This is a genomic window from Hymenobacter jeongseonensis (genome assembly GCF_015694725.1).
In the GTDB taxonomy this organism is placed as follows: Bacteria; Bacteroidota; Bacteroidia; order Cytophagales; family Hymenobacteraceae; genus Hymenobacter; species Hymenobacter jeongseonensis.
The window spans coordinates 230687-286463 of record NZ_JADQDQ010000001.1 but is presented as its reverse complement, the minus strand read 5'-3'; the positions used below and the strand labels follow the sequence as shown (position 1 = coordinate 286463).

General features: G+C 59.1%; 55 protein-coding genes, 2 tRNA genes and 1 pseudogene (1 of these 58 only partly in view). 37 read left to right on the top strand and 21 right to left on the bottom strand.

Annotated elements, in window-relative coordinates; all coding sequences use genetic code 11:
- The first annotated feature begins 48 nt into the window (after positions 1 to 48).
- Positions 49 to 810, top strand: a complete 762-nt coding sequence (truA, locus tag I2I05_RS01265) for a tRNA pseudouridine(38-40) synthase TruA (RefSeq protein ID WP_196280395.1) — start codon at positions 49 to 51, stop codon at positions 808 to 810.
- A 13-nt stretch (positions 811 to 823) separates the two neighbouring features.
- On the opposite strand, the gene I2I05_RS01260 is transcribed toward truA, so the two are convergent.
- Positions 824 to 1921 carry a DUF5700 domain-containing putative Zn-dependent protease gene (locus tag I2I05_RS01260; RefSeq protein WP_196280394.1) on the bottom strand — a complete coding sequence of 366 codons (1098 nt, stop codon included), beginning with the start codon at positions 1919 to 1921 and terminating at the stop codon, positions 824 to 826.
- Between the two features lie 109 nt (positions 1922 to 2030).
- Between I2I05_RS01260 and I2I05_RS01255 the strand changes: the two genes are divergently transcribed.
- From I2I05_RS01255 to I2I05_RS01235, 5 genes are all read left to right on the top strand, one after another.
- Positions 2031 to 2504 carry a hypothetical protein gene (locus tag I2I05_RS01255; protein WP_196280393.1) on the top strand — a complete coding sequence of 158 codons (474 nt, stop codon included), beginning with the start codon at positions 2031 to 2033 and terminating at the stop codon, positions 2502 to 2504.
- Positions 2505 to 2651: 147 nt separating this feature from the next.
- On the top strand, positions 2652 to 4487 hold the full coding sequence (locus I2I05_RS01250; protein ID WP_196280392.1) for an ABC transporter ATP-binding protein: 1836 nt from the start codon (positions 2652 to 2654) through the stop codon (positions 4485 to 4487).
- A 42-nt stretch (positions 4488 to 4529) separates the two neighbouring features.
- The gene (locus I2I05_RS01245; protein WP_196280391.1) at positions 4530 to 5057 is read left to right on the top strand and encodes a hypothetical protein; all 528 of its coding nucleotides are present in this window, start codon (positions 4530 to 4532) and stop codon (positions 5055 to 5057) included.
- 306 nt (positions 5058 to 5363) lie between these two features.
- Entirely contained in the window at positions 5364 to 6521 is a 1158-nt protein-coding gene (locus I2I05_RS01240; protein ID WP_196280390.1) for a zinc-dependent alcohol dehydrogenase, read from the top strand.
- Between the two features lie 10 nt (positions 6522 to 6531).
- Positions 6532 to 7059 (top strand): hypothetical protein, encoded by a 528-nt coding sequence (locus I2I05_RS01235; protein WP_196280389.1) that lies wholly within the window; start codon positions 6532 to 6534, stop codon positions 7057 to 7059.
- 103 nt (positions 7060 to 7162) lie between these two features.
- Here I2I05_RS01235 and I2I05_RS01230 read toward each other — a convergent pair.
- Positions 7163 to 7236 (bottom strand) — tRNA-Pro (locus I2I05_RS01230).
- 104 nt (positions 7237 to 7340) lie between these two features.
- A tRNA-Pro gene (locus I2I05_RS01225) sits at positions 7341 to 7414 on the bottom strand.
- Between the two features lie 188 nt (positions 7415 to 7602).
- Between I2I05_RS01225 and I2I05_RS01220 the strand changes: the two genes are divergently transcribed.
- Complete coding sequence (locus tag I2I05_RS01220) at positions 7603 to 8061, top strand: T9SS type A sorting domain-containing protein (RefSeq protein ID WP_196280388.1); 459 nt, start codon at positions 7603 to 7605, stop codon at positions 8059 to 8061.
- Positions 8062 to 8163: 102 nt separating this feature from the next.
- Here the strand turns inward: I2I05_RS01220 and I2I05_RS01215 are convergent, their stop codons facing one another.
- The gene (locus tag I2I05_RS01215; RefSeq protein WP_196280387.1) at positions 8164 to 9948 is read right to left on the bottom strand and encodes an ABC transporter ATP-binding protein; all 1785 of its coding nucleotides are present in this window, start codon (positions 9946 to 9948) and stop codon (positions 8164 to 8166) included.
- Between the two features lie 189 nt (positions 9949 to 10137).
- Between I2I05_RS01215 and I2I05_RS01210 the strand changes: the two genes are divergently transcribed.
- The 8 genes from I2I05_RS01210 to coaE all read left to right on the top strand — a co-directional run bounded on the left by I2I05_RS01210 (position 10138) and on the right by coaE (position 16430).
- Positions 10138 to 11226: a Glu/Leu/Phe/Val dehydrogenase gene (locus tag I2I05_RS01210; RefSeq protein WP_196280386.1), complete on the top strand. Its 1089-nt coding sequence runs from the start codon at positions 10138 to 10140 to the stop codon at positions 11224 to 11226.
- Positions 11227 to 11311: 85 nt separating this feature from the next.
- Positions 11312 to 12508: a transcription antitermination factor NusB gene (gene nusB / locus I2I05_RS01205; RefSeq protein WP_196280385.1), complete on the top strand. Its 1197-nt coding sequence runs from the start codon at positions 11312 to 11314 to the stop codon at positions 12506 to 12508.
- Positions 12509 to 12649: 141 nt separating this feature from the next.
- Positions 12650 to 12961 (top strand): YtxH domain-containing protein, encoded by a 312-nt coding sequence (locus tag I2I05_RS01200; RefSeq protein WP_196280384.1) that lies wholly within the window; start codon positions 12650 to 12652, stop codon positions 12959 to 12961.
- 123 nt (positions 12962 to 13084) lie between these two features.
- A complete protein-coding gene (locus I2I05_RS01195) occupies positions 13085 to 14083 on the top strand; it encodes an isocitrate/isopropylmalate dehydrogenase family protein (protein ID WP_196280383.1) in 999 nt (332 codons plus the stop codon).
- A gap of 134 nt (positions 14084 to 14217) precedes the next feature.
- Positions 14218 to 14736: a DUF1573 domain-containing protein gene (locus tag I2I05_RS01190; RefSeq protein WP_196280382.1), complete on the top strand. Its 519-nt coding sequence runs from the start codon at positions 14218 to 14220 to the stop codon at positions 14734 to 14736.
- Between the two features lie 18 nt (positions 14737 to 14754).
- Complete coding sequence (gene yajC / locus I2I05_RS01185) at positions 14755 to 15084, top strand: preprotein translocase subunit YajC (RefSeq protein ID WP_196280381.1); 330 nt, start codon at positions 14755 to 14757, stop codon at positions 15082 to 15084.
- A 3-nt stretch (positions 15085 to 15087) separates the two neighbouring features.
- Positions 15088 to 15819, top strand: coding sequence for a YbbR-like domain-containing protein (locus tag I2I05_RS01180; RefSeq protein WP_196280380.1), 732 nt, complete (start codon positions 15088 to 15090; stop codon positions 15817 to 15819).
- 5 nt (positions 15820 to 15824) lie between these two features.
- Positions 15825 to 16430: a dephospho-CoA kinase gene (coaE, locus tag I2I05_RS01175; RefSeq protein ID WP_196280379.1), complete on the top strand. Its 606-nt coding sequence runs from the start codon at positions 15825 to 15827 to the stop codon at positions 16428 to 16430.
- A 64-nt stretch (positions 16431 to 16494) separates the two neighbouring features.
- Here the strand turns inward: coaE and I2I05_RS01170 are convergent, their stop codons facing one another.
- Positions 16495 to 16815, bottom strand: coding sequence for an ArsR/SmtB family transcription factor (locus I2I05_RS01170; RefSeq protein WP_046244304.1), 321 nt, complete (start codon positions 16813 to 16815; stop codon positions 16495 to 16497).
- A 292-nt stretch (positions 16816 to 17107) separates the two neighbouring features.
- Here I2I05_RS01170 and I2I05_RS01165 point away from each other — a divergent pair, with 292 nt between their 5' ends.
- The 3 genes from I2I05_RS01165 (at position 17108) to I2I05_RS01155 (ending at position 20684) form a co-directional block, all read left to right on the top strand.
- Positions 17108 to 18337 (top strand): Glu/Leu/Phe/Val dehydrogenase dimerization domain-containing protein, encoded by a 1230-nt coding sequence (locus I2I05_RS01165; protein WP_196280378.1) that lies wholly within the window; start codon positions 17108 to 17110, stop codon positions 18335 to 18337.
- Between the two features lie 317 nt (positions 18338 to 18654).
- Complete coding sequence (locus I2I05_RS01160; protein WP_230688119.1) at positions 18655 to 19398, top strand: LOG family protein; 744 nt, start codon at positions 18655 to 18657, stop codon at positions 19396 to 19398.
- 98 nt (positions 19399 to 19496) lie between these two features.
- Positions 19497 to 20684, top strand: a complete 1188-nt coding sequence (locus I2I05_RS01155; RefSeq protein ID WP_196280376.1) for a lycopene cyclase family protein — start codon at positions 19497 to 19499, stop codon at positions 20682 to 20684.
- Between the two features lie 4 nt (positions 20685 to 20688).
- Here I2I05_RS01155 and I2I05_RS01150 read toward each other — a convergent pair whose 3' ends face one another.
- The 3 genes from I2I05_RS01150 to I2I05_RS01140 form a co-directional block, all read right to left on the bottom strand.
- A complete protein-coding gene (locus tag I2I05_RS01150; protein ID WP_317192293.1) occupies positions 20689 to 21402 on the bottom strand; it encodes an ABC transporter ATP-binding protein in 714 nt (237 codons plus the stop codon).
- A gap of 105 nt (positions 21403 to 21507) precedes the next feature.
- Complete coding sequence (locus tag I2I05_RS01145) at positions 21508 to 21729, bottom strand: DUF2795 domain-containing protein (protein ID WP_035561220.1); 222 nt, start codon at positions 21727 to 21729, stop codon at positions 21508 to 21510.
- Positions 21730 to 21829: 100 nt separating this feature from the next.
- Entirely contained in the window at positions 21830 to 23146 is a 1317-nt protein-coding gene (locus I2I05_RS01140; protein WP_196280374.1) for a DUF349 domain-containing protein, read from the bottom strand.
- A 302-nt stretch (positions 23147 to 23448) separates the two neighbouring features.
- Here I2I05_RS01140 and ettA point away from each other — a divergent pair, with 302 nt between their 5' ends.
- A complete protein-coding gene (gene ettA, locus I2I05_RS01135) occupies positions 23449 to 25113 on the top strand; it encodes an energy-dependent translational throttle protein EttA (protein WP_196280373.1) in 1665 nt (554 codons plus the stop codon).
- A gap of 70 nt (positions 25114 to 25183) precedes the next feature.
- On the opposite strand, the gene I2I05_RS01130 is transcribed toward ettA, so the two are convergent.
- The 4 genes from I2I05_RS01130 to panC form a co-directional block, all read right to left on the bottom strand.
- The gene (locus tag I2I05_RS01130; RefSeq protein ID WP_196280372.1) at positions 25184 to 25861 is read right to left on the bottom strand and encodes a zinc metallopeptidase; all 678 of its coding nucleotides are present in this window, start codon (positions 25859 to 25861) and stop codon (positions 25184 to 25186) included.
- 124 nt (positions 25862 to 25985) lie between these two features.
- Positions 25986 to 26462 (bottom strand): D-glycero-beta-D-manno-heptose 1-phosphate adenylyltransferase, encoded by a 477-nt coding sequence (rfaE2, locus tag I2I05_RS01125; RefSeq protein ID WP_196280371.1) that lies wholly within the window; start codon positions 26460 to 26462, stop codon positions 25986 to 25988.
- 16 nt (positions 26463 to 26478) lie between these two features.
- Positions 26479 to 27513: a lysylphosphatidylglycerol synthase transmembrane domain-containing protein gene (locus I2I05_RS01120; RefSeq protein ID WP_196280370.1), complete on the bottom strand. Its 1035-nt coding sequence runs from the start codon at positions 27511 to 27513 to the stop codon at positions 26479 to 26481.
- A 57-nt stretch (positions 27514 to 27570) separates the two neighbouring features.
- On the bottom strand, positions 27571 to 28419 hold the full coding sequence (panC, locus tag I2I05_RS01115; protein WP_196280369.1) for a pantoate--beta-alanine ligase: 849 nt from the start codon (positions 28417 to 28419) through the stop codon (positions 27571 to 27573).
- A gap of 119 nt (positions 28420 to 28538) precedes the next feature.
- Here panC and I2I05_RS01110 point away from each other — a divergent pair, with 119 nt between their 5' ends.
- The 3 genes from I2I05_RS01110 to glmS all read left to right on the top strand — a co-directional run bounded on the left by I2I05_RS01110 (position 28539) and on the right by glmS (position 32734).
- Positions 28539 to 29351, top strand: a complete 813-nt coding sequence (locus I2I05_RS01110) for a glycogen/starch synthase (RefSeq protein WP_196280368.1) — start codon at positions 28539 to 28541, stop codon at positions 29349 to 29351.
- The gene (locus I2I05_RS01105) at positions 29335 to 30816 is read left to right on the top strand and encodes a DUF4270 family protein (RefSeq protein ID WP_196280367.1); all 1482 of its coding nucleotides are present in this window, start codon (positions 29335 to 29337) and stop codon (positions 30814 to 30816) included. Before I2I05_RS01110 ends, I2I05_RS01105 begins: the two co-directional genes overlap by 17 nt.
- 82 nt (positions 30817 to 30898) lie before the next feature.
- Entirely contained in the window at positions 30899 to 32734 is a 1836-nt protein-coding gene (gene glmS / locus I2I05_RS01100; protein WP_196280366.1) for a glutamine--fructose-6-phosphate transaminase (isomerizing), read from the top strand.
- Positions 32735 to 32806: 72 nt separating this feature from the next.
- On the opposite strand, the gene I2I05_RS21725 is transcribed toward glmS, so the two are convergent.
- The gene (locus tag I2I05_RS21725; protein ID WP_230688070.1) at positions 32807 to 33223 is read right to left on the bottom strand and encodes a 3-hydroxyacyl-CoA dehydrogenase family protein; all 417 of its coding nucleotides are present in this window, start codon (positions 33221 to 33223) and stop codon (positions 32807 to 32809) included.
- A 349-nt stretch (positions 33224 to 33572) separates the two neighbouring features.
- Here I2I05_RS21725 and I2I05_RS01090 point away from each other — a divergent pair, with 349 nt between their 5' ends.
- From I2I05_RS01090 to I2I05_RS01070, 6 genes and pseudogenes are all read left to right on the top strand, one after another.
- Positions 33573 to 33956: a RidA family protein gene (locus tag I2I05_RS01090; protein ID WP_196280364.1), complete on the top strand. Its 384-nt coding sequence runs from the start codon at positions 33573 to 33575 to the stop codon at positions 33954 to 33956.
- Between the two features lie 60 nt (positions 33957 to 34016).
- Positions 34017 to 34208, top strand: a complete 192-nt coding sequence (locus I2I05_RS01085; protein ID WP_196280363.1) for a hypothetical protein — start codon at positions 34017 to 34019, stop codon at positions 34206 to 34208.
- Positions 34209 to 34411: 203 nt separating this feature from the next.
- Complete coding sequence (locus I2I05_RS01080; RefSeq protein ID WP_196280362.1) at positions 34412 to 35707, top strand: erythromycin esterase family protein; 1296 nt, start codon at positions 34412 to 34414, stop codon at positions 35705 to 35707.
- A gap of 135 nt (positions 35708 to 35842) precedes the next feature.
- Positions 35843 to 36844: pseudogene (gltX, locus tag I2I05_RS22425) on the top strand (glutamate--tRNA ligase); the annotation flags it as partial.
- Between the two features lie 180 nt (positions 36845 to 37024).
- A complete protein-coding gene (locus tag I2I05_RS22420) occupies positions 37025 to 37384 on the top strand; it encodes a hypothetical protein (RefSeq protein ID WP_394368721.1) in 360 nt (119 codons plus the stop codon).
- Positions 37385 to 37527: 143 nt separating this feature from the next.
- Positions 37528 to 37923 (top strand): hypothetical protein, encoded by a 396-nt coding sequence (locus I2I05_RS01070; RefSeq protein ID WP_196280360.1) that lies wholly within the window; start codon positions 37528 to 37530, stop codon positions 37921 to 37923.
- 11 nt (positions 37924 to 37934) lie between these two features.
- On the opposite strand, the gene I2I05_RS01065 is transcribed toward I2I05_RS01070, so the two are convergent.
- Positions 37935 to 38552 carry a toxin-antitoxin system YwqK family antitoxin gene (locus I2I05_RS01065; protein ID WP_196280359.1) on the bottom strand — a complete coding sequence of 206 codons (618 nt, stop codon included), beginning with the start codon at positions 38550 to 38552 and terminating at the stop codon, positions 37935 to 37937.
- A 170-nt stretch (positions 38553 to 38722) separates the two neighbouring features.
- On the opposite strand from I2I05_RS01065, the gene I2I05_RS01060 reads away from it, so the two are divergent.
- Positions 38723 to 39505 (top strand): TIGR00266 family protein, encoded by a 783-nt coding sequence (locus I2I05_RS01060; protein ID WP_196280358.1) that lies wholly within the window; start codon positions 38723 to 38725, stop codon positions 39503 to 39505.
- A gap of 18 nt (positions 39506 to 39523) precedes the next feature.
- Here the strand turns inward: I2I05_RS01060 and I2I05_RS01055 are convergent, their stop codons facing one another.
- The 3 genes from I2I05_RS01055 to lptB form a co-directional block, all read right to left on the bottom strand.
- Entirely contained in the window at positions 39524 to 39760 is a 237-nt protein-coding gene (locus I2I05_RS01055) for a hypothetical protein (protein ID WP_196280357.1), read from the bottom strand.
- 134 nt (positions 39761 to 39894) lie between these two features.
- On the bottom strand, positions 39895 to 41445 hold the full coding sequence (locus I2I05_RS01050) for a GH3 auxin-responsive promoter family protein (protein ID WP_230688069.1): 1551 nt from the start codon (positions 41443 to 41445) through the stop codon (positions 39895 to 39897).
- Positions 41446 to 41566: 121 nt separating this feature from the next.
- A complete protein-coding gene (gene lptB / locus I2I05_RS01045) occupies positions 41567 to 42304 on the bottom strand; it encodes an LPS export ABC transporter ATP-binding protein (protein ID WP_196280356.1) in 738 nt (245 codons plus the stop codon).
- 152 nt (positions 42305 to 42456) lie between these two features.
- Here lptB and I2I05_RS01040 point away from each other — a divergent pair, with 152 nt between their 5' ends.
- The 4 genes from I2I05_RS01040 to I2I05_RS01025 all read left to right on the top strand — a co-directional run bounded on the left by I2I05_RS01040 (position 42457) and on the right by I2I05_RS01025 (position 46542).
- Positions 42457 to 43725, top strand: a complete 1269-nt coding sequence (locus tag I2I05_RS01040) for an OmpP1/FadL family transporter (protein ID WP_196280355.1) — start codon at positions 42457 to 42459, stop codon at positions 43723 to 43725.
- A gap of 27 nt (positions 43726 to 43752) precedes the next feature.
- The gene (locus tag I2I05_RS01035; RefSeq protein ID WP_196280354.1) at positions 43753 to 45210 is read left to right on the top strand and encodes an SGNH/GDSL hydrolase family protein; all 1458 of its coding nucleotides are present in this window, start codon (positions 43753 to 43755) and stop codon (positions 45208 to 45210) included.
- A gap of 185 nt (positions 45211 to 45395) precedes the next feature.
- Positions 45396 to 45839, top strand: coding sequence for a lipocalin-like domain-containing protein (locus I2I05_RS01030; protein ID WP_196280353.1), 444 nt, complete (start codon positions 45396 to 45398; stop codon positions 45837 to 45839).
- 190 nt (positions 45840 to 46029) lie between these two features.
- Positions 46030 to 46542 carry a hypothetical protein gene (locus tag I2I05_RS01025; RefSeq protein ID WP_196280352.1) on the top strand — a complete coding sequence of 171 codons (513 nt, stop codon included), beginning with the start codon at positions 46030 to 46032 and terminating at the stop codon, positions 46540 to 46542.
- A 70-nt stretch (positions 46543 to 46612) separates the two neighbouring features.
- Here the strand turns inward: I2I05_RS01025 and I2I05_RS01020 are convergent, their stop codons facing one another.
- On the bottom strand, positions 46613 to 47581 hold the full coding sequence (locus I2I05_RS01020) for a YpdA family putative bacillithiol disulfide reductase (RefSeq protein ID WP_196280351.1): 969 nt from the start codon (positions 47579 to 47581) through the stop codon (positions 46613 to 46615).
- A gap of 115 nt (positions 47582 to 47696) precedes the next feature.
- Here I2I05_RS01020 and I2I05_RS01015 point away from each other — a divergent pair, with 115 nt between their 5' ends.
- The gene (locus I2I05_RS01015) at positions 47697 to 48611 is read left to right on the top strand and encodes a class I SAM-dependent methyltransferase (protein WP_196280350.1); all 915 of its coding nucleotides are present in this window, start codon (positions 47697 to 47699) and stop codon (positions 48609 to 48611) included.
- Positions 48612 to 48735: 124 nt separating this feature from the next.
- On the opposite strand, the gene htpG is transcribed toward I2I05_RS01015, so the two are convergent.
- Together htpG and I2I05_RS01005 are read right to left on the bottom strand one after the other, a co-directional pair.
- On the bottom strand, positions 48736 to 50556 hold the full coding sequence (htpG, locus tag I2I05_RS01010) for a molecular chaperone HtpG (RefSeq protein ID WP_196280349.1): 1821 nt from the start codon (positions 50554 to 50556) through the stop codon (positions 48736 to 48738).
- A gap of 126 nt (positions 50557 to 50682) precedes the next feature.
- Positions 50683 to 51192, bottom strand: a complete 510-nt coding sequence (locus I2I05_RS01005; RefSeq protein ID WP_196280348.1) for a hypothetical protein — start codon at positions 51190 to 51192, stop codon at positions 50683 to 50685.
- Between the two features lie 145 nt (positions 51193 to 51337).
- Here I2I05_RS01005 and I2I05_RS01000 point away from each other — a divergent pair, with 145 nt between their 5' ends.
- From I2I05_RS01000 to I2I05_RS00990, 3 genes are all read left to right on the top strand, one after another.
- Entirely contained in the window at positions 51338 to 51682 is a 345-nt protein-coding gene (locus I2I05_RS01000) for a hypothetical protein (protein ID WP_196280347.1), read from the top strand.
- A 426-nt stretch (positions 51683 to 52108) separates the two neighbouring features.
- A complete protein-coding gene (locus tag I2I05_RS00995) occupies positions 52109 to 54592 on the top strand; it encodes a TonB-dependent receptor (protein ID WP_196280346.1) in 2484 nt (827 codons plus the stop codon).
- 356 nt (positions 54593 to 54948) lie between these two features.
- Positions 54949 to 55395: a hypothetical protein gene (locus I2I05_RS00990; protein ID WP_196280345.1), complete on the top strand. Its 447-nt coding sequence runs from the start codon at positions 54949 to 54951 to the stop codon at positions 55393 to 55395.
- A 5-nt stretch (positions 55396 to 55400) separates the two neighbouring features.
- On the opposite strand, the gene I2I05_RS00985 is transcribed toward I2I05_RS00990, so the two are convergent.
- Positions 55401 to 55777: the 3' portion of a hypothetical protein gene (locus I2I05_RS00985; RefSeq protein ID WP_196280344.1), read on the bottom strand. The gene runs 73 nt beyond the window's last position; 377 of the gene's 450 nt are visible here — the last part of the coding sequence; the start codon falls outside the window, past its right edge; the stop codon is at positions 55401 to 55403.

Here is a 55777-nt window from a genome sequence, read left to right as displayed (position 1 = left end):
GTCTAGAGGCTGGACCAGACGGCGCGTGCAGCCGTACTTTTGCAGCTCATGCGGTATTTCCTTCATTTTGCCTACGACGGCACGCGCTACCACGGCTGGCAGGTGCAGCCCAACACCCTCACTGTGCAGGCCGAAGTGGACCGCTGCCTCTCGCAGGTGCTGCGCCAGTCCATCCACAGCCTGGGCAGCGGGCGCACCGATACGGGCGTGCACGCCAGCCACCAAGTAGCACATTTCGACGCTGAGCTGCCCGAAGCCCTGACGCTGGACCTCCTGCTCTACCGCCTGCGCCGCGCCCTGCCCTCCGACATTGCCGCCCTACGCCTGCACCCCGTGGCCGACACCGACCACGCCCGCTTCTCAGCCGAAGAGCGGACCTACGACTACTTTGTGCTCACGCCCAGCCCCGACCCATTCCGGCGCGACCACGCTTTGCACCTGGACCGCACGCCCGACGTGGCGGCCATGAACGAAGCGGCAGCCTGCATGATTGGGCAGTTTGATTTCACCTCGTTCTCGAAAGTGAAAGGCGGCGTCGACCACTACGTGTGCTACCTCTACGAGGCGGGCTGGCACCCCGCGCCGGGCGGCCTCGTGTTCCGCATTCGGGCCAACCGCTTTGTGCGGGGCATGGTGCGGCTGGTGGTGGGCACGCTGCTCGACGTGGGCCGGGGCAAGATGACGCCCAAGCAGTTTCAGGAGCTGTTGTGGGCCCAGCGTCGCGTCGATGCCGGCGGCGCGGCCCCGGCACGGGGGCTGTTTCTGAGCAAGGTGGAATACGGGCCGGGCATTGTGCCATCCATTCAATAACCTCGGCGGAGCATCAGGGCGCGGCACTCGCGCTGGCAGGCGCCGGGCGGGGCTTGGCGTATTTACGCGCCAGCTGGTTGAGGTACGTTATTGAAGCCACCGAAAAGAGCGGCGGGTGTGATTTGTCTTTTTTGGCAGCTTTCTGGTAAAGTGTCACGAAGGCGAAGGGGTCGTCGCAAGTTGTCAGGAGCTGCTTTTTGTAGCCATTTTTTTCGATGACCGACGACATGAAGAAGCCCGGCAGGTGGCCGTTTGAGCCATTGGAAAGCTGCCGGTAGTACCGGCCCGTAGCCGGTGCTCCGCCGCGGGCCCGGGCCTGAATGGCAGAATCCATCTTGTTGATAAAGCCGGGCGCGGGGGCCATTGCCCACTCACGGATGCCCCGGGGGTCGCCGGGCATGCCCATGGTCAGGGGCTTGTCTATCAGGTCGGCGATGCCTTCGTTTTGCATGCTGGCTAATATTCCAATTAAGCCTTCGTCTTCGGCGGCAATGGTGCCAAAATCCTTTCCGGGGCGCAGCTGGTGGTGCATTTCGTGGCCTTCCAGCAGGCCGGGCTTTACCTCGTTGGCATCGAGCACGGCCCGCAGGCTATAAAACAGTCCTTCGGCCTGCGAGGTGGCGTCATTGCCCAGGGCTTCGTAGTAAATCTGCAAATCCGGAACCTTGGTGTGGGCCCGGGCGGGCAGGTATTCATACGCGTATTGATACATCATGTCTCGGGAGCCGGGGTTCCTGACGACGTTGGCTACGTAATTCCGGTACACGGCCTCCCGCTCCTTGTAGTCGTTTACCATCAAGTAGTACCACACCTTATTTTTCAGCTTGACTTGCAGCAACGAGTCGTGGCGCGGCATGTACACCACTTCGATGGCCCGGCGGTAGGCCGCTAAGTTGGCGGCTGAGTAGATGCCGCGCACGTAAATTTTATTGCCGGGGATTTCCAGAAAATCCTGCCACATCTGGTCGGTGAGGGGCCGGTTTTGCCGCAGCCCTTCGGTGATTTCCCAATACCGCGTCACGGCGTCAACATTAATAGTTTGGGCCCGAGCGGGACCGGCGGCTAGCAGCAGGCCGAGTAGAATGAGGAAGGGCCGGAAAAATAATGGCATGCGCGTGGTACGGTAGAAAGTGGAGGCCCAAAGATGCACCTAGCCGCCCAATGCGCCCGCCCGTTGGCCGGAAAGTACCTTTGTCGCTCATCACCCGAAACAAGCACCCGTGGAGAGCCCCGCCCCTACCGTCTTTGACAAAGCCCGCCTGGGTTTATGGACCAGCCTGGAAAAACACCTAGCCACGGTGTACGCGGCCGAAAGCGCGTTTCGGAAGGCAGTTGCCTTTGCGGAGGCCTTCCCCTTTGCCGCTTCCTCGGCCACGGCCGAGCAGCTGGCGGACTACGACCGGGAGCGCCGGGCCTTGCGCGACCTGTTTACGGACGAAACCGCGCAGCTCGATACGCTGACCAAGGCCATCCGCACCAAAAATTATGCGGAGGCGGAAAAGAAGCAGCTTTACCTGCTGCTGCTCGGCTACATCGACATTGCGGCCTCCGTGTTTGAGCTGCTTGATTCGCACACCTCCACCCCGCGGCCTAAAGACGAAGAGCTGGCCGAAACCCAGAGCCGATTCGAGCGGGTGAAACGCTTCGCCCGCCTGAATGTCAAAGGCATTTCGGGCCTGCTTCCCATGTCCTAAAATCGCCGGCTCCGCCCGCGGGCCGACGTGATTTTCTACGGGACCGCCGCTTTCGCGCGCGGTTGCTTGTTAAGGAGGAAGGTGGCGGCGACGAGGGCACTCATCCCGTGGCCCGCTAACGCCGCAGTCCCGACCTTTGCCTGACTTATGACTCCCACCCCTTCCGCTCCTAAAACCGGCCAGGTATTCGATTGGGCCGTGCTGCGCCGCCTGCTGGCATACGTGCGGCCCTACCGGCGCGTGTTTATCGGCCTGATTTTTCTCACCGTGGCCACGGCTGTGCTGGGCACGCTCCGGCCGTTTCTCATTCAGCGCATGGTCGATGTGAGCATCGAGCAGGGCGACACGCAGAGTCTCAACGCCATGTTTGGGCTGCTGCTGGTGCTGTTGGTGGGCCACGCCGGCGTGAGCTATTTGCAGACCTACTACGGCGGCTGGCTCGGCCAGTACATTGTGCGCGACATCCGCACCGACCTCTACCAGCACCTGCTCAACCTCAAGCTCAGCTTCTTCGACCGCACGCCCATCGGCGTACTGGTCACGCGCAACATTTCGGACGTGGAAACGCTGTCGGATGTCTTCAGTGAAGGCCTGGCGGCGATGGCGGGCGACATCTTGCAGTTGCTCTTTATCATGGCCTTCATGTTTTACATCGACTGGCGGCTCACCTTAATCAGCCTGTCGGTGATTCCGCCGCTGCTCTTCTCAACTTACGTGTTCAAGGAGAAAATTAAGAAGTCGTTTCAGGACGTACGCAACGCCGTGGCCAAGCTCAACTCTTTCGTGCAGGAGCACCTCACGGGCATGAACGTGGTGCAAATTTTCAACAACGAGGAGCGTGAGTTTCGCAAGTTCGAGGCCATCAACAAGGAGCACACCGACGCCCACATCCGCTCGGTGCTCTACTACAGCATCTACTTTCCAGTGGCCGAGGTGCTGGGCGCCATCGGGGTGGGTTTGCTGGTGTGGTACGCCGCCCAGGGCCAGATTGAGGGCACGATTTCCAAGGGCGCGCTCATCGCCTTCATCATGTACAACGCCCTGTTCTTCCGCCCCATCCGCCAGATTGCCGACCGTTTCAATACCCTGCAGTTGGGCCTAGTGAGCACCGAGCGCCTTCTGAAACTACTCGACAACAAGGACCTGGTGGCCACCACCGGCACCTACGCTCCGGCTGAAATCAAGGGCGATGTGGAGTTCAAGAACGTCAAGTTCGCCTACAATGAGCCTGACTGGGTGCTCAAAGACATCAGCTTCCGGGTGCAGCCGGGCCAGACCATTGCCTTTGTGGGCGCCACCGGTGCCGGCAAAACCAGCATCATCAACCTGCTGAGTCGCTTCTACGACATCCAGGAAGGCAGCATCCGCATCGACGGCCGCGACCTGCGCGAGTACGACCTGAGCTTGCTGCGCCGGCAAATCGGCGTGGTGCTCCAGGACGTTTTCCTCTTTGCCGGCAGCATCCGCGACAACATCACGCTTGGCAACAAGGCTATCACCGACGCCCAAATTTGGGAAGCGGCCGACCTTGTGGGCGCCCGCCGCTTCATCGAGCGCCTGCCCAATGGCCTTGGCTACCCCGTGATGGAACGCGGCGCCACGCTCTCGGTGGGCCAGCGCCAGCTCATCAGCTTTGTGCGGGCCATGGTGTACCAGCCCCGCGTCATTGTGCTCGACGAAGCCACGTCTTCGGTCGATTCGGAAACCGAAGAGCTGATTCAGGCCGCCATCGAAAAGCTGATGCAGGGCCGCACCTCGCTCGTTATCGCCCACCGCCTGAGCACCATCCAAAAAGCCGACAAAATCATCGTCCTCGACAAGGGTGAAATCAAAGAAACCGGCACCCACGATGAGCTGCTGCGCATTGAGGGCGGCTACTACGCCCAGCTCTACCGCATGCAGTACGTGGTTCACGACCACGAATTATCGGCCAGCAACGAAGAAATAGTGACCGGCAAAGGCCAATTGCCCGAAGCTTCTTAGCCCGCCGGCTTCTCCAACTACTGCCCCCTGATAGCTGCCCGTATGACCCGTTACCTTTTTCTCGCTATTATTCTGCTCACGCTGGTTGCAGCCGGCACCTACGTTTACCTGGGCGGCACCCGCGACCCCAAAGTCACCCTCGAAACCACGGGCACGCCCTTGTACCTGGCGGGCCAGCCCTACTACGGTTCCGTGCGGGGCGATGAGTTTGGCCAGCTGTTTCGCCGCGCCAAAGAAGTGCAAACCCAGCAGAAACGGGGCAGCGACCTGGCCAACCTTTACTTCAACGACCCCGAAACCGCCCACGACACCATCAGCGCCTTCATCGGCTTCACCGTGGCCGATACCACCCGGCCCCTGCCAGCCGGCTTCCGCTACCGCCTTGTGCCGGCCGGGCAGCGCGTGGTGGCCGCCCGCCTCAGCGGCGTGAGCTACCTGCTGGCTCCCAACAAGCTGTATCCCGCCGCCCTCGAAGCCGTGGAGAAGCAAAAACTCACCCAGCGCGGCGACTTTTACCTGGAGCGCTTTGGGGCAGAGGATGCTTCCGAGGTGTGGGTGGGCTTGAAGTAGCCCTTGCCACCACCCGGGCAAATACCTCAATTTAGCTCAAGCAACGCTCAGCCCCCAGCTGAGCGTTTTTTATTGCCCCTATACCACGCCTTGGTATAAGTAATAATACGCAGGCACGGAAATAAATGATATGGATAAGTACTTAAATACCTGTTCAAAAATAACTTGCTGCCAACTTAACCGAATGAGGCAAGTACAGACTTAGACCATGCCGGAAGCAATTGCAAAAGTGGAGGCACCCGCTTAAACATTGAAAGTTCGGCAGTTTACCATCAGTATCTCACGCTCACCTTAACGACTAATTCTATGCTAGCAATGGATTTCAGGGGCCCGAAAAGGGTCCGCGCTGTTCAAAAGCCCATGCCCGAAATTTTGCATCCCGAGGATGCAATTGTCCGGATACTGCGCACCTGTATTTGCGGGTCTGACCTGCACCTGTACAACGGCAACGTGCCGGATACCCGCGTCGGAATGACGTTTGGGCATGAATTTGTTGGCGAAATCGTAGAAATTGGCTCCGAGGTAACGAATGTAAAAGTGGGCGACCGGGTAATGGTGCCGTTCAACATTGCCTGCGGGCGCTGTATTTTCTGTAAGCAGGGCATGTTCGGCAACTGCCACGAATCCAACTCCGAGGCCACGGCCGTGGGCGGCTTCTTAGGGTATGCGCACACGGGGGGCGGCCACAACGGTGGCCAAGCCGAGTACGCGCGGGTGCCCTACGCCAACTTCGGTCCCACGCTAATTCCGGAAGGCATGAGCCTCGACGATGCCGTGCTGCTCACCGACATCACCCCGACCGGCTACCAAGCCGCCGAAATGGCCGGCATTCAGCCCGGCGATACGGTGGTGGTGTTTGGCGCGGGCCCGGTGGGCATCATGGCGGCGCGATGCTGCTGGCTGTTTGGCGCCGGCCGCGTCATCATCATCGACAAAGAAGACTATCGACTTGAATTCGCCAAGAATTTCGCCAAGTGCGAAGCCTACAACTTCGAAAGCGACATGGACGACCCGGTTATGTTCATTAAGAAACAAACCGATTGGATTGGCGCCGACGCCTGCATCGACGCCGTGGGGGCCGAGGCCGCCGGCAATGCCATGCAAACCATCACCGGGCGCAAGCTGCTGCTGCAGGCCGGCTCGGCCACGGCGCTGCACTGGGCCATCAACTCGGTGCGCAAAGGCGGCGTGGTATCCATTGTGGGCGTGTACGGCCCCACCGATAACCTGGTGCCCATTGGCAACATGATAAATAAGGGCATCACCATGCGCGGCAACCAGGCCTCGGTGAAGCGCCACCTGCCCCGCCTGATTGAACACGTCATGAACGGCATTCTCAAACCCAGCGAGCTGATTACGCACCGCATCCCCCTAGAGGAAGTGGCCGATGGCTACCGCATTTTCTCGGCTAAGCTTGACAATTGCATCAAGCCCGTGCTCATTCCCCCAACCGCCAATAGCTAAGCCGCGCATCATGAAAAAGACAGCAAAAGACTTTGCCCACATCCCCGGCTGGGGCATCGATAATGACCCCAAAAACGAGCCCACCTATCCGAACCGGCATAGGACTGGCGAAGAACACGACGGCCGCTCCTGGGTACGGCCCACCCAACAGGCCCTCGACCGCGAGGTGCTGCACTCCATCGAGCGGCCCGACTACACGGCCGTGGTCGGCAATTCCGTACCACCAAGCGGTCTAAGCGGGATGATTCGGCGGTTCGCGTTTAAGTACAGTGAAAACGAGTACTTGCACTGGCTGCCCCTACTGATGGCCGATAAGATTAACGTAGTAGAAGGCATTATTGACGATTTCGCTCACGGCACCGTGCCCAACATTTTTGCCGAGAAGGGCTACAAGGCCGAGTGGAAACACAGCCCGCAAACCCTGGTTCTGAAGCTGGCGACATTTGCGGCCGTGGTTGGCGGCGCCGCGCTGCTGCTCTCCCGGAAAAGCAGCTCGTCGCGGCCACGGGCCAGGGGTCGGCACCAGATGGACCGCTAGACTCCGCTCGTGCGCCTTCTGAATAACGGCGCACCGCACCCTCCCAAATCAAAAAGCCCGCTGAACGATTGTTCAGCGGGCTTTCTTGTTTGCAATCGTAATGTCGGGGTGGCAGGATTCGAACCTACGGCCTCGTCGTCCCGAACGACGCGCGCTACCGGGCTGCGCTACACCCCGAAAGCAGGCCGATGGGGCGACCTGGTTTCATTTTCCAAATGTTGCGGCCGAAAAAAGCCTCCGAACTCGGAAGTTCGGAGGCTTTGAGAGCGGCTGCTCTTCCGTCGGAGTGGCAGGATTCGAACCTACGACCTCCAGCACCCCATGCTGGCGCGATACCAGGCTACGCTACACCCCGTTGGTATTGGAGTGACAAAGGTAAGGGCTTTTTCGCAGTTGGTGCAACCAGCGCGCAAATAAAATTTTGCTAATGGTCCATTTCCGTCGCCCCTGGCACGTCACTTGCAGAACAGTAAGCACTAACGAGACCCAGAATTTATTAGCTTTACGCTAGCAATTTTAACTTGGTCAATTCGTATACCTATTATGAAGCATCTATTACTACTTGTATTGGCCTGCATCTTGGTGCCGGCGGCCGTTCACGCGCAAGCCACCCCAGCGCCGGCCGCGGCCGTTCCGGAGTCGGCCCAGGAGGCCATTCTGCCCAGCGGGGTAGTGGCTACGCCCGCACCCGCGGCCGCCCCGGCCCCTGTTGCCAATGCGTCCCTCATTGCTCCGGCCCCCGAAACGCCCGCTGCGAACCCCAACGCCATTAAAGTAAAAGCCGAGTCCGCTGCCGGTCGTCTCACGGTTAAAACGGACAATCCCGGCCCCACCCGCGTCGAAGTATCGGACGTGGGCGGCCGGCCCGTGCTCACCCATACCATGATGAATGGCCAGACCCCGCTGGTTCTGAACGTGAGCCAATTGCCCGCCGGCGCCTACATCGTGCGCTGCACGGCGTACGAAAAAACGGGCATGCGGCGGGTTAATATTGGGCTGTAGCGTTTGGCGCGGCACAGGTCTTGTTGCGCAAAATGGAAGGAGGTGCGGCGGTTGGTCTTAGGACGAACGGCCGCACCTCCTTCCATTTTGCGCCGTGCCGGTTTATGCTTCCTCGGTCTGAAGCTGGCGCTCGTATAGGGCCCGGTACAAGCCGCTGGCATCGGCCATGAGGTCCTCGTGGGTGCCGTGCTGCACAATCACGCCGTCGTCGAGCACGAGGATTTCATCGGCCAGCTTCACCGAACTCACCCGGTGCGAAATGATGAGGCTGGTGCGCTGCGCCATGATGCGCTGGAGGCTGCCGAGAATGGCATTCTCCGTTTTGGTGTCCACGGCCGAGAGTGAATCGTCCAAAATCAGAATTTTGGGTTCTTTCACCAAGGCCCGGGCCATGCTCACGCGCTGTTTCTGGCCGCCGGAAAGGGTGATTCCCCGCTCGCCTACTTTGGTATCGAAGCCCTCGGGAAACGCCACGATGTTCTCGTACACATCGGCATCTTTGGCCGCTTGCAACATTCGGGCTTCGTCGGGCTCATCGAGGCCAAAATTGATGTTGTTGCGGATGGAATCGGAGAAGAGAAAGACGTCCTGCGGGACGTAGCCAATTTGGCCGCGCAGGGCGCGCAGAGAGTAGTCGCGCACGTCGGTGCCATCGATGCGGATGCCGCCGGCGGTCACGTCGTACAGGCGGCAGAGCAGCGCGGCAATGGTGCTTTTGCCCGAGCCGGTGTTGCCGATAACCGCCAAGGTCTGCCCCGGCCGCACCCGGAAGCTAACATCGCTCAGGGCCTGAATGCCGGTGTCGGGGTAGGTGAAGGAGACGTGCTCAAACACGATGTCGCCGGCCAGTTCGCGCTGCACGTTTTGGCGGGAAATGATTTCTGTCTTCTGGTCCAGAAACTCGTTGATGCGGGCCTGCGAGGCCTCGGCCCGCTGCACCAGCGACGACGTCCATCCCAGCGCCGTGACGGGCCAGGTGAGCAGGTTCACGTAAATCAGGAATTCGGCGATGGTGCCCGTGGTGATGGTGCCGCGGATAACTTCCTGGCCACCAACCCACACGGCAATGAGCGTGCTCAGTCCAATAAGAAACAGAATGAGCGGAAAAAACAGCGAATTGACGAAGTTCAGACTCAGTGATTTCTCCTTATAGTCGTTGCTGGCTTGGGAAAACTGCTCGTGCGAATCGGCTTCGCGCACGAAGGATTTCAGCACCCGAATTCCCGAAAATGCTTCCTGCACAAAGGTGGTCATGCCGGAAAGGGCCTTCTGGATTTCGTCGGACTTGCGCTCAATCAGGTTATTAACGTAAAAAATGCTCACCGACAGCACCGGCAGCGGCAGCAGCGTGTAAAGCGTCAGCTTCACGTTGACCATGAGCATGAGCGGCACAATGAGCAGAAACAGCAGCACCAACTGCAGGAAGTACATGATGGCCGGCCCGAGGTACATGCGCACACGGCTCACGTCTTCCGAAATGCGCGACATCAAATCGCCGGTGCTGTGGCGGCGGTAGAAGCTGAGCGGCAGCGACTGGTAGTGCTGGTAAATCTGGTTCTTCTGGTCGTTTTCGATGTGGCGCGACATCACGATAAGAGTCTGCCGCATGAAAAACAGGAAAATGCCGCGCAGCAAGGCCAGCACGATGATGAGCATGCCGTAGAACAGCACGTTGCGCCCGAACAGCTGGTACACGCTGCTCTGGGCGCGGGTGCCGGCGTAGAGGTGGTAGAGGTCGATGCCTTCGTTCACCAAATCGAAGGCGTAGCGCACCAGTTGGGCCGGGAAAATGGCCAGCAAAGTGCTAAGCGCCACAAACAGCACGCCCGCCAGGAAATGCCATTTGTAGCGGAAGATGAACGGGTTAACGGCGTTTAGGGCGCGCACAGGCTGGGTGGGAAAGAGGCCGGTATAAGAAAATAGGGGTACTTTTGTGGCCTGAAACGATAAGTCAATGGTCCGGTAGAAGCTCGTGCCGGGCACGGCGTTCCGGATTTTTGTACAAGCCCAAAGACCTAACAAAGTTACGCTACACTCTTCCCAACCCTAAATTCCCACCACGCTCAATCCCCTCCCATGATTGAAACCCACACCCTGGCCCCTGAGGTCATCTTCGGTCAAATTGCCGAACACCAGCACGAGCAAGTCGTATTTTGCCACGACCACGAAACCGGTCTGAAAGCTATTATCGGCATTCACAACACCGTGCTCGGGCCGGCACTCGGTGGCACCCGCATGTGGCACTACGCCAGCGACATGGAAGCCCTGAACGACGTGCTGCGCCTCTCGCGCGGCATGACCTACAAGGCGGCAATCTCGGGCCTTAACCTGGGCGGTGGCAAAGCTGTCATCATCGGTGATGTGAAAATGAAGAACGAGGCGCTGTTGCGCAAGTTCGGCCGTTTCGTAAAGAACCTGAACGGCAAGTACATCACGGCCGAGGACGTGAACATGACCACCAAGGACATGGAGTACATCCGCATGGAAACTAAGCACGTAGCGGGCCTGCCCGAAAGCATGGGCGGCTCCGGCGACCCTTCGCCCGTAACGGCCTACGGCACCTACATGGGCATGAAAGCCGCCGCCAAAAAAGCCTTCGGCTCCGAGAGCCTGACCGGCAAGCGCATTGGTGTGCAGGGCGTGGGCCACGTGGGCACCTATCTGCTCGAGTACCTGCAGAAAGAAGGTGCCCAGCTCATCGTTACCGACTATTACGAAGACCGTGCCCTGGAAGCCGCCGCGCGCTTCGGTGCTACCGCCGTGGGCCTGGACGACATCTACGACCAGCAGATGGACATCTACTCGCCTTGTGCCTTAGGTGCCACGCTCAACGACGAAACCATTCCGCGCCTGAAGTGCCAAGTGGTGGCCGGCTGCGCCAACAACCAGCTCAAGGTAGAAAACGAGCACGGCCCCGAGTTGGTGCGCCGCGGCATCGTGTATGCCCCCGACTTCCTCATCAACGCCGGTGGCCTCATCAATGTGTACTCCGAAGTAGTGGGTTCCAGCCGCCAGGGCGCCCTCACGCAAACCGAAAAAATCTACGATTTCACCCTCCAGGTTTTGGCCAAGGCCGAAGAAGAAGGCTCGCACCCCCAGGCCGCTGCCATCAAGCAGGCCAAGGAGCGCATCGCCAGCGTGGGCAAGGTGAAATCGACGTATTAATCATTTGAGGAGCTAGGAGTTAGGAGCTAGAATCAATATGCTACCTTACTCCTAGCTCCTAATTCCTAGCTTCTTTAAAGAACCCATGCTCAACCGTCGCCTCCTCCGTATCAAAGTCATGCAGTCGCTCTACTCCTACCACCAGGCGGTGGGAGCCGATTTGCTGCTGGCTCAGGACCGCATCGCGGCCGCTTTTGAGCCGGACCTGACGGCCAAAGAGGCGCCGGACCGCCGCCAGCTCGAAGGCCAGCGCAAGCTGGGCGAAGCCCAGTTGCGCGAGTGGTACAAGACCGGCGTGCAGCCCGAAAAAACCGACGACAAAGCCGTTGATGCCGCTTTGGCGGATGCCATTAGCTACTTCGAAGCGCAGGTAAAGAAGGACGGCACGTTCTTCGGCGGGCAGCTGCTGGCGGGTGCCGAAAGCATTCACGACCAGTACCTGCACCTGCTCAACCTGCCGGCCGCGTTGCTGGGGGTAATTGAGGAAGAGCAGAGCCGCGAAGAGCGCCGCCGCCTCGGCCCGAGCGAGCACGCCCTGGATGCCACCCGCCTGCACCAGAGCGCGGCCATTGCCAAGCTCATGGCCAACGAGCAGCTGCAGGACCTAACCATACGGCGCAAGCTGGCTTGGGACGGCGCCGAGGAAACCGAAGCCCTGCGCGCCGCCTGGCAAGAAATGAAGGCCGACGGCCCGCTCCGCGAGTATTTGGCCGGCCAGCCCACCGGCATCCCCGAGGCCGACTACGAAGCCGACCTGGAAATCCTGCGGCTTATCTACAAGGACTACGTGTTTAAGGGCGAAGCTTTGCCGCGCCAGCTGGAAGCCGACGACCTGAACTGGGAGGAAAACCGGCCCATTGTGCGCAACTTGGTGCTGAAAACGCTGAAGATGCTGCCCTTCGCCGCCGACGAGAAGCAGGAATTGATGAATCTTTCGGCGAACTGGGCCGACGACCGCGAATTTGCCGAAACGCTCTATAAGCAAACGCTCATCGAGGACGATAAGATGGAGAAGCTCATCGCCGGCTCGGTGCAGAACTGGGACGTAGAGCGTGTGGCCTTGCTCGACAAGATTATTTTGAAAATGGCCCTCACCGAAATGCAGCTATTCCGTGGCATTCCGGTGAAAGTCACTATCAACGAATACATTGAAATCAGCAAGCTGTACAGTACGCCCAAGAGCAAGCAGTTTGTAAACGGTATTCTGGACAAGCTGGCGCAGGATTTGGCGGCCAGTGGCGACATTCGCAAATCGGGCCGCGGCCTGCTGGACAACCAGTAGCCTCCGCCGGCCTGGCGCTACGTGGAGGCGGCAAAAAGCAGTTGCAGATTTGGTCACTTTGGCCACCTTTGTATCTACTGCGGCGTTTCTCCGTACCTACCCTCGAATCTTATCCCACCTTCCCTCCCCATTCCGACGACCATGGCCAGCAAAACCACTACCGGCATCTTGTGCTTCGCGGGCGGCGCCCTTACCGGCGCGGCCCTAGGCTTGCTTTATGCTCCCGAAACCGGCACCGAAACCCGCTCCTGGCTCAGCTACCAGCTGGAGAAATACCGCTCCGTGCTGGCCGACCTCACCGATAGCCTGGTGACCAGCCGCGACACCGCCGGCCCATCCTCGGCTAAAACCGAGGGCCAGCGCGTGATTTCCGATGCCAAATCCAAAGCCGAGCAATTGCTGGGTGACGTTGACCAACTCATTAACCAAATCAATTCCCGCAAGGGCGCTTAATCCAATGGGTGAATGAAGGAACGGGTGAATGAGAAAAGGGAACCGGGTGAATGACTGTTCACCTGCTGTTCATTCGCTCATCCGCCCATTCCTTCATTCACCCATTCACCCATTGATAACAACATGCATTTAGTAACCCTTATTCCCGGCGACGGCATTGGCCCCGAAATCACCAAGGCTGTCACCGACATTTTTACGGCGGCGCAGGTGCCCGTGCAGTGGGAAGAGCAGAACGCGGGCCAAACCACGTTCGACCAATCGGGCGAATTGATTCCGAACGCACTGCTCAAATCTCTGGAAAAGAATAAGGTGGCCTTGAAAGGCCCGATTACCACGCCGGTGGGCAAGGGCTTCCGCAGCATCAACGTGACGCTGCGCCAGAAGTACGACCTCTACCAGAACGTGCGCCCCAGCAAAACCACGCCGGGCATCAAAACCCGCTACGAAGGCATCGACTTGGTGCTGTTCCGTGAGAATACCGAAGGCCTGTATTCGGGCCTGGAAGTGTTCGACGAGCGGCTGGGCATCGCCGACTCCTTCAACCGCATCACGGTGGAGGGTTCGCGCAAAATCTGCCGCGCTGCTTTTGCCTACGCTGCCAAACACGGCCGCAAAAAGGTGACCCTGGCCCACAAAGCCAACATTCTGAAAATGGCGGGCACGCTCATGCTCAACGCCTGCAAAGAAGCTGCCGCCGAGTTTCCGCAAATTGTGTTCGAGGATAAAATCATCGACAACATGTGCATGCAGCTCGTCAACAAGCCCGAGCAGTTCGACGTGGTGGTGACGACCAACCTGTTTGGCGACATTCTTTCCGACCTGTGCGCCGGCCTTGTAGGCGGCCTGGGCGTGGTGGCCGGGGCCAACATTGGCGACGACATGGCCGTGTTCGAAGCCGTCCACGGCTCGGCGCCCGATATTGCCGGCCAGGGCAAAGCCAACCCCACCGCCCTGCTCCGCTCGGCGCTAATGATGCTGCACTACCTCGGCGAGCATGCCAAGGCCGACCAGATTGAGAAAGCGCTGGAAGCTACCCTTCTGCATCAGGAAGAGTGCACCGGCGACCTTGGCGGCCAGGCCAGCACCAGCCAGTTCGCCCAAAACATCATTGCCAAGCTCTAGCACGCAGCGAAAAGTGCCCGCCCCCATTTCCTTAAAAATGGGGGCGGGCACTCTCTTCTACAACCGCTTGTTGCTGAAGCCATCTAGCCTTTACTGAGCCTTACTCAAACGCGCCAGGGCGCGTTTAACCCCGCATGAAATACCAGATTATCCTTGCCGCAGCGCTGCTGTTTACTGCCTGCAACCGCGATAAAACCGCCGAAGTGGGCACCGAAGGCATGAATGCCGCCGCTACCGATGCCGCCTCCGCCGCGGCCAACCCCACCGTGGACAACCCCAACGTGGTGAGCGAAGACGAAGCCCCCAACCCCAACGCGCCGGTGATGAAATTCACCGAAACCGAGTTTGACTTTGGGGATATCAAGGCCGATAGCAAGGTGCGCCATACCTTCACCTTCACCAATACCGGCAAGTCGCCGCTGCTGATTCAGGACGCCATTGTGTCGTGTGGCTGCACCACGCCCAGCTGGACCAAGGCCCCCGTACTTCCCGGCGCCCAGGGCACCATGGAAGTGCAGTTTGACAGCCGCGGCAAGCAGGGCATCATCAGTAAGCAAATTGCGGTGCGGGCCAACACCCAGCCCAACATCACCACCATTCTCATCAAAGGCAACGTGCTGACCGGCAACCCAACGGCTGCCACTCCCCTCTAAGCCCATAACCCACACGCCATGTTCTTGACCTTACTCTTGCAAGCTTCCGGAGGAATGGATTACACCCAATTGCTCTTCCCGATAGCCATCGGTCTGGTGGTGTATTTCTTCATGATTCGGCCCCAGCAAAAACGGGCGTCCGATGCCAAAGCCTTCCGCCAGTCGCTGGCCAAAGGGTCGCGCATTGTCACCATCGGCGGCCTGCACGGGCTTGTGGTTGACCTCACCGAAGACACCGTGGTAGTGGAAGTAGACCGCGGCACCAAGCTGCGTTTCGACCGCTCCGCCATTGCCCGCGAAGTGAGCAGCAAGGCGAGCGCCGGCACCGACGGCGTCGCCACCACCTAAGTCATGGACGGGCCGCTGAACCGGGCGAGCCAGCTGGCGGGCTGGTTTGTGCGCCCCTTCGCTGGCCAAGAGCCCAGTTTCTACCGGGCTGTAACGGCGTGCTTGCTCGCGGCGGGGTTTTTCTGGCAGATGAATGCCCTGAACAAGACATATACCACCCGCTTGAATTACCCGTTGGCGTGGCGCTACGACTCTGCCCGCTACGTGCCGCTACGCCCCTTGCCCGACGCCCTGCCGGTGACGGTGACGGGCCAGGGCTGGCGCCTGCTACGTGCCAACCTGGGTTGGGGCACGCACCCGGCCGTATTGCGCCCGGTGCCCTTGCCCGGCACCCGCTACCTCCCCGCCGATGTGTGGCGCCGCGGCCTGCAGACAGCCTTGGAAGACGTGCAGGTTACCGAATGGGCCGGCGATACGTTGCGGCTCACCTTCGACCGCTACGCTACCCGCCAGCTTTACCTCTCGCTCCCCCGCGATTCGGCGCGACGCTATCAGGCACGCTTCACCCCGGCGGCCGTTACCTTCAGTGGTCCGGCCAGTTTGATAAACGCCCTGCCCGACCCGTACATCGTGGTTCCCAAAGCCCTTGCCCGACGCGACGAAGAAGTGGAGGTGCAAGTAGCAGTCGAAACGCCCTCCCGCGTGCGCGCCTCGGTGCCCAAAGTGCGCATGAACTGGCAAGTCCGAAGCCCCGCCAAGAGCCGTGGGCGACGCTTCTCCCAAACTAACCAATAGCCTGCATGCTGCGCATTGGCATCACCGGTGGCATTGGCTCGGGCAAGAGCATTGTGAGCCGTTTATTTCACGCATTGGGCGTACCCATTTACGATGCCGATACTCGGGCTCGCTGGGTGATGGAAAACGATGCCGAACTGCGCCAGCAGCTAACCGCAGCCTTCGGGCCGGATACCTACGATGCCGCGGGTCGGCTCAACCGGCCCGTTCTGGCCGGCACGGTCTTCAACAATCCCGCTCTATTGGCCCAGCTCAACGGACTGGTGCACCCGCACGTCGGCACCGATTTTGAGCGTTGGGCCTTGGCGCAGCAAGCCGCTGGGCACCCGTATGTGCTCAAAGAGGCCGCGTTGCTCTTCGAAGCCGGCTCGTATAAGCAGCTCGACCGCATCATCACCGTGTTTGCGCCGCTGGCCGTGCGGCAGGCGCGGGTGTTGCGGCGCGACCCGCACCGCTCCCCGGCCGACGTACAGGCGATTATGGCCAAGCAGTTGAGCGAAGAAGAAAAGATGCAACGGGCCGACTACGTTCTTACCAACGACGATATGCAGCCGCTGCTGCCCCAGGTGCTGGCGCTGCACCACATGTTTGGCATCGGCCAGCAGGCATAAAAAAAGCTGCTTCCCTCGAAAGAAACAGCCTCCTTTATATACATTTTAGCGCCGGTCTTTACGACTACAGCTTACCCGAATAATCTTCGAGGGTGTCAATCACCTTGAGCAACTGGGGCACCGCCAGCGAGTAATAAATCTTGGTGCCAATCTTACTGGATTTCAGTACGCCCCGGTCTTTGAGGGTAATGAGGTGCTGCGAGGCAATGGCCTGGGGCAGGTCGAGGGCCTGGTAAATGTCAGTAACAGACATCTGGCTGTCTTTGCCTTTGGTCTTGCCTAGTAAGTCAACGATAGCCAACCGCTTGGGATGGGAGAGAACCTTGAGCATAGCCGCGGCACGGTCCAACTGTTGCGCTTCTACACGCGAATGCAATGGTTTCATGAGTCGATAAGAAGTAAAATGTAAATGGAAGAGTAGGATGTTAAGGGTAGAGGACGGAAGATGGGTGGTAGAAGCTAGAAGAGTAGAATAACCGCAATACATCTGATTTACTTAGGTAGTTCCTAAGTGTGGTGCAAAACAGAGGGAAACGGACCGGTTATCTCAACAATACTTAAGTATTTAAACCTCTCATTTCTACGGCGAATACAATTTTGGGTTGCAGCAGTCCAACGGCTTGCCTCCGTACCTTTGCGGTTCAGCTTTTTGTCACGAATGCCCTTATCCCCACCCAATGCTTGACCTGCTAACCAAGTTTGAAAACAAACGCCCTGAAATCGTCTTCGAGTGGAAAGATTCCGAAACGGATGCCGAAGGTTGGGTGGTCATCAACTCGCTACGCGGGGGCGCCGCCGGTGGGGGCACTCGCATGCGCAAGGGCCTGGACAAGCGCGAGGTAGAGAGCTTGGCGAAAACGATGGAAGTAAAGTTCACGGTATCAGGGCCGGCCATCGGAGGAGCCAAATCGGGCATCAACTTCGACCCGCAGGACCCGCGCAAGCGTGGCGTATTGGAACGCTGGTACCGCGCCGTGTTCCCTTTGCTGAAAAACTACTACGGCACCGGCGGAGACCTTAACGTGGATGAGATACATGAGGTTATTCCGATTACTGAAGAATACGGACTGTGGCACCCGCAAGAGGGCGTCGTGACCGGGCACTACCACGCCACGGAACCCCAGAAAATACAGAAACTTGGCCAGCTCCGGCAAGGGGTAATAAAAGTGGTGGAAGACGCTACTTTTTCGCCCAATCTGGCCCGCAAGTACACCGTCGCCGACCTTATCACCGGCTACGGGGTGGCCGAAGCCGTGCGCCACTACTACCGGCTCTGGCCCCAAACCGACCTGCGCGGGCAGCGCGCCATCATTCAGGGTTGGGGCAATGTGGGCGCTGCGGCCGCTTACTACCTAGCCGGGCAAGGCGTGCGCATCGTGGGCATCATCGACCGGGCCGGGGGACTGCTGAATCCCGAAGGCTTCGGCCTGGAAGAAATCCGGACGCTGCTGCTGGCCCGCCAAGGCAATGCCCTAACGGCCGACAACCTGCTTTCCTTCAGCGAAGTGAACGAGAAAGTGTGGTCCATGGGCGCGGACATTTTTGTTCCGGCGGCGTCCTCGCGCCTCGTGGCCCGCGAGCAAGTGGAGCAGTTGCTGGCCGGCGGCCTGAAGGTAATCAGCTGCGGCGCCAACGTGCCCTTTGCCGACCCGGAAATCTTCTTCGGCCCCACCGGTGAGTTTGCTGACCAGCACACGGCCGTGGTACCCGACTTCATTGCCAACTGCGGCATGGCGCGGGTATTTGCCTACCTCATGGAAACCGGGGCCGAGATTACCGACCAAGCCATTTTTGCCGATACCTCGCGCATCATCGGCGCCGCGCTGGAGCGTACGCACCAGGAAAATGCGCATCCCACAGGTATTGCCCAGCGCTCATTCGAGATGGCGCTTCGGCAATTAATATAGCCTGACAATCAATTTCTTAAGCAATTAGCAGTGAGCGAAGTCAGGCATACCGCTTGGCTTCGCTCACTGCTAAAAAGCAGTCCCTCACGGCATCGCTGTTTTATCGTTACAATTCGGTAACTTTGACGCCCTACTTTTAATCGCCCCTATTTCGGGGCGATTTTGTTTTTGAAGGAATTCCCATAGAACGTATGTCCACTATCAAGAAAGAGAAGACCAGCAAGACCAAGATGTCGGACGACATGTTGAATGCTGGCAGCGGCAAAACCATCAAACAGCCGAATGTCAACGACGACAAGCTAACGTCCATCAGCGAGATGCGGGAACAAGTGAGCGGCCACCCTTCCCTCGCCATCGAGGACGAGCAGCGCCTGCGCAAAGCCTTCGTCGACAAGGACTGGAACGAAATCAAAATCGCCGACAGCTGGCAGATTTTCAAGGTGATGGCCGAGTTTGTGGAGGGCTTCGAGAAGATGTCCAAAATCGGTCCGTGCGTCAGCATCTTTGGCTCGGCCCGCACCAAGCCCGACAACCCGTACTACCAGATGGCCGAGGAAATCGCGGCCAAACTGGTACGCCACGGCTACGGCGTTATCACGGGCGGCGGCCCCGGCATCATGGAGGCCGGCAACAAGGGTGCCCGTTCCGAGGGCGGCAAGTCGGTGGGCCTCAACATTGAATTGCCCTTCGAGCAATCCCACAACATCTACATCGACCAGGACAAGTGCATCGATTTCGATTACTTTTTCGTGCGCAAAGTGATGTTTGTGAAATACGCGCAGGCCTTTGTAGGCATGCCCGGCGGCTTCGGTACCCTCGACGAGTTGTTTGAGGCCATGACGCTGATTCAGACCAAGAAAATCAGCCGTTTCCCCATCGTATTGGTGGGCTCGGCCTACTGGAGCGGCCTATTTAAGTGGGTAGAAGACGTGATGCTGCACGAAGAGCACAACATCTCGGCCGAGGACATGAAACTGGTGCAGATTGTGGACGACGCCAGCGAGGCGGTAAAAATCATCGACGATTTCTACCACAAGTACTTGCTGTCACCGAACTTCTAAGGCATCCGCTAGTTTACAAGCCACAGAATCAGCCGGGCCGCAAGGTTCGGCTTTTTTTGCGCGCGGATGTGCCATTTTTGCTGCCTCTTATTGCCGCCATGCCTGCTTCGGACGCTTCGCTTGATTACGACTACCTCATCGTGGGCGGCGGGGCCGCGGGCCTCAGCCTGGCGTATCATATGGCCCAGGAGCCGCGCCTAGCCGCTCAAAAAGTGCTGATTATCGAGCCCGAGGCCAAGGACCAGAACGACCGCACCTGGTCCTACTGGTCGAACACGCCGATGGTATTTGATGGCCTTGCCGCCCACGAATGGCGCCAGATAGCCTTCCGTAGCCCGGGCTTCGACAAAGTAATCGACTTGGGAACCTACCGCTACCGCATGATTCGCGGGCTGGATTACTACCAATTCATCCGCGCCGCGCTGGCTGATAACCCGCAGTTCACCACCGCCCGGGGCACCGTCGAAAAACTGGAGAACTTGCCTCATGGCGTGAGCGTGAGCAGCAGTGCGGGCGAATTCACGGCGCGTTATGCGTTCGATAGCCGCCCCCCGGACCTGGCCAAGCTGAAGCGCCCCGAAAACTACCGCTACCTCTTGCAGCACTTTGTGGGCTGGGAAGTCGAAACCGAAGTCGATGCGTTCAATCCGGAAGTAGTCGAGTTCATGGACTTCCGCGGCGAACAACACCACGAGGCGCGATTTGTCTACGTGCTGCCTTTTTCACCACGCAAAGCACTGGTTGAATACACGTTGTTTTCAGAAACACCCTTAGCCAAATCCGAATACGAGGCGGCTATCCGGGAATACTTAACTTCCCTCTTGGGCGAAAGCAGCTACCGGATTGTGGCCGAAGAAACCGGAGCCATTCCGATGACGGACCACCCGTTGCCGGCCAAAGCGGGTGCGCACATCATCAACCTAGGCACCCGGGGCGGACGCGCCAAGGCCAGCACCGGGTATGCCTTTAAGCGTATTCAGCAGCAGTCGGAAAGGCTGGTGGCGGCCTTGGCCAGCACCGGCCACCCGCCCGCCGACCCCACCGGCGACCGGTGGCAGTTTCGGCTGTTCGACACGCTGCTGCTCGACATCATGCAGCGGCGCGGCGAAACCACGCGGGATATTTTTCGGCAGCTCTTCGCGCGCAATCCAGTGGAACGCATCTTCCGCTTTCTGGACGAAACCACTTCCTGGGCCGACAACCTGCGCGTAATGAATTCGGTGGCCCCGGAGCCGTTTATGCGCTCCATTGCGCAAGTGCTGCGGGGCAAGCCAGGCCGCCGCTAGTGCTTCAGGCAATGCGGGCCGGGGCTTGCTCCAACGACTCGCGGGCGGCCTGCACCGTAGCCGGCGAAAGCACCCGCAATTGCGGCTGCGGCTCCGAAAGGTTGAGCAAGTAGCCGCTCAAGCCCGGCAAATTATCCAAATCGTGGGTGCTGCAGAGCACCGTTTTGCCCTGCTCCGTCACCCAATTGTGCACCAGGCCAAACACCTGACGGCGGTAGTACACATCAAGCTGCTGGGTGGGCTCGTCGAGCAAGTAAATCCGGGCGTCCTGAAGGCTGAGCTGGGCCAGCCACACCAATTGCTGCTCGCCGCCGGAGAGTTGGGTAAAGTCCCGTAAGGCCAGATGAGGCACGCCCACGCGCACCAAGGCGGCATCGGCCAGGGCGTAATCGGCGGGGGCATACGCGCTGAGCAAGCCGTGGTGCCGGTAGCGGCCCATCACCACCAGCTCGCGCACCGAAATGGAAAACCCAATGCTGCCGCGCTGCGGTAAGTAGCCCAGCAAGCCGGCCGTGGCCGCGCGCCGCAGCCCGCGCACTTCCTCGCCCAGCAGGCGGGCACTGCCCTGGTAGGGCAGCTGGCCCGTGAGCACCCGAAACAACGTGGTTTTGCCACTGCCGTTGTGCCCCACCACGGCCACGAAAGCCGGTTCGGGCAGGCACAAAAAAAGGTTGCGGACCAGCACCCTTCCGGGGTAGCCCGCAACCAGATTTTCCACGCTGAGTGTGGCAGCAGCTATGAGTTGTGAATTATGAGTGATGAGTTCAGAGGCTGGCTCCTGGTTCAACTCATCATTCATGATTCACAGCTCATAATTAAAAACTTAGTACTCGTCCTCGTTGAACATGAAGTCCTCCTTGGTCGGGTAATCGGGCCATACTTCTTCGATGTTTTCGTAGGGCTGGCCGTCGTCTTCCAAGGCTTGCAAGTTCTCAACCACTTCCATGGGCGCACCCGAGCGGATAGAAAAGTCAATCAGTTCGTCTTTGGTGGCGGGCCAGGGAGCATCTTCCAGGTAGGAAGCAAGTTCGAGTGTCCAGTACATAGTAAGGAGGATAAAAAAAGGTTGGCGAAGGTAAGAGTTTCCGGTCAAAATGCAAGCCGGAAACTACATTGAAAACGACAACGCAAAACCCGGCCCAAGGTTAGCTAGCGGCCTGTGCCTGCTGGCTAAATAAAGCAATTAGGTCGTTTTTCGTGCGAATCTTACGCTCAAAAGACCGGATTTTGGTTTGCAGCATCTGGCGGAAGGCATCGTTGGCGGCGCTGGGGCTGAGCTTGTCCAGGTTGTCGCGTAGCACTTCCAGTTCCTGGTGGTCATCTTTGAGCAGCTCGCGCAGGGTGGTGGCCCGGAAGCGGGCGCGCTCGGCGGGAGAGCTGGCAGGCTCGCCGCCCACGCGCTTGCGCAGGTGGTATTCGAGGGCACTCAACTCAAAAATCTTATCGCAGGCCACCATAAAGCGCTGCCAAATGCGGTCCGACTCTTCGCCGCGCACGGTGCCCACCTGCTTCCACTCGGCTTGCAGGGCCTTGGCCTGGTGAATGGCCTCCTGGGGCGGCACGCTCATCAGGGCCTCGGCGCGGTCGGCCAGGGCCCGCTTGCGCGCCAGCAATTCTTCGGCCGAGGCCGGAGCGCCGGGCGCCCCGGCGGCCTGCTGGGCCGCGATGTGCACCTTCAGCCGTTCAAAGAAATGGTTGTTGGCGGCGCGGAACCGCGTCCACAGCTCCGAGGCTTGCTTCTTGGGCAGGGTGCCGTTCACTTCGCGCCACGCCTGCTGCAATTGCTTGAGTTGGCGTGAGGTGGTTTCGAACTGGTCGGAATTCTTAAGGTTTTCGGCTTGCTGAATTAGCTCGCGGTAGCGGTTTTGCACGCGCGAGGTCATGGCTTTCTTATCGGTCTGGAAAGCCTTACGGCGGTCGAAAAACACTTGGATGGCCACCTGAAACCGGTGTTCCAGTTCGTCGGCCATTTCCTTGTCCACGGGGCCGGTTTTGAGCCAGCCCTGGCGCAGGTCCTTCACTTTTTCACTGGCCGATATCCATTCCACGCTGTCGCGCAGGGCTTCGGCTTCGTGAATGAAGCCGATTTTGGTGGCCAGGTTTTTCTCGCGGTTGCGGGCCACGGTCACGGCAATGGCCTCTTCGGCCTCGGTCAGCCGGCGCTGCAGGGCCACGAAGTCGCCCAGTCCTTCGTAGGTCAGCAGTTGCTCCTTGAGGTGCAGGGCCTTCATCAAAAACGAGCCTTTGTTATCGCTGGCTTCCATTTTGGCTAGCAGGGCGTCGACTTTGGCACGCAGGGATTCAAAGCGTTGCGCAAAATAAAGCAGCGCGGCATCGTCCGATTCTTTGACCAAGCCTATCTGACGGGCAGGCTGGCCCAGCACCGGGCGCAGCCACACGCCGCCGGCTTCCACGTAGCCGTAGCGCTTGGCTTCGGCCAGCAAGGGGTCGGTTGGTTCCATACTAAAAATTGAGCTCGTGGGTAGGAGTGTAGGATTCGTGGACAGTTGAAACGTGGACCGGGAAGGGGTTACAAGTTTACGCTAAAAACGTGATGAATTAATGTTCTCCTTCCGTAATGAGGAGCTGAGAGCGGGCCGAAATGAGATAATGGCGGGATTTGGCCAGAATGACAACCCGAGAAAAGGTGTGGTTTACCAAGGCGCCCCTGCCGTTCTTTGCTCCCCAGCTCCTCCCTCCGGGTTCAATTGACCGGTTGGCGGAACGCTCTCTTCTCATCCATTCCCTCCTCCCTTTACGAACCATGAGCGACCAGACCATCATCTTCAGCATGGCCGGCGTGAGTAAGATTTACCCACCCCAGAAGCAAGTTCTCAAGAACATCTACCTCTCGTTTTTTTACGGGGCCAAAATTGGCGTGCTCGGCCTCAACGGTTCGGGTAAGTCGAGCCTTTTGAAAATCATTGCCGGCGTCGACAAGCAGTTTCAGGGCGAGGTGGTGTTTTCGCCGGGCTACTCGGTGGGCTACTTGGAGCAGGAACCGCTGCTCGACCCCACCAAAACCGTGCGCGAAGTGGTAGAAGAAGGCGTGGCCGAAACCGTAGCCATGCTCAAGGAATTCGACGAAATCAACGAGGCTTTCGGGGCCGAAGACGCTGATTTTGACAAGTTGCTCGACCGCCAAGGCAAGGTGCAGGAGCGGCTGGACCAGCTCGATGCCTGGAACCTCGACTCGAAACTGGAGCGCGCCATGGACGCCCTGCGCACGCCCGCGCAGGAAGCCATCATCGGCAACCTCTCGGGCGGTGAAAAGCGCCGGGTGGCCCTCTGCCGCCTGCTGCTGCAAGAGCCCGACGTGCTGCTGCTGGACGAACCTACCAACCACCTCGACGCCGAAAGCGTGCTGTGGCTGGAACAACACCTGCAACAATACAAAGGCACCGTAATTGCCGTTACCCACGACCGGTACTTTCTCGACAACGTGGCCGGCTGGATTCTGGAGTTGGACCGCGGCTCGGGCATTCCGTGGAAGGGCAACTATTCGTCGTGGCTGGAGCAGAAAACAACCCGCATGGCGCAGGAGGAAAACACCGAAAGCAAGCGCATGAAGACCCTGCAGCGCGAGCTGGACTGGGTGCGGATGTCGCCGAAAGCCCGCCAATCGAAAGGCAAAGCCCGCCTAGCCAACTACGACAAGCTGGCCAGCGAGGAAGCCAAGGACAAGGAGCAAAAGCTGGAGCTGTTCATTCCGGACGGCCCGCGCCTTGGCGCACAGGTCATCGAGGCCGAGGGGCTGACCAAAGCATTCGGCGACAAGCTACTGTTTGAAAACCTGAGTTTCTCGCTGCCGCAGGGCGGCATTGTGGGCATCATCGGGCCGAACGGCGCGGGCAAAACCACGCTCTTCCGCCTCATCACCGGCCAGATACAGCCGGACGCCGGCACGTTTGAAGTTGGCCCCACGGTGCAAACGGCCTACATTGACCAGCAGCACGACACGCTGGACCCCAACAAGTCGGTGTTCGACACCATTACGGGCGGCACCGAAACCATGCTGCTGGCCGGCCGGCCGGTGAACTCCCGCGCCTACGTGAGCAAGTTCAACTTCGGCGGCGGCGACCAGGAAAAGAAGGTGGGCATGCTTTCGGGCGGTGAGAAAAACCGCGTCCACCTGGCCATGACGCTCAAGCAGGGCGCCAACCTGCTGCTGCTCGACGAGCCCACCAACGACCTGGACGTAAACGCCATCCGGGCGCTGGAAGATGCGCTGGAAAACTTTGCCGGCTGCGCCGTCATCATCAGCCACGACCGGTGGTTCCTCGACCGGCTGGCCACGCACATCCTGGCCTTCGAGGGCGATTCGGAAGTGGTGTGGTTCGAGGGCAACTTCACGGACTACGAGGAAGCCAAACGCAAGCGCTTGGGCGATGTGGAGCCGAAGCGCGTACGGTATAAGAAGCTCGGTTAAGCAGCAAAAATCAGGACATAAAAAAGCCGCTTCCAGCAAATGGAAGCGGCTTTTTTATGTCCTGATTTTTTTAATTACGGCGGCTGCCGCCCATAAAAATCATCACGTAATACAGCAGTGTAGCCAGCGAGCTGATGGCCGCGATGACGTAGGTCATGGCCGCCCACCACAGAGCATCTTTGGCCATGGCGTGTTCCTGCGTGGTTACCACACCGCGCGTGTCCATCCAAGCCAGGGCCCGGCGCGAAGCGTCAAACTCCACGGGCAGGGTCACGAAGGAAAAAAGCGTGGTGAGCGAAAACAGGGCGATGCCCACACCCAGCGGAATCACGCTACGGTTAATCATAAATACGCCCGCCAACAGAATCCACGGCATCCAGGTAGAAACGGCGCTGAGCGCCGGCACCATGGCCGAGCGGAACTGCAGCATGGAATAAGCCGTGGCGTGCTGTACGGCGTGGCCGCACTCGTGCGCCGCAATGGCCGCGGCGGCGGCGCTACGCTCGGCGTACACGCTTTCGCTCAGATTCACGGTTTTGTCGGTCGGATTGTAGTGGTCGGTCAGGCGGCCTTCGGTGCTGATGATGCGCACATCGGTGATGCCGTGGTCGGCCAGCATCAACTCGGCTACCTGAGCGCCCGTGAGGTTGGCTTTCAGCCCGACTTGGGAATATTGCTTGAACTTGCTGCGCAGCCGCCATTGAATAGCAAAGCTGACCAGCATGAGCACAATGAGAATCAGATACATGGTGAGGGATGGTTATTGAGTGGGTAAACGGAACTCGGGTGCAGGATACTTAATGCTGACGTTTCTACATCTCGGATGATTAATTATCTCCTAGGTGCATATTGCGGTGCAGCTTTAAGCGCCTCTATAAACCAAGGATACGTTCGATAATGCGGGAAGTACTGTACCCCGATACCAAGGGAACCGTCAGCACCTGGCCGCCCCTGTTCAACACTAATTCGTGCCCCACAATTCCGTCGATGGCATAGTCATCGCCTTTCACCAGCACGTCGGGCTGCACCAGTTCAATGAGTGCCAGCGGCGTGGGCTCGCCAAACAGCACCACGGCATCGACAAAGGCCAGCGAGGCCAGGATGCGCGCCCGGGCCGTTTCGTCCTGAATGGGCCGGCCCGGTTTGAGGGCGCCCACCGAAGCATCGGTGTTGAGGCCCACCACCAGCGCATCGCCCAAGTGCCGGGCTTGCTCCAGGTAATCAACGTGGCCGAGGTGAAGCAAGTCGAAGCAGCCGTTGGTAAACACCACCTTGCGGCCCTGCGCGCGCCACGCCGCCACCGCAGCGGGCAGGTGCTCGCGGGTCAGGATTTTATCTTTTGTCCACATGCTGCACAGCGGTTAGTTAAAGGTGTGAGGCAACCGATTCGGCGGCCAGTTTGCGGGGCGACTTGCCCGACTGAATGGCCGTGATAACAAAGCTGATGCCGCCCATCAGCACCACCAGAATGGTCTGGGCGCCGTGCACCACCAGCGCGTAGGCAATGCCCGCTTCCTTGCTCACGCCATACACCAGCAAGGTGCTCTGCACAAAAACGTGGAACACGCCAATGCCGCCCGAAACCGGCGCGGCCATGCCAAACGCCCCAAAGGTGAGCACCGCCAGTCCGGCCTTCATATCTAAGTTATACGTCTCCGGAAAACACATAAAAGCCAAGTAATCCATCAGGTAATACACCAGCCAGGTGAAAGCAGTGTGGAGCAGAAACAGGCTCTTGTTCTGCATTTTGCGCACGCTGAACACGCCCGCCAGCAGGCCTTTTACAAAGGCAATGGCCTTCAGGAACAGGGCATTTTCCCGCAGCTTATCCAAGTTGCGAAACAGCAGGTAGCCGAAGACCAGCACCAGCAGCCCCGCAATGCCCGCTACCGAGAGCAGCACGCCCCGGTTCGCCGCCAAGGAGTCGTACTGGTCCACAAACAGGCTTTGAATGAAGGCCCAGAACTTGTTGAATTCCAGCAGCAGCACCACACCCAGCAGCAGTGCCAGCACCAGCACGTCAATCACCCGTTCGGTTATCACCGTGCCCAGCGACACCTCCACCGGCACCCCGCTGGTGCGCCGCAGCACCGAGCAGCGAATGACTTCGCCCATGCGCGGCAGCACGATATTGGCCAGGTAGCCCACCATCATGGCGTGGTACACGTGCCAATACCGAACCTCTTGCCGCGAGGCGGTGAGCTGCATTTTCCACCGGTAGGCCCGGCTGAAATACCCCAGCACCGACAGCGTCATGGTTACCCCGAGCCAGAAATAATTGGCCGAGCGAATGTATTGGCCGATGCGAGTCAAGTCCTGCCCGCGCACGGCGTACATCATCAGCGCCCCCGACAGGGACACCAGCAGGGCGTATTTGAAAATGGTGAGAAGGTGCTTCAACTACTGATAGACGGCTAGGAGTGGTTCGACAAAGGTAAAACGGCGCCGGGCGCCGGGTCACGCCGCCACCACTACGTTATCAATCAGCCGCACGCCGCCCAGGTGCGCGGCTAGGCACAGCACCACATTCCGGCCCGTCACGTACTGCGCCAACGGCTGCAATGTTTGCGCATCGGCCACTTCGAAGTACTCTGGCGTTACGAGCGGTTCCTGCGCCAGGGCCGCTTCGGCGGCGGCGCGCACTTGGGCGGGCATAACCCCGTCCCGCACCTGGGCAGCGGCTTCCGTAAGCACCCGGTGCAGCAGCGGAGCCGCCGCCCGGGCCGCCGCGTCCAGCCGCAGGTTGCGCGAAGACATGGCCAGCCCGTCGGCCTCGCGGATGGTGGGACAGGCCACAATTTCCAGGTCAAACGATAAGTCGGCCACCAGCTGGCGAATCACGGCCACCTGCTGCCAGTCCTTCTGGCCGAAATAGGCCCGGTGGGGCCGCGCCAAATGAAAAAGTTTGCTCACCACCGTGGCCACGCCATTGAAGTGGCCGGGCCGGTGGGCGCCTTCCATCACCTGCTCCAAAGCTCCGAAATCGAACCGGAGCACAGTGGGCAGCGGGTACATTTCTGCCACCGAAGGCACGAAGAGCGCCGTGCAGCCGGCGGGCTCCAGCAGGACGGCGTCGGCCTCCGGCACCCGGGGGTACAGCCGGAAGTCTTCGGCGTTGTTGAACTGGGTGGGATTGACGAACAGGCTGACGATGACTTCGTCACAGTCGGTACGGGCGGCTTGCACTAATTGAAGATGGCCGGCGTGCAAAGCGCCCATGGTGGGAACCAATCCCACCCTTTTGCCGGTTTGCCGGGCCTGTTCCGTGTAGGCTTGCAACCCGGTGGCGGTAGTTAGTATCTGCATAAGGGAGGAAGGCAATTATAGATAGCCTCCAAAGTAGCTTTTATTGAATTTCCGCTCAAAATTGTTTAATTTTGTGCACCCATAGCATGGCCTTGTTCCATTCTCTTCAATAATCTCTTATGTCGAAGCTACGAATCCTTTACGCGGCCACCGAAATTGACCCGTTCCTACAGACCACGAAAGTGGCTGAAATGCTGCGTCGGCTCCCCGCCAGCATGCAGGAAATGGGCTGCGAGATTCGCATTTTCGTGCCTCGTTTTGGCATTATCAACGAGCGCAAGAACCGGTTGCACGAGGTAGTGCGCCTCTCGGGCATCAACATTGCCGTGGGCGACGACGAGAAGCCGTTGGTCATCAAGGTAGCGTCGATTCCGACTGCAAAGCTGCAAGTTTATTTTATCGATAACGAGGATTATTTCCACCGCAAGTCGGCTTTGGTCGACAAAAACGATAAATTTTACGCCGACAACGACGAGCGCGCCATCTTTTTCTGCAAAGGCGTGCTTGAGACGGTCAAGAAACTGGGCTGGTCGCCCAACATCGTGCACTGCAGCGACTGGATGACGGGCCTGATACCGTTGTACCTGAAAACCACGTACAAAAAAGACCCGGTTTTCAAGGATGCCAAGTCGGTATTCTCGATTTACAACAACGAGTTTGCCGATAAATTCGAGGGCAACATCCTCGAAAAAGCCAAAATGCTGGACATTGACGACCAGATGCTGGCCTCGCTGAAAACCGCTGACTTCAGCGGCTTCATCAAAATGGGCATGGAATATGCCGACACCGTGGTGCGGTCCGACGAGGACTTCAGCGACAACATGAACGGCATGTTCACCGAATACGCCCTGCACAACCGGCTTAGCCAGGTAGCCACCGACGAAAACCTGCACTCTTCCTACCTAGCGCTTTACAATGAATTGGCTAACTAGCCGCTGTGCTCCTCTGGTTGCTTTGTCGGCCCTGGCCCTGGCCAGCTGCGACGGAGGCACCGACCTAAACGTGGACCTGCCCGATAGCACGGCCATCAGTACCGAGTATACCGAATACAAGGACCCGCTCTTGGACGTGGCCACCGTGCGCATTTCCCCGGTGCAAACCCTTAAAACCGACCATTACTTAATTGGGCGGTTGGCTGATAACATCGTCGGCACTACCGAGGCGCGCGCTTACTTTAATGTCGTGACGGGCAGCCCCGCAGACTCGTTGCCCTCGAAGTTTACGCGGCCTGTGCTCGATTCCGTAGTAATAGTGATGGGTTTCGATAAAGTTCATGGGAGTGTTGTCACGCCCGTTCACTTCGACGTTTTCAACCTGCTGACGCCCTTGGATGAACGGGGCGCTTACAACAGCGGCTCCACCACAGCCGTCGGTGCCCCCCTGGGCGAAAACCTCGTGAGCAGTCTCAACCGCACGACGGTGGTAACAGATACGACGACCTCTCCGGTCACCACTACGGTCGTTCCCAGCCCTACTATCCGTTTGGTACTGCAGCGCACAGCGGCAGTAGCAAGCCCTTTTGCACCGGCACCGGCGGTTTCTTCGGCTTTCTTCACCAATTTCTATACCGCCCTCCGTAGCAGCACATCCGGCTTCACTCAAGCCCAACTCGATGGCTTGCTGAAGGGATTAGCCATAGCGCCGAGTGCGGGATATTCGTCTGGCATCTTGAGTTTTGGCCGGTCGTACAATGCCCGTCTGGCTTGCTTTTTTCACGACGAAGCCGCAACTAAACCAAGGAGCTGGCACTCGTATTCGGTATTTTTTGGGCCAGTTTTTAGCAATGCCGGCGCCTCTCCAATCCGCGACCCGCGCTATTACACCCAAATAACTAACACCCTCACGGGAACGCAACTCAGCTCTCTGACGAACCCATCGCAAGCCGTTGCGTCCACGACGTTGAACGGGAACAGCTACGTGCAGGAAGGCGTGGGTTTGGGCACCCGCATCACGTTCAGGGGCTTAGAAGCGCTGATGAACAAACCCGGCCTGACGGTAAACCGCGCAGAGTTGCGGGTACCGGTAAAACCCTTCAGCAACGCGCTTTACTCTAACCCTGCGGCTATTTACGCCTTAGAGGTTGACGCCAACAACAATGCCTTGCAGCGCCTGTCGAATTTTTTGCCGACTGACCGGGTGGTACAAGCCGATGGGCAAAACCAATTGGGCACGTCTCAGCCAGCTTTGGGTACGTTGGTGAATGCCTCTTCCACACAACCGTATTACACGTTGGTTATCACCAATTATTTGCAAGCGTACCTTACCGACAAGTTGGATGGCAATCCGGCTTCGCTGGTGCTGGTGCCAAACATTAGCTCTTCTTCAACGTTAGGGCTGAATCGGGCCGTAATCGATGCCGCCAACATTAGTTTGCGCGTCTATTACTCCAAGCAGTAATGGTGTTGAACGCCTTGGCTTTCAGCCTTGCTAATGCGTTCTTACGTTTTCAATTTATTTCAAGTACTTAACCCTTCCTGCCATGTGCGGCATCGTTGCTTATTTGGGCCATCGTGAGGCCTGCCCCATTATTTTAAAAGGTTTACATCGGCTCGAATACCGGGGTTATGACTCTGCAGGGGTTGCCTTGCTCAATGGGGAGTTGAATGTCTACAAGAAAAAAGGCAAAGTTGCTGATTTAGAGGCATATATTTCTACCAAGGATACGCACGCCCACGTGGGCATGGGCCACACGCGCTGGGCTACCCACGGCGAACCGAACGACGAGAATGCCCACCCGCATTATTCGACCTCGGAGCGCATTGCCATCATTCACAACGGCATTATTGAGAACTATGCCGCGCTGAAAAAACACCTGCAAACGCAGGGCCACACGTTCCACTCCGATACCGACACCGAAGTATTCGTCAACCTGATTGAGGAAATCCAGAAGCAGAACGCTTGTTCGCTTGAGGAAGCGGTTCGGCTGGCACTGCACGAGGTAGTGGGCGCCTACGCCATTGTGGTATTGAGCAAAGACGCTCCTAACCAACTCATTGCAGCTCGCAAAGGCTCGCCAATGGTAATTGGCATTGGCGAAGGCGAATTCTTTATTGCCTCCGACGCCACGCCCATCATCGAGTACACCAATGAGGTCGTGTATGTCAACGACTACGAAGTAGTGGTTATCCGCGACGGTCAGTTGGAGATTCGTACCAAGGAAGATGTCAGCCAGACGCCCTATATCCAGAAACTGGAAATGGAGCTGGAAAGCATCGAAAAAGGTGGTTACGAGCACTTCATGCTGAAAGAAATTTTCGAGCAGCCCCGCTCGATTTTGGACTCCATGCGCGGACGCTTGGAACTGGAAGCCAGCCATTTGAACATGGGCGGCATCCGGGCATATGAGCAAAAGTTTGTGAATGCCCAGCGCATCATTATCGTAGCGTGCGGCACGTCGTGGCATGCCGGACTAGTGGCCGAATACCTGATTGAGGACTTGGCCCGCATTCCGGTTGAAGTGGAGTATGCGTCGGAATTCCGTTACCGGAATCCCGTTATTACGGAGCGCGACATTGTGATTGCCATTTCGCAAAGCGGCGAAACGGCCGACACGCTGGCCGCTATCGAGCTTGCCAAGAGCAAGGGTGCCACCATCTTCGGGGTGTGCAACGTGGTGGGCAGTAGCATTGCCCGCGCCACCGACGCCGGCGCTTATACCCACGCCGGCCCCGAAATTGGTGTGGCCTCTACCAAAGCCTTCACGGCTCAGGTGACGGTTCTGACGCTTCTGGCCATGATTATGGGCCAGAAGCGCGGCACCATCACCGACACCAAACTGCGCGAGCTGATGGTGGAGTTGGATACGATTCCCTCCAAGGTAGAGAAGGCGTTAGAACTGGACGCGGAGATTCAGGCCATCGCCGAAATCTTCAAGGATGCCACCAACTTCCTGTACTTAGGCCGCGGCTACAACTTCCCTGTAGCACTGGAAGGCGCCCTGAAGCTAAAGGAAATCAGCTACATCCACGCCGAAGGTTACCCAGCGGCCGAGATGAAGCACGGCCCCATTGCCCTGATTGACGAGAACATGCCGGTGGTGGTAATTGCCACCCGCGACAGCTCGTACGAGAAGGTAGTAAGCAACATTCAGGAGGTGAAGGCCCGCAAAGGCCGCATCATCGCCGTGGTGAGCGAAGGCGACACCGTGATTCCGTCCATGGCCGAGTTTGTGATTGAGGTGCCTCACACCAGCGAAGTATTGATGCCGCTGGTATCGGTGGTGCCGCTGCAGCTGCTGAGCTACCACATTGCGGTCCTGCGCGGCTGCAACGTGGACCAGCCCCGCAACCTGGCGAAGTCGGTAACAGTGGAATAACCCCCCCGCTTAAAGCAGTAAATCAAAAAGGCCGCTCCAGTAATGAAGCGGCCTTTCTGTTTTCGGACTCAGCTACACGGCAAATGGCTCGCCGCGCAAGGCCTGGCGCTTGAGTAGCGGGCAGACTTTGTAGCGTTCGTCGTGCGTATCGTGCCACAGGGCTTCCAGCACGGCGTACACCCGCTCCACGCCGATGGCGTTGGCCCAGGCAAATGGGCCGCGCGGGTAGTTGGTGCCGAGCTTCATGCCGAGGTCGATGTCCTGCATGCTGGCAGTGCCTTCCTGCAGCGTGAAACAGGCTTCGTTGATAATCTGGCAAATGACGCGGGGCGTGACCAGTCCCACCCGGTCTTCAACTACGCGGTAGTCGGTACCGAGAGCGGCGCAGATTTCGGCCAACTTAGTGCGGTCGGCTTCATGATAAAGGCTGACTTCAAGCAGGGTGCGATTGAGTAGAGTAGGCAGGCCGCAGAAGCCAAAGAAATGCATTGCAGGTGACCCATTCATAGCTTCCCACCGCATTTCCGACAAAGATTCTTTTAGGTTCTCTACAAAAACAGGTGAAGCTGATTTTTCTAACAAGCGATAAGAGTGGGAATGCCTATCCGTTTGGCCAAAGCAAAAAGCAACTCCGGCAACAGGAACAGCACCAGCAATTGCTTGCTCGATAAGTGGCCACTCGCTCGGTTCTTCATGTTGGGTATTTATGAAGCGGTATTCATGCGATGGCCCAAACTTCTCGCGGAATTCCGCCTCTACGTGTGCGCCGTCAATGACCAGAATGTGCATGGTTTCGGTTGTTACTTTGGCCTCAAAGATACCCTAACCATTTCCGCTCATGCCCCACCAGATTATCCTGACCGACCAAGCACCGGCTCCCATTGGCCCCTACTCCCAAGCCGTGAAGGCCGGCAACACCGTTTATGTATCGGGCCAGATACCGCTGACTACCGACGGACAATTGGTGGCCGGTGACGTAGCCGACCAAACCCAGCAAGTGCTGAAAAACCTGACGGCCGTGCTGGCCGCGGCCGGCCTCAGCCTCACAGACGTGGTGAAGTGCAGCATATTCGTCAAAGACCTGAGCAACTTCGCCGTTATCAACCAAGTGTACGGCTCGTATTTTGACGAAGCCACGGCCCCGGCCCGTGAGACCGTGGAAGTTAGCCGCTTGCCCCGCGACGTGGAAGTTGAAATTTCCTGCATTGCCGTGGGCGCATAATTTAAAGCCGGGGGAGGCGTTGAGGGTTAAAATCATCTCTTCACCTATTCCTCGCAACGCATGAAAGAACTTGGACTCGGATTGCTCATCATTGGGCTCATCTCGCTGGTGCTGCCCTTCATTAACCCAAACATTAAATCCGTTTTTCTGACTTGGATTGACAACTGGGGGCCCACCGTGGCCTGGCTCATACGAGGTGGCATCACGCTGCTGGGGCTCGTTCTCTGGCTGGGTTTCAAAAACCGGGATTAAATGAGAAACGGCGAAGCCGCCCGTTGCTATGGCAACGGGCGGCTTCGCCGTTTTTGGCATTTCTGGCACCTCATTAGCCTTGCGAGAAGGGTTTACTCAACCTTAACAAATTATCAGACAAGGCCGTAGGCATATCAAGCCCTGCCAACGACCAGCGGGGAATTTTATTTGAGCACGGGGGCTTCCCCCTTCATTCCCCGGCCATGGCGTCCCTGATTCCTACCTACCCATTGCGCACGGCGGCTGACCTGAGCCCCTTGCTGGACGCCATTGGCGAAGCCCGCGTGGTGTTGCTTGGCGAGGCCTCGCACGGCACCCACGAATACTACACTTGGCGCACAGCACTCAGCAAACGTCTGATTCGGGAGAAAGGCTTTCAGTTCATCGCCGTGGAAGGCGACTGGCCCGATTGCTTTGCGGTGAACGCTGCCATCAAGCAACCGGAAATTACTTACGGCTCGGCGGCACAACTGCTCCAAACCTTCAACCGCTGGCCCACTTGGATGTGGGGCAACTGGGAAATTGCGGCTTTCGTGGAGTGGCTGCACCGCCACAACAGCCACCAGCCCACCGGCAAACGCATCGGTTTCTACGGGCTCGACGTGTACAGCCTATGGGATTCGTTGCAGGCCGTGCTGCGCTACGTGGAGCAGCAGGGCGACGCGGCCGTGGCCGCCGCCCGGCGCGCATTCCACTGCTTCGAGCCCTACAGCGCCGACCCGCAGGAGTACGCCCGCGCCGTTGCCTTCGTGTCGGAAGACTGCCAGGACGAAGTCACCGCCGTGTTGCAGGCGCTGCGCCGCCAAGTGCAACAGCACGCGCCCACCAATTTGCCCGAACGGGAACTGGCCTTCGGAGCCGAGCAGAATGCCCTAGTGGCCGTGAATGCCGAGCGGTACTACAAAGCCATGCTACGCGGGGGCAGTGCCTCCTGGAACGTGCGCGACGAGCACATGATGGAAACCCTGGCCAGCTTGCTCGACCTGCACGGGTCCGATAGCAAAGCCATTGTTTGGGCCCACAACACCCACATTGGCGACGCCCGCTACACCGCCATGCGCCGCGCCGAGATGGTGAACATCGGGCAGCTGGCTCGCGAGCACCTGGGGCGCGAGGAAGTATTCAGCGTGGGGGTTGGCTCCTACCAGGGCCGCGTCGTTGCGGGGCGGGAATGGGGCGCGCCGTTCGAAACCATGGTGGTGCCGCCCGCCCTTCGCAATTCTTGGGAAGACCGGCTGCATCAACAGTTGGGCGGGCCCAATGCGTTGCTGCTATCCGAGGAGCTGAAGGAAGACGACCAACTAAGTACGCTGCTGGGGCACCGCGCCATTGGCGTGGTCTACCATCCAGAGCGCGAGCAGTTTGGCAACTACGTACCGTCGCTTATTCCCGAGCGCTACGACGCCTTTTTGTTTCTGGACCGGACCCAAGCCCTGCATCCGTTGGCCACGCACCCGCAGGCCAACGTTCCGCCCGACCTTTACCCGTGGGGCGAATAAAGAATTGTCTAATCCGCTTCGGATTGCTCAGCCAAAGCTGTGCGAACGGCTGCCGGTACCGGAGCTTCTTACTACTGAGGACTGGCCTTACCTTTGCGGCGCGTTCCGGCCTACGGGACGCGCTTTTTTTGCGATATGACTGAGAGAGAAGTTCGGGTGCGCTTTGCACCGTCGCCCACCGGCCCGCTGCACATTGGCGGGGTCCGCACGGCCTTGTATAACTACCTGCTGGCCCGCAAGCTGGGCGGCAAGATGCTGCTCCGCATCGAAGACACCGACCAGAACCGCTTCGTGCCGGGCGCCGAGAACTACATTCTGGAAGCCCTGGCCTGGTGCGGCATCGTGATTGACGAAGGCGTGGGTCCCGGCGGCCCGCACGCGCCCTACCGCCAGAGCGAGCGCAAGCCCATGTACAAGCAGTACGCCGACCAGCTCATTGCCAGCGGCCACGCCTACTACGCCTTCGATACCCCCGAGGAGCTGGACACTATGCGCGCCCGCCTGCAGGCCGCCAAGGTGCCCAACCCGCAGTACAACAGCATCACCCGCGCCCAAATGCGCAACTCCCTCACCCTGCCCGAAGACGAGGTGAAGCAGTTGCTCGACGGCGGCGCGCCGTATGTTATTCGCCTCAAGGTGCCGCGCAAAGAGGAAGTGCGCTTCCAGGACCTCATTCGCGGCTGGGTGGTGGTGCACTCCTCGGCCATCGACGACAAGGTGCTCATGAAGTCGGACGGCATGCCGACCTACCACTTGGCCAATATCGTGGACGACCATCTGATGGAAATCTCGCACGTGATTCGGGGCGAGGAATGGTTGCCCTCAGCGCCGCTGCACGTGCTGCTCTACCGCTACCTGGGCTGGGAAAGCACCATGCCCCAGTTTGCCCACTTGCCCCTGCTGCTCAAGCCCGACGGCACCGGCAAGCTCAGCAAGCGCGACGGCGACAAGCTCGGCTTCCCGGTGTTCCCGCTGGAGTGGCACGGCCTCGACGGCGAAACCGGCGAACCAACCGTGAGCCGCGGCTACCGCGAAGACGGCTACCTGCCCGAAGCTTTCATCAACTTCCTGGCCTTCCTGGGCTGGAATCCCGGCTCGCAGCAGGAAATCTTCTCGATGGACGAGCTGATTGCCGCCTTCAGCATCGAGCGGGTGAGCAAATCCCCGGCCCGCTTCGACCAGAACAAGGTGAAGTGGTACAACGAGCACTACCTCCGCGCCAAATCCAACGCCGAGCTGGCGCCCTACCTACTTGCCGCGCTAACCGAGCACGGCATTGCCTGTTCGCAGGAAAAGGCCGAGCAAATTGTGGGCGTGATGAAGGAGCGGGTGAGTTTCCCCAAGGACTTCTGGCAGGAGGCGAAGTACTTTTTCCAGGCGCCGGACAGCTACGACGAGCAGGTTATCAGCAAGAAGTGGAACCCGCAGGTAGCAGCCGCGCTGGTGGCCTACGCCGACGCGCTGCCCAGCGCCGCCGAGCCCACGGCCGAAGGCTTGAAGGGCCTTTTCACCCAAACCATGGAAGCGCAGGGCCTGAAAACCGGCCAGGTGCTGCAGGCTTTGCGCGTAGCCGTGACCGGCGCCGGCGCGGGGCCGGATTTGTTTGAAACCTTGGTAATTCTGGGCACGGAAGAGGTGGCCACTCGCCTGCGAACGGCGGTGACTGCGCTGGGCTAACGCGAGGCCAATCCGTAGATTATGGTGAAAAAAGGCTGGCCAATAGTCAGCCTTTTTTCTTGCCTGGGGCCTGCTCCAACACCACCTCTCGGCCCTAATTCGCGTAAAGCCTCGAACTGCTCCCCGAATTAACCGATTCCATTATGGCCAAGAAACCCGTCAAGCCCAAGTCAAAAGCCCAAGACCCGGACAAGAAAGCGCGCGTGCACAAAGAACTGGAGGGCTTTGAAATCGGCGTAAACCCCTTGGGGGAAATCACTTCCAACTACAGCATCGAAGAAATCAACCAGTTTCTGGGGCGCCACGTGCGCGATAAAAAGCTAGTGGACCGCGCCGGCCAGTTTGGCGAAAAGCCGGGCCCCGACGAAACCGAGGACGAGGCATTTCCCATTGCCGACGCCGAGCACTCGCCCGAGCCCGAAGAAACCGACGAGGACTTTATGAAGCGCACCAGCCGCGAGGCCAAACGCAAAAAAGCCCCGCTCGACCCCGACGCGGCCGCTGCCGAAACCCGTGCCGACCTGCCCCCCGCCGAATAAGCCGCGGCGCGCTACAGTGTGTTGGTAATGCTTGTGCGCCGGCCATTTTCGAAGGTTTCCACCTTGAACAACTGGCCCGCCCGGTAGGTTTCGGTGCGGGTGCGGCTGTTGCCCACGTAGGTTTCTACTTCGGCGAGTTGGCCGTTTTCGTAGGTTTCGGCCCGGGTGAGGGTGCCATCGGTGTAGGTTTGAATGGCTGTTTTTTGGCCGTCCTCGGCGTAGCTAGTCCACGGCCCAAACCAGTAGAAACGGGGAGTTTTGCCGCTGCCCGTCACCCATTGCGCATGGCCTTGGCGGGCCGTTTTTCCGTTGGGATACCAATAAGTCACTTCGCAAACGCCGTCCGCGCCGTAGCGTTCGGTGTGGTCCAGAACTCCCGTGGGCGAATAGTAGTTGAAGCTGCCCACCGGCCGGCCGTGCCGGTACCGGCCGGTCGTGAACGGCTCCTTTTTGGCGTCGTCGTAATACGTGCGCCAACGCCCCTTGGCCAAGCCGTGGCGGTCGGTGCGGTTGGGCTGCCAGAAGCCCAAGGGTCTGCGGTGAGTGGCGGCTGAGCGGGGACCGACGCAGGCTCCACACAGCAGGTCCGCAATGCAAAAACTCAACAGAATCAGGGTTCGGTAGGGCATAGCAGCAACTCGTGTTAGTACAACTATAAATTTAGTTGAAAACTATCCACGCAACGCAACTCCGTCAAAATATTGTACAGAACAGGTAGTTTTCGGTATATAGCGAACACCTCGCGGAATACGGCAACTTTTTTACCTTTGGCGGCACCAATCACCTTTCCCATTCCGCTATGCTTTCCCACGACGTTGACTACCGTATTCTGGGGTCCGATATTCAAGTACTGGAAATTGAACTCGACCCCAACGAAACCGTCATTGCCGAGGCCGGCGCCATGGTGTACATGGAGGAAGGCATTGCGTTCGAAACCAAGATGGGCGACGGCTCCGAGCCCGACCAAGGCCTGATGGGCAAGCTGTTCTCGGCCGGCACGCGACTGATTACCGGCGAGTCGCTCTTCATAACCCACTTCACGCACCGCGGCGGCTACGGCAAAAGCCGGGTGGCGTTTTCGGCCCCCTACCCCGGCACCATCATTCCCATCGACCTCCGCGACATGCCCAACGGGCTTATTGTGCAAAAAGACGGCTTTTTGGCAGCGGCGCGGGGCACCAAAATCAGCCTGCACTTCAACCAGAAATTTGGGGCGGGCCTCTTCGGTGGCGAGGGCTTCATCCTGCAAAAGCTCACCGGCGATGGCAAGGCCTTTGTGCACGCCGGCGGCACCATCATCGAGAAGAAACTGAACAACGAGTTGCTGCGTGTCGACACCGGCTGCGTGGTGGCGTTCGAGCCCGGCATTGATTTCAGCGTGGCCCGCGCCGGCGGCTTGAAATCCATGATTTTCGGCGGCGAAGGCTTGCTCTTGGCCACCCTCCGGGGCACGGGCCGCGTGTGGATACAGTCCATGCCCGTCAAAAAGCTCATCCGGGCCCTGGCCCCGGGCGGCGGCAATGCCCAAAAAGAAAGTGGCGGCGTCCTCGGCGGCCTACTCGGTGGCGTATTGGACGAGTAACCGGGCTAAGAGCGAAGGCTACCTATTGGCGCTGTTATAAGCTGATTCACTGCTCGTTTCGGATAGCCCGGTAATCACAAACGTTACCGCTACGGCAATGACAAGGCCGATGGCAATGGCCACGCGAATTAAAAACTTGTGGTCTTTGACCTCGTCGTGCTTACGTCGGTCGGCCTCACGGCGCTGACGGCGAGACTTATACGGACGCTGATAGGCCGATTTTTTGGCCTCTGAAGCAACAGAGCTGTAAGACATAGGGCGGGAATGTTAGCGTAATATTACTAACTATTCTCTAAATAAAGACGTTCCTTTTTCACTAGGCCGCTATATTTCGGAATTGGCTACCGGTTTCATCCAATTGGTACAGTAGCACGCTTGAGAGGAGACGGTTAAGATTCGTTATTCCTTCTCCTTTCGGCAGTGGCCAGCACCGCTTCCAGTACCTCGCGCGAATTGAGTAGACGCGGCACTTTGTGCTGGCCACCCAGCTTCCCTTTGCCGGCCAGCCACGACTCGAACGTGCCCGCCGGCACGGCGTGCAGTCGGGGCGGGGCCAGGACCAGGTTGCGGTGCCGCTTGGCGGCGTAGTCAGAATTCACGGCGCACAGCGTGGCGTCGAGCACGGCCCCGAACGTGGTCAGATTGGGGCAGGCGGCTTCGGTGGCGAATTCGATGACCCACTCGTGCCCGCCTCGCGACGAACTGTCTGCCGCAAACCAGATGGGGGCCGCCGTGAAATCGCGCACGGTCAAGCCAATGGCTTGGCTGGCCGCAACGACGGCCGCTTCGGCGTTCTCGATAACCACTTCCTCGCCAAAGGCATTGAGAAAGTGCTTAGTGCGCCCGGTGATGCGCACACGGTACGGTGCGAGGGACGTAAAGCGCACGGTATCGCCCACGAGGTAGCGCCACAGGCCGGCGTTGGTGCTGATGACCAGGGCGTAGGGCCGGTGCAGCTCCACGGCGGCCAGCGGCACGGGCTGCGGGGCGGGGCTGGCCCACTGGTCAGCGGGTAGGAATTCGTAATAAATGCCGTGGTCGAGCAGTAGCAACAGGTCTTCGCTGTCGGGCTGGTCCTGCAGGGCAAAGTAGCCTTCGGAAGCGCTGTAAATCTCGAGGTAGCGCATGCGCGCATCGGGAATGAGCTGGCGAAACAACTCGCGGTAGGGCCCAAACGCCACCGCGCCGTGCAGAAACAGCCGCAGGTGCGGCCACACATGGGTGATGTCGGGCGCCCCGGCCAGTGCCACCACGCGGCGTAGCAGCACAACCATCCAGGTGGGCACGCCGGCCAGCACGCGCACGTCCTGGGTGAGCACGTGGGCGGCAATGCGCTCAATCTTTTCTTCCCATTCCTCCAGTAAAGCCAGCGCCAGCGGCGGGGTACGCATTTGCTCGGCCCACCACGGCAGCTGCTGCATGATAACGGCCGACACGTCGCCGGTGCGGGAAGCGGGCTCCTGAGGCCGAAACGGATTGGCCGAATGGGCACCGCCCAAGGACAGGGTTTTGCCGGTCACGAGCCGCTCCTGCGGGTAAAAGTGCGTGGCCAGGGCCAGCATATCGCGCCCGGCGCGGTAGTGGCAGTGCTGCAGGGCTTCGGCCGTGACGGGGATGTACTTGCTACGGTCGTTGGTGGTGCCGCTCGATTTGGCAAACCACTGCGGCCGGCCCGGCCAGAGCACATCGGGCTGGCCGCGCAGCACTTTTTCTATTTCCGGATACAGCTGCTCGTAGGTGCTGACGGGCACGCGCCGGGCAAATTCGGCCGGCGTCAGGCGCTCTTTGAATCCGTAGCGCTGGCCCCATTCGGTGCCTTGCGCCCGCCCCAGCAGCTGGCCCAGCAGTTTGGCCTGCACTTCAAGCGGCTGCTGGCGCAGGCGGGCCAGCCGGGGCATGCTGCCCCATTGAACGGCGGTGGCAAGGAGCTGGTCAAGCATCAACGGACGGAAATCGGGAATTAAAAACGAAAAGGACAGCCGTAAAAATCACCCGGCCGAATGAGTTGAAACGGGCACTGAATACGGTTAGGCTGGCCCGCTTCCATTTTGCTTCTTCCCGCTATCGCGGCACGGTGCGCTTGAGCTCGAAATTTTTGCCCAGGTACACGCGGCGTACGGTTTCGTCGCTGGCCAACTCCTCGGCGGTGCCGGCCTTGAGCAGCTTGCCTTCAAACAGCAGGTAGGCGCGGTCCACGATGCTGAGGGTGGAATTGACGTCGTGGTCGGTAATAAGCACGCCAATGTTGCGGTCTTTGAGCTTGGAAACGATGCCCTGGATTTCTTCGGTGGCAATGGGGTCGACACCGGCAAATGGCTCGTCCAGCAGCACAAACTTGGGGTCAACGGCCAGGGCGCGGGCAATTTCGGTGCGCCGCCGCTCGCCGCCGCTCAGCACCTTGCCCAGGTTTTTGCGCACGTGCGTCAGGCTGAACTCTTCCAGCATCTCCTCCACTTTGTCGCGGCGAGCATCTTTTTTCATGCTCGTCATTTCGAGCACCGCCATGATGTTTTCCTCCACGCTCAAGTCGCGGAACACGCTGGCTTCCTGCGCCAAATAGCCCACGCCCAGCCGCGCCCGCTGGTAGATGGGCATGGTCGTAATTTCGGTGTCATCGAGAAAAATGCGACCGGCGTTGGGCTTCACCATGCCCACCATCATGTAGAAGCAGGTGGTTTTGCCGGCGCCGTTGGGCCCGAGCAAGCCCACGATTTCGCCCTGCTCCACGGTTACCGACATGTCGTTGACAACGGTGCGGGCTTTGTACTTTTTAACGAGGTGGTCGGCGCGAAGAATCATGAGCGTAAAGGTACGGGCTTGCGCCACGGATGACTAAGTGGGTAACAAACGATTGTAAAGGGATAAATTATTCGGCTTGCCGAACACTTGACTTGAAATTTTCCGTTACTTTTAACCCTACATCCCAACCACCCTAAATTTTCTGTATTAATATGACGGTAAAAACACTACTCCTTGCGGGCGGAGCAGTCCTGGTAGGCGCGTCGAGCGCTAACGCGGGCGGCTTTCAGGTCTACCTACCCAGCCAGCAAAGCATCGGCATGGGCGGAGTAGGCGTCGGCCTCTCCATGGAACAAGCCGCGCAGTTCATGAACCCCGGGGCCATGGCCATGCTGCGTCAGAATGGCGTGCAAGTAGGCATGAGTGCTACGTTTGCCCGGGTGGCCTTCCGACCCATTTCCGGCGGCGAGCAGCGCCAGTTGCAAAACAGCACCGTAACACCCTTCAACGTATACGCCAGCTTCGGCCCCAAAGACAGCAAGTTTCGCGCCGGCATCTCGGTGTACACCCCTTACGGCTCCTCGCTGAAGTACGAGCAGGGATGGGAAGGCCGCTTTGCCCTCAACGAAATCACCCTGCGCGCCGTGTACATTCAGCCCACGGTGAGCTACGCCATCACCGACCAGCTGAGCGTGGGCGCCGGCCTGATGATACTGTCGTCCGGCTCAGTGAACCTACAGCGCTCCATTGCGTTGCCTTCGGCCGAAGGCAAGATTGAGCTGGACGGCAAAACCAAAACTGGTTTTGGCGTAAACGCCGGCATTTACTTCAAGCCCTCCGACAAGCTCAGCGTGGGCCTGAGCTACCGCTCGAAGATTGACGCCAAAGTGGAAGGCGGCAACGTGACCGTATCGGGCATTACCCCCGCGCTGCAGTCGCGATTCGTGGGCGACAAGTTTGACGCCACCCTGCCCCTGCCGGCCACTGTCAACATCGGCCTCGGCATCACGCCCAACGAGAAGCTCACCGTGGGCCTCGACGTGAACTTCACGCAGTGGAGCGAGTACCGCTCGTTGCGCTTCGACTTCTCGAAAGACGGGGCGCCTGCGCAGGTGGGCACCGGCACTTTCTCCGAGTCGAAACGCTCGTACCAGGACGGGCTGACCTTCCGCTTGGGCGGCCAGTACAAAGTGACCGACAAGCTGGCCCTGCGCTTGGGCGGCGCCTACGATACTTCGCCGGTGAAAGACGGCTACGTGACGCCCGAAACCCCGGATAATGACCGGGTTATCGGCACTGCCGGTGTGGGCTACAACATCACCGAGAACTTCGGCGTGGATGCGTCCTTCATGTTCCAGGCCATCCTGAAGCGGACGCAGACCGAAGCCCAGCTGCTCGACAACGGCACGACCGACCGCGTGGCCGGCACTTACCGCACCAACATCAGCATTCCGGGCATCGGGTTGCGTTACAATTTCTAAGTCTCACTCCGCTAGTATTTTGTTCGTATGAACCTTATTTTCAAACGTTCCGCGCCTTTTATCGCGCTATTAGGCCTTGCGCTTGGCGGGTGCCAGCCCGACCTGAATGACGACCCGAAGTCTAGTGCCGGCCAGGCTGATTTCAGCCGTTACATCGCCGTCGGCAACTCGCTCACGGCGGGCTACAGCGACAACGGCGTGTACCGCGAAGGACAGCTGAATTCGTATCCGGCCATTCTGGCCCAGCAGTTTCAGAAAGTAGGCGGTGGCGCTTTCGCGCAGCCCCTGTTTCCCGAGGCCAACGCCAACGGCAGCGGTTATCTAACCATTACCGGTTTTAACGGTGCAACTCCCGTGCTGGGCCAGGTGGCGCCCAACGGCGTAGTGGGCCTGGGAGCCGACGCCAGCACCCCGCTGCTGGTGCGCTACACCGGTACCGACAACCAAAACCTCGGCGTCCCCGGCATCCGCGTCGCCGACATTGCCACCAACGGCTACGGGTTTAACAACCCCTTGGGCTTCAACCCCTTCTTTGAGCGCCTGCTGCCCGCCAGCGACGCTCGCTCGTACACCCAGTACGTGCAGGAGCGGGTGGCCACCATCAAGCCCACCTTCTTCACTAACTGGCTGGGCAACAACGACGTGCTCGGCTACGCCAGCTCCGGCGGTACGGCGGCGCCTCTCTCAGACCCCGCTGATTTCCGGACGAAATACACCGAAATCGTAAACGTACTGACCACCGGAGGTGCCAAAGGCCTGGTGGCCACCATCCCGAACGTGGCCAACGTGCCGCTGTTCACCACCGTGCCCACGGCCAGCGTGATTGGCCAGGTGCGCAGCGCCCCCGTGCCGGCTGCCATCGCCGGCCAGCTCACGGCCGCCCTGTCCCTGACGCCGGAGCAAGCCGCCACCATTCGCTTTGGCCTGTTCATCGAAACCACTGTTACCACACCCACTGGCCCCAGCACAGTAGTGCGCGAAGCCACGGCTGCCGACTTGCTGCTGCTGACGGCCAGCTCCGTTATCAATACGCCCTCGACCACGGCTAATCCTTTCCCCCGGGGTTTGGGCATCTCCATCACCGGTCTGGCACCGGCGCAGGCGGCTGGTTTAGCCGCCGCCGCTCCTGCTAACGCCCTGCCCAGCCGTTTTGTGCTGGATGCTGGTGAGATAGCAGCCGTGCAGGCTCGTACCACCGAGTTGAATGCCATTATCACGGAGGTAGGCCGTAGCAAAGGCCTTGCTATTTTTGATGCCAACACGTTCTTCAACGGCCTGGCCCGCAATGGCTTGGTGGTGAACGGCGTGAGCAATACCGCCGCCTTTGTATCGGGCAACCTCTTCTCGCTCGACGGCGTGCACCCCACGCCCCGGGGCTACGCCGTTATCGCCAACGAGATGATTAAGGCCATCAACGCTACGTACGGCGCCGCCGTGCCCGGCGTGGACGTTACCGCTTACCGCGGCGTGAAATTCCCGCAGTAATTCTAATACCCACCGGTTACAAACAAGCGCCTTCCTGTAGCAGGAAGGCGCTTGTTTGCTTTTAAAGCGGGTCTTTGGGGAAATTGCTTAAAAAACAGAGCCTCACGGCTAGCTTATTCCGTGACTGAATAGGTAGATTTGCTTATGCCGAAGCATGGTGCTTTGGGATTCTATACTTTCCCGCAATGAAAAGCCTCTCTACTTATGTCCTGCTTGCCGCAATGGCAGTCCTGACAGTAAGCTGCAAAAAAGACAGCGAAGCCACTCCATCCCTTACCAAAACCGACTTGCTGACGGCCAAAAGCTGGCGCTTGACGGACGTCAAGCTGGGTGGACAAAGCTTTTATGCTTTCCTCGACGATTGTGACAAAGACGATTTTATCAAGTTCAACACGAACAAGTCTGCCACGTACGACCAAGGTGCTCTCAAATGTGACCAAACCGAACCGCAGACCGCAACCGGCACCTGGGAGTTCACCACTAACGAAACTAAACTGAAAATCACCGACCCCGCTGGCGACGTTGAGGAAGGCACCATCACCACCTTGAATGCCACCTCGTTGGTGCTAAGCGACCCCAATTATGGGGGCGCCGGCGTTGCCGCCGAGTTGACGTACACGGCGCGCTAAGCTCTTCTGAAAAACCGGAAAAGAAAAAGGCTGCTCCACCAGGGCAGCCTTTTTCTTTTCTGGGCTTTGCCGTTTTCCGCTCTGGATAGATACGGTTGAGCTTATAAATTAATTTTCAGATAAATACCGGTTTAGCCAATGTGGAGCCTTAGTTTTAGTGCTTCTATTATGTTCTCATTTTTCTCTTTTCATGAATAAACGCTTTACTCATCTACTCATCTTATCCTTGGCTTTGGTTGCCGCGGCTTGCGGCAAAGACGGTGACCCCACCCCCGACAAACCCGCTGTTTCAGCGAAAACCGCTCTGCTGACGACACCCAAGTGGCGCATTACCGCCATTGTGGGCACGACCACCTTCGGTGGCCAAACCACTACTATTAACGGCTATGCTTCGTTGCCCGCCTGCCAGAAAGACAACTTTGGCAAGTTCAACGTTGATAAATCCGTGGTGATGGACGAAGGCGCTACCAAATGCTCGACCACCGCACCGCAGTCCAAGACCGGGACTTGGTCGTTCAATGCGGCGGAAACCGAGCTGACCACCGTTGACCCCTCGCAGCCCACGGGAACGCTACAGCACACCGTTGTGGCCGAAGTATTGCAGCTCACCGCCACTGCCCTGAAGGTGAAAACAACCACGACCCAAACGGTATCTGGCTTCACCATCGTTTCGACGGCCACTACCACGTACGCGGCAATCTAAGAAAACCGCCGCCTACCCAGAAATCTCAACCCAAAAGGCCTCCTGACTACGGAGGCCTTTTGTTTTACCCTCAAGCGAAGGCTTGCGCGGATAGATGCGCCGCGATGAGCTGCGCGTGGTGCCGCCCATTCTCGATGAACCACCGGCTGGTGGCGCGGCCGCCGCACACGGTACCGGCCACAAACAGGCCGGGCCGGGTGGTTTCGTGAGTGGCGGGGTCAAAGAGCGGGGCGCGGGCTTCGTCGGCCGGGTCGGGCTCGACGCCGAGGCGGCCGAGCAGGGCCTCGTCGGGGTGGTAGCCGGTGAGGGCGTACACAAAATTGGTGGGGATGGTAAGCGGGCCATCGGGCGTGAGAACATCGACCGCTTCGGGGTGAATGGCGGTGATGCAGGTATTGAAGTGCGCCGTAATGCGGCCTTCGGCAATGCGGTTGACGAGGTCAGGGCGAATCCAATACTTCACGGAGTCGCTGATGGCGGGGCCGCGCACAATGAGCGTGACCGTGGCGCCGGCCCGGGTGAGCTGCAAGGCGGCTTTAGCAGAAGAATTTTTGGCGCCGACCACCACGACGTGTTGCGCCACGTGCTGGTAGGGCTCTTTGTAATAATGACTGACGTGGGGCAAGTCCTCGCCGGGCACGTTAAGCGGGTTGGGCAAGTCGTAGAATCCGGTAGCCACGACGACGTTGCGGGTTCGAATTTCGCCTTTGTCAGTCGTGACGGTGAAGTTGCCTTGCTCACCTTCCAGCTTCAGCACTCTTTCGTAGAGGCGCAGGGTCAGCTTTTCGTCGCGGGCCACGCGCTGGTAGTAGTCAAGAGCATCTTCGCGCAGGGGCTTGTAGTGGCTGGTGGGAAAGGGATAGCCGCCTATTTCGAGCAGTTCGGGCGTGGAGAAAAACTCCATATTGGTGGGGTACCCCACCAGAGAATTAACCAAGGCCCCTTTTTCCACGATGGCCACTTTCAGGCCGCGCCGCTGGGTTTCGAGGGCGCAGGCCAGGCCCACGGGGCCGGCTCCGATGATGAGAACGTCGAGCATATGATGTAGAGACGCATACTTGCGTCTTGTCGTTGAACAGTAAATGGGTACGTTTCCTCTTGAAACCAGCCGCTCCGGACGCCGGGACGCAAATATGCGTCTCTACCTTTGCGCCATGCGTATCTGTGACTTGTGCGGCAGCACCGACTTTAAGAAGCTGCCTTTTTACTACGAATTTGAAGGCCAAAGGCTGCAAGGCACCCAGTGCCGCAGCTGCGACCTAATGTTCCTCAACCCCCAGCCTACTCCCGCGCAGCTGGAACGGCTGTACGGCAAAGACTATTTCACGGAGCGGCCCAACTACGACCGCACCCAGCAGGACATCGTTTTCATCGAAGAAGGCCAGAAGCAGAGTGCTCTAAACCAGGTCCGGCCCGACAAGTTCACCAACTACATTCTGGCCAAGTACCCGGGCCGAAAGTTTCGGTACCTCGACGTGGGCTGCGGCCCCGGCTACACCCTCAAAAGCCTGGAAAACCTGGGCTGGGAAGCCCACGGTCTGGAAATATCCGAGCACGCCGCCGACTTTGCCCGCCGCGAACTGCACCTGCCCGTAGTAACGGGAAACATCGAAACCACCGAGGACTTCCACGAAAACCAGTTCGACCTTGCCTACATGGGCGACGTGCTCGAGCACCTGCTTTCCCCGGCGGCCACACTGGCCAAGTTCCACCGCATTCTGGAGCCGGGCGGGCTGCTGGTGCTGGCCCTGCCGGCCACGCTCAACCTGCCCACCGTGCGCCTGGGCTTTGCCGCTTACGGCGTGCTGGGCAAGGAGCGCAAGATGGACATTCCGCCCTATCACCTCTTCGAATTCACTCCCGCTACCATCACCAAAATGCTGAAGAAGCAGGGCTTCGAAGTGGTGGAACTATTGAACCCCGTGAAACCGCCCAAGAACATTCGCCTAGGCGGCAGCGTGGTGGAAAAGGTGAGCAAGCTGGCTGGCCAGTACCCCACGTATTATCTGAACAAGCTGACCGGCCGGTTTGGCGACCGGATGTTTGTGGTGGCGCGGAATGTGAAGTAGCCTGGACTCTGCGAATCCGTACATGGGCGGCAGAATGTTCCAATAACAAAAGCGGCGCGAAGCATGTGCTTCGCGCCGCTTTTGGCGTTCATAACCTGCGCGGACTCGCAGAGTCCACGATACATTACAGCAGCTCCGTACTGCGCTTCACGAAGGCCGTCAGGGCCTCGCCTTTCAGCATCCCCTGAGCCAGCAGCGCGAGGTCGAAGGCTTGCTTGGCCAGCTTCTCGCCGTTGCCATCGGCCAGCACCTTTTGGGTGAGGGGGTGGTTGGCGTTCACGGTCACGTCGTACGACTCGGGGAAGGCGCCGAACATCTGCATGCCCCCGCCGCCGCCGGTGCGCTGCATGTCCTTCATGCGGCGCATGAATTCGTTTTGGGTGATGACCACGGGCGCATCCTGGGGCGAAAGAGCGGCCACTTTCACGTGCATAGCTTCGTTGGCAATGGCCGTTTTGTAAACGTCGGCAAGCTTAGTTTGCTCGTCTTCGCTCAACACGCTTTCGGTGGTGTGGTCCTTCTCGATGAGTTTGCTCAGGGTGTCGGCATCGACGCGCTTGAAGCTGGTTTTCTCGAGTTTCTGCTCTAGCTGGCCCACAAAGTGCGGGTCGAGGATGTGGTCGAAGTTCAGCACGTCGTAGCCGCGCTCCTGGGCGGCGGCCACGAAGCCGTGCTGGTGCTCGGCGTCGTTGGTGTAGAGCACCACGGTATTGCCGTCCTTGTCCTGCTGGTTGGCCTGGATGTGCTCGGTGTATTCGGTAAGCGTGAACAGCTTGTTATCCACGTTTTTCAGCAGCACGAAGTCCTTGGCTTTCTCGTAGAATTTCTCATCCGAGAGCATGCCGTACTTCACAAACATGCCGATATCGCCCCATTTCTCCTCGTAGCCGGGCCGGTCCTGCTTGAACAAGCTGCTCAGCTTATCGGCTACTTTCTTGGTGATATAGGTGTTGATTTTGCGCACCGCCGCGTCGGCCTGCAGGAAGCTGCGCGACACGTTCAGCGGGATGTCCGGCGAGTCGATGACGCCGTGCAGCAGCATTAGGAATTCGGGCACCACGTCCTTCACCTCGTCGGTGATAAAGACCTGACGCGAGTAGAGTTGAATTTTGTTGCGCGAGAATTGCAGCTCGTCCTTCACCTTCGGGAAGTACAGAATACCGGTCAGGTTGAACGGGTAGTCCACGTTCAGGTGAATCCAGAACAGGGGCTCGTCCATGCTCATGGGGTAGAGCTCCTGGTAGAATTTCTTGTAGTCCTCGTCGGTCAGCTCGGCCGGCTGCTTGGTCCAAATTGGGGTCGTCTGATTGATAACCTCGCCCTCGAACTCAATCGGAATGGGCAGGAACTTGCAGTACTTGGTGAGAATGGTGCGCAGGCGGGCAGGCTCCAAAAACTCGTCCGAATCTTCGGCGATGTTCAGCACCACGTCGGTGCCGCGCTCGGCCTTCTCGGTTGTTTCCAAGGTGAACGAGGTGCTGCCGTCGCAAATCCAGTGGGCGGCTTCGGTGCCTTCCCGGTAGCTCTGCGAGAAGATTTCAACCTCCTTGGCCACCATGAACGCCGAGTAGAAGCCCAGACCAAACTGACCGATAATCTGGTCTTTGGTGGCGGCATCCTTGTCCTTGTACTGCTCCACAAACTCGGTGGCGCCGCTGAAGGCAATCTGGTTGATGTACTTCTTGATTTCCTCGGCCGTCATGCCCAGGCCGTGGTCGGAAATCGTGATTTTGCGAGCCTCTTTGTCCACGGTCACGCGCACTTTCAACTCGCCCAGTTCGCCCTTGAACTCGCCCAACTGGGCCAGGCTCTTCAGCTTTTGGGTGGCGTCGACGGCGTTCGAGACCAATTCCCGCAGGAAAATCTCGTGGTCGGAATACAAGAACTTCTTGATAATAGGGAAGATGTTCTCGGTGTGGATGGAGATGGAGCCGGTTTCTTGCATGGAAATAAAATAGGGAAACGGTTGAATGCGGACGGAATGGCCGGACGCAGGGCGTCGGGCCGCTGCGTGAGCGGCATTCAAAGGGCGTTCCAAGGCAAGAATGGCTGTCAGATTGACAGCGCGGGGCTACTTAAGCGGGCGGTACAAGCCCGGCAGTTCGGAGAGGTAGTCGGCCGCTGCTGACGGGCCCGTGCCATGCACAGCGTTCCATTCGGCCAATAGCACCGGCAGCCGCACCGAATAATCGCACAACCAGTGCAAACCCGGAATGGCCGTCAAAAAAAACTGGATATCGAACTTGATAAACGGCCGCGACAGGGCGATGAGCGAATCGATGGCCAGCTGGTTGTGCACCCGGCGGCGGTTGATGGCCAGTACCAGCCGCTCGAGCGGCAGCTTCACCAGCCCGGGCATCCAATTTGTACCCAGCCACACTTGGTCGTACACCGAAATATCCGGGAACGAGTTCATGTCCAGCAGCATAGAACTTACTTCCAGCTGTTTGGCCAGCTGCAAAAGTTGCTCGGCACTGGCCCGGAACGTGCGCATGTCTTGCCCCGAAGCCCACTCAACGCGCAACAAGCCCAAGGCTTCGTCGTGCTGCACAGAGAGGTCGGAAATGGTCGTAATTATCACAAAAAAGCTCGGCCTGGGCCGCTTGGGGCGAAGGTACTGCAAGGGGTACGAAAAACGAGCTTCAATTGGATTGCGAACAAGCCGCAGAGTTTAAAAAAATGATTCTGCCTCCTGCGTTTATTTCTTTCCGTACATATTTGCAGCCGTGTCCGCCCTGCGTTCCCATATCGCCCTGCTGCTGCTGCTCTGCCTCACGCGCACCATGTTGCCCGAGGCGTGGATATTGGATTTGCACGCTCACACGCACACCACGGAGGAGCCAGCCCAGGCCCCAGCCTTCCGGCACAAGGGCAAGGCCATCGTCAGTGCCCAGCACCAGCACTGCGCCGCCGAGCACTTCTACGACGTGCCATTCTTGTTGAATGCGCCAGTGGTGGTACCCCAGCCCGTGGCCCGGCCGTGCTTTGCCACGGCGCCCGTGCCCACAGTGGCCACTGCGCCTTGGATAGCGCAGGAGCCGGCCCAGCCACGAGGGCCGCCAGCCGCCTAGCAGCTCCCGATTTTCCTGATTTTCGGCCATTCGATTTCCTAACTGCGCCGCCGTTTGGCAGCGGACTTGCGGCTGTGCCGCCGTTGAGTGGTTCTGCTCAGTAGTTCCTCGGCGTTGCTTATTCCTGTCTGTTCGAGCACGGAAATCACGACCTAGCATCCTCCCGAAATCAGCGACAGCTAGTAATCCCGACGTGGCAGTAACCCTGCCTGTGGCGATGCGATAACCATTTTCGCGGCGCTTAGCCCCCCCTGTAGGGCAACGATTCAGCGGCGGTGCCGGGCTTGGAGTCCGCGCTGCTTCCCCCAAAAAATTCCTGGTCAGCCTATATAACAAGCTGAGCTTATCGGTAGAACAAAGTGCTGCTTGCCAGCCGCGTTCCCCTTTCCTTTCAATTCATCGCTCTTTGGGCGACACTCAATTTTTATGACTCTTTCTGTATTATTCAAACTGTTTGTGGTGTGCGGTGCTGTTTCCACCGCCGCGGCGCAAGACGTGCCCGCCGCGGGCGAGGCGGCGCGGCCGCTTTCACGGGCGCGCACCGTGGCGCCGCCTTTTGCCGGGCGCGTGGTGGATGCCGCGACCGGCGAGGGGCTGCCCGGGGCCAACGTCGTGTTTGTGGACCTGAAACGGGGCACCGCCACCGGCGCCGACGGCAGCTTTAGCTTCGCCAAACTGCCACGCGGGCGCTTCACGGTGCAAATCCGTTTCCTAGGCTACAACACTGTGACCCAGACGGTGGATACCGGCAACGGCCAGCCACTGGAAGCCAAACTCACGGCATCGGCCACGGAAATTGGGCAGGTGGTGGTAACGGGCGTATCGCAGGCCACCGAAATGCGCCGTTCGCCGGTGCCCACCTCGGTGGTCGACCACACGCGCCTCAACCAAACGCTGGGTTCCAACATCGTCGACGCCATTGCCCACACGCCGGGCGTGAGCCAGATTACGACCGGCGCGGCCATCAGCAAGCCCGTGGTGCGCGGCTTGGGCTTCAACCGGGTGGTGACGTTGAACAACGGCGCCAAGCAGGAAGGCCAGCAGTGGGGCGACGAGCACGGCGTCGAAATTGACGAGTTCAGCATCGACCGGGCCGAGATTATCAAAGGGCCAGGCTCGCTGCTTTACGGGTCCGATGCCATGGCCGGCGTCATCAACTTCGTGGCCCCCGACCCCGTGGACGAAGGCCGGATTCTGGGCGTGGCCACGGCTAACTACCAGACCAACAATAACCAACAAGGCTACTCGTTCCAGAACGCCGGCAACCTCAACGGCCTGAACTGGTTGGCGCGCGGCACCCGCAAGGTGGCCGGCAACTACCGCAACCGCTACGACGACCGGGTTTATAATTCGGGCTTCAACGAGTGGGACGCCAACGGCTACGTGGGCGTGAACAAAAGCTGGGGCTACTCGCACCTCACCTTCAGCAGCTTCAATCAGCGCGTGGGACTTACCGAAGGAGCCCGCGACGCTGTTACTGGCCGCTTCCTGAAAGACATTCCCGATGGCTCCGATACCCGGGCCGTGCCGGTGACCGACGAGGACCTGCGCGGCTACGAGCTGGCCGTGCCCCAGCAGCAAATCAACCATCTGCGCATCGGTACCGACAACAACTTTATTCTGGGCGAAAACGGGGCGCGCCTCACGTTGCTCGTCAACTACCAGCAGAACCTGCGGCGCGAGTACGGCAACGTGTTCGACCCGGCGGAAACGTCGCTCTACTTCCAGCTCCGCACCGTTGATTACTCGCTGCGCTACTTTCTGCCCGAAATCAAGGGCTGGAACCTGACGGTGGGCACCAGTGGCCTGCACCAGCAAAACCGCAACCTGGGCGTTGAATTCCTGATTCCAGCCTATCGCACCAGCGAAGCCGGCGTGTTTGGGGTGGCCAAGAAAACCGTGGGCGCGTTCGATATCAGCGGCGGCCTGCGCTACGACCGGCGCCGCATCACGGCCGATGCGCTGTTCTTGAACGCCGACGAGCAGCCTACGAGCAGCACCGACCCCGATGCCGAAACCAAGTTTGCGGGCTTCCGCAGCAGCTTCGGCAATTACAGCGGCAGCGTGGGCGCGGCCTACAACCTGAACGAGCGGCTGACCGTGAAAGCCAATATTTCGCGTGGTTTCCGGGCGCCGAACATCGCCGAGCTCGGCTCCAACGGCCAGCACGAGGGCACCATTCGCTACGAAATCGGGCAGCCAGGCTTGCGGGCCGAAACCAGCCGGCAACTCGATGCCGGCGTGAGCTACGTAACCGACCACGTGCGCCTAAGCCTCGATGCGTTCACCAACACCATCGACAACTACATTTTTCCGCGCCGCCTGCTCAACGCCGTCGGCACCGGCGACTCGCTGAGTCCCGAGGGCAACGGCGTGTTTCGCTACGAGCAGGGCAAGGCCCGGCTAATGGGCGGCGAGCTCAGCCTCGACTTCCACCCCCACCCACTCGACTGGCTGCACTTTGAAAACTCTTTTTCCATGGTGCGCGCCACGCAGCTGGACCGGCCCGAGAATGAGAAATACCTACCCTTTATTCCGGCCGACCGACTGCAATCGGAGCTACGCGGCAATTTCCGCCGCCAGGGAAAGCGCCTCACCAATCCCTACGTGCGGGTGCAGCTGGAGCATACGTTTGCCCAAAACCGCTTCTTCTCGGCATTTGATACCGAAACGGCTACGCCGGGCTACACGCTTATCAACGCGGGCGTGGGCACCGATTTCGCCAGTGCACGGGGCCGCACCCTGGCCTCGCTGTTCATCACGGCCAATAACCTCTTCGACGTGGGCTACCAAAGCCACCTGAGCCGCCTGAAATACGCCGACCTCAACCCCGCCAACGGCCGAAGCGGGGTATTCAACCAGGGGCGCAACGTGAGCGTGCGGCTGGTGGTGCCGCTGTCGTTTAAGTAAGCAGGCGCTGTTTAGCATCCTGTTCTGGCAACGGCTTACACTTGGTTGAACGACAGCATAATTAATCTAGAGTGGGAATATTGGCACTTGTCTACCACTCCCAACTGCCGGTTTGCTCATCCTGACGGAAGCCTCTGACTCCGCGTTTACGAAACTCATCGCCTCGGCACCTTTGCTAAACTTTGATTCGTAGAGGGGTTTCTTAAACTTGCGCGGCTTTGCAGCGACCTGTTAACAGCAGGTTTCGGGCAGGTGCCAGTGTTTCACCAAAAGGAGCTTTATCCTGACACCTTTTGCGGTGCTAGTTTCGCGACCTCTTTTGTCGTTTTTCATCTACTCTCTCCTCGGGGCACGCTATGCAGACTAATCCGCTGTTTCGGTTACTCTTGCTCATCAACTTGTGCCTCACCAAATTTTATGAGCAATGGTACCCCCACGACGCGCATTGGCAAGCCGCGATGGTGACGCCCTTGCTGCTCCTGTGCAACGTACTCGAAATCCAACTGCTCGCCGAAGCCTTCTCGGACGAGCCAGCGGGCGGCGGGCTGCTCCTCGGGGACGTCTTGCTCACGTCCCACCAGCAAGCCTACGCAGTGGCCCTGCCCTCGTTGCTCCTGGTCGGGGCGGTCAATTATGTCTTGGTGTACCGCCGCGGGAAGTACGAGGACTATTTCTTTCGCCTTTCCCACGAGCGCACCGACATTCTCCACCGCGACTTCTTCGTGCTTGTGGGGTATTTCGTGCTCACCGTCGTACCTGTGGGGTACTGGCTCGTCCAGAAAATAGCAAACATGCCGTCATAGCTCGTTCACTTTAACGGTAGGTTTGGCACCTGCTGGTTTCGCCGTGGTTTGGCGATAAGGTGATAATACGCGGCCCCGTAGCATAGGCCGGCAGCGGTGTAAATGAGGGCCAGCTTGCCGTTGTAGGCGCTGCTGCGCATCAACCCATCGTGGTTCCAGGCGGCCAGCCACAGAAAGCAGGTCGCCCCGCTGGCCACGCCCGCCGCCAGGGCATGGCCCCGGCTGGGTGTGTGGTGGTCGCGGCGCCGGCAAATGGCCCCGTGGCAGGCCGCCAGCAGCACGTGACCGGGCCAGGAGTAGAACAGCTCGAAAAGCGGCAGGACCGCCAGGGCCGCCGCCCAGTGGGACACCGGCTTTCCCACCAGGTCCGCCCACACTTGCC

Excerpts from the sequence above, each read along its gene's own strand:
- truA (WP_196280395.1), top strand. The coding sequence starts at position 49 with ATGCGGTATTTCCTTCATTTTGCCTACGACGGCACGCGCTACCACGGC.
- I2I05_RS01260 (WP_196280394.1), bottom strand. The coding sequence starts at position 1,921 with ATGCCATTATTTTTCCGGCCCTTCCTCATTCTACTCGGCCTGCTGCTA.
- I2I05_RS01250 (WP_196280392.1), top strand. The coding sequence starts at position 2,652 with ATGACTCCCACCCCTTCCGCTCCTAAAACCGGCCAGGTATTCGATTGG.
- I2I05_RS01245 (WP_196280391.1), top strand. The coding sequence starts at position 4,530 with ATGACCCGTTACCTTTTTCTCGCTATTATTCTGCTCACGCTGGTTGCA.
- I2I05_RS01240 (WP_196280390.1), top strand. The coding sequence starts at position 5,364 with ATGCTAGCAATGGATTTCAGGGGCCCGAAAAGGGTCCGCGCTGTTCAA.
- I2I05_RS01235 (WP_196280389.1), top strand. The coding sequence starts at position 6,532 with ATGAAAAAGACAGCAAAAGACTTTGCCCACATCCCCGGCTGGGGCATC.
- I2I05_RS01220 (WP_196280388.1), top strand. The coding sequence starts at position 7,603 with ATGAAGCATCTATTACTACTTGTATTGGCCTGCATCTTGGTGCCGGCG.
- I2I05_RS01210 (WP_196280386.1), top strand. The coding sequence starts at position 10,138 with ATGATTGAAACCCACACCCTGGCCCCTGAGGTCATCTTCGGTCAAATT.
- nusB (WP_196280385.1), top strand. The coding sequence starts at position 11,312 with ATGCTCAACCGTCGCCTCCTCCGTATCAAAGTCATGCAGTCGCTCTAC.
- I2I05_RS01200 (WP_196280384.1), top strand. The coding sequence starts at position 12,650 with ATGGCCAGCAAAACCACTACCGGCATCTTGTGCTTCGCGGGCGGCGCC.
- I2I05_RS01195 (WP_196280383.1), top strand. The coding sequence starts at position 13,085 with ATGCATTTAGTAACCCTTATTCCCGGCGACGGCATTGGCCCCGAAATC.
- I2I05_RS01190 (WP_196280382.1), top strand. The coding sequence starts at position 14,218 with ATGAAATACCAGATTATCCTTGCCGCAGCGCTGCTGTTTACTGCCTGC.
- yajC (WP_196280381.1), top strand. The coding sequence starts at position 14,755 with ATGTTCTTGACCTTACTCTTGCAAGCTTCCGGAGGAATGGATTACACC.
- I2I05_RS01180 (WP_196280380.1), top strand. The coding sequence starts at position 15,088 with ATGGACGGGCCGCTGAACCGGGCGAGCCAGCTGGCGGGCTGGTTTGTG.
- coaE (WP_196280379.1), top strand. The coding sequence starts at position 15,825 with ATGCTGCGCATTGGCATCACCGGTGGCATTGGCTCGGGCAAGAGCATT.
- I2I05_RS01170 (WP_046244304.1), bottom strand. The coding sequence starts at position 16,815 with ATGAAACCATTGCATTCGCGTGTAGAAGCGCAACAGTTGGACCGTGCC.
- I2I05_RS01165 (WP_196280378.1), top strand. The coding sequence starts at position 17,108 with ATGCTTGACCTGCTAACCAAGTTTGAAAACAAACGCCCTGAAATCGTC.
- I2I05_RS01160 (WP_230688119.1), top strand. The coding sequence starts at position 18,655 with ATGCGGGAACAAGTGAGCGGCCACCCTTCCCTCGCCATCGAGGACGAG.
- I2I05_RS01155 (WP_196280376.1), top strand. The coding sequence starts at position 19,497 with ATGCCTGCTTCGGACGCTTCGCTTGATTACGACTACCTCATCGTGGGC.
- I2I05_RS01145 (WP_035561220.1), bottom strand. The coding sequence starts at position 21,729 with ATGTACTGGACACTCGAACTTGCTTCCTACCTGGAAGATGCTCCCTGG.
- I2I05_RS01140 (WP_196280374.1), bottom strand. The coding sequence starts at position 23,146 with ATGGAACCAACCGACCCCTTGCTGGCCGAAGCCAAGCGCTACGGCTAC.
- ettA (WP_196280373.1), top strand. The coding sequence starts at position 23,449 with ATGAGCGACCAGACCATCATCTTCAGCATGGCCGGCGTGAGTAAGATT.
- I2I05_RS01130 (WP_196280372.1), bottom strand. The coding sequence starts at position 25,861 with ATGTATCTGATTCTCATTGTGCTCATGCTGGTCAGCTTTGCTATTCAA.
- rfaE2 (WP_196280371.1), bottom strand. The coding sequence starts at position 26,462 with ATGTGGACAAAAGATAAAATCCTGACCCGCGAGCACCTGCCCGCTGCG.
- panC (WP_196280369.1), bottom strand. The coding sequence starts at position 28,419 with ATGCAGATACTAACTACCGCCACCGGGTTGCAAGCCTACACGGAACAG.
- I2I05_RS01110 (WP_196280368.1), top strand. The coding sequence starts at position 28,539 with ATGTCGAAGCTACGAATCCTTTACGCGGCCACCGAAATTGACCCGTTC.
- I2I05_RS01105 (WP_196280367.1), top strand. The coding sequence starts at position 29,335 with ATGAATTGGCTAACTAGCCGCTGTGCTCCTCTGGTTGCTTTGTCGGCC.
- glmS (WP_196280366.1), top strand. The coding sequence starts at position 30,899 with ATGTGCGGCATCGTTGCTTATTTGGGCCATCGTGAGGCCTGCCCCATT.
- I2I05_RS21725 (WP_230688070.1), bottom strand. The coding sequence starts at position 33,223 with ATGCATTTCTTTGGCTTCTGCGGCCTGCCTACTCTACTCAATCGCACC.
- I2I05_RS01090 (WP_196280364.1), top strand. The coding sequence starts at position 33,573 with ATGCCCCACCAGATTATCCTGACCGACCAAGCACCGGCTCCCATTGGC.
- I2I05_RS01085 (WP_196280363.1), top strand. The coding sequence starts at position 34,017 with ATGAAAGAACTTGGACTCGGATTGCTCATCATTGGGCTCATCTCGCTG.
- I2I05_RS01080 (WP_196280362.1), top strand. The coding sequence starts at position 34,412 with ATGGCGTCCCTGATTCCTACCTACCCATTGCGCACGGCGGCTGACCTG.
- I2I05_RS22420 (WP_394368721.1), top strand. The coding sequence starts at position 37,025 with ATGAAGGAGCGGGTGAGTTTCCCCAAGGACTTCTGGCAGGAGGCGAAG.
- I2I05_RS01070 (WP_196280360.1), top strand. The coding sequence starts at position 37,528 with ATGGCCAAGAAACCCGTCAAGCCCAAGTCAAAAGCCCAAGACCCGGAC.
- I2I05_RS01065 (WP_196280359.1), bottom strand. The coding sequence starts at position 38,552 with ATGCCCTACCGAACCCTGATTCTGTTGAGTTTTTGCATTGCGGACCTG.
- I2I05_RS01060 (WP_196280358.1), top strand. The coding sequence starts at position 38,723 with ATGCTTTCCCACGACGTTGACTACCGTATTCTGGGGTCCGATATTCAA.
- I2I05_RS01055 (WP_196280357.1), bottom strand. The coding sequence starts at position 39,760 with ATGTCTTACAGCTCTGTTGCTTCAGAGGCCAAAAAATCGGCCTATCAG.
- I2I05_RS01050 (WP_230688069.1), bottom strand. The coding sequence starts at position 41,445 with ATGCTTGACCAGCTCCTTGCCACCGCCGTTCAATGGGGCAGCATGCCC.
- lptB (WP_196280356.1), bottom strand. The coding sequence starts at position 42,304 with ATGATTCTTCGCGCCGACCACCTCGTTAAAAAGTACAAAGCCCGCACC.
- I2I05_RS01040 (WP_196280355.1), top strand. The coding sequence starts at position 42,457 with ATGACGGTAAAAACACTACTCCTTGCGGGCGGAGCAGTCCTGGTAGGC.
- I2I05_RS01035 (WP_196280354.1), top strand. The coding sequence starts at position 43,753 with ATGAACCTTATTTTCAAACGTTCCGCGCCTTTTATCGCGCTATTAGGC.
- I2I05_RS01030 (WP_196280353.1), top strand. The coding sequence starts at position 45,396 with ATGAAAAGCCTCTCTACTTATGTCCTGCTTGCCGCAATGGCAGTCCTG.
- I2I05_RS01025 (WP_196280352.1), top strand. The coding sequence starts at position 46,030 with ATGAATAAACGCTTTACTCATCTACTCATCTTATCCTTGGCTTTGGTT.
- I2I05_RS01020 (WP_196280351.1), bottom strand. The coding sequence starts at position 47,581 with ATGCTCGACGTTCTCATCATCGGAGCCGGCCCCGTGGGCCTGGCCTGC.
- I2I05_RS01015 (WP_196280350.1), top strand. The coding sequence starts at position 47,697 with ATGCGTATCTGTGACTTGTGCGGCAGCACCGACTTTAAGAAGCTGCCT.
- htpG (WP_196280349.1), bottom strand. The coding sequence starts at position 50,556 with ATGCAAGAAACCGGCTCCATCTCCATCCACACCGAGAACATCTTCCCT.
- I2I05_RS00995 (WP_196280346.1), top strand. The coding sequence starts at position 52,109 with ATGACTCTTTCTGTATTATTCAAACTGTTTGTGGTGTGCGGTGCTGTT.
- I2I05_RS00990 (WP_196280345.1), top strand. The coding sequence starts at position 54,949 with ATGCAGACTAATCCGCTGTTTCGGTTACTCTTGCTCATCAACTTGTGC.